At 72.7% G+C, this 55294-nt stretch carries 55 protein-coding genes (2 of these 55 only partly in view); 26 read left to right on the plus strand and 29 right to left on the minus strand.

Features of this window, described 5'->3' with window-relative positions; all coding sequences use genetic code 11:
* A protein-coding gene (locus ACGH2B_RS28060; protein WP_399095755.1) for an NAD(P)/FAD-dependent oxidoreductase crosses the window boundary here: on the plus strand, positions 1-611 show its end. Its footprint begins 724 nt before the window's first position; the window shows 611 of its 1335 coding nt (coding positions 725-1335); its start codon lies beyond the left edge, outside the window; its stop codon occupies positions 609-611.
* A 242-nt stretch (positions 612-853) separates the two neighbouring features.
* Here ACGH2B_RS28060 and ACGH2B_RS28065 read toward each other — a convergent pair whose 3' ends face one another.
* The 3 genes from ACGH2B_RS28065 to ACGH2B_RS28075 form a co-directional block, all read right to left on the minus strand.
* Positions 854-1543, minus strand: coding sequence for a DUF1345 domain-containing protein (locus tag ACGH2B_RS28065; protein ID WP_399095758.1), 690 nt, complete (start codon positions 1541-1543; stop codon positions 854-856).
* Positions 1544-2097: 554 nt separating this feature from the next.
* Positions 2098-2526, minus strand: a complete 429-nt coding sequence (locus ACGH2B_RS28070; protein WP_399095761.1) for a RidA family protein — start codon at positions 2524-2526, stop codon at positions 2098-2100.
* Positions 2527-2553: 27 nt separating this feature from the next.
* Positions 2554-3384 (minus strand): phytanoyl-CoA dioxygenase family protein, encoded by an 831-nt coding sequence (locus ACGH2B_RS28075; RefSeq protein ID WP_399095764.1) that lies wholly within the window; start codon positions 3382-3384, stop codon positions 2554-2556.
* Between the two features lie 99 nt (positions 3385-3483).
* On the opposite strand from ACGH2B_RS28075, the gene ACGH2B_RS28080 reads away from it, so the two are divergent.
* The 3 genes from ACGH2B_RS28080 to ACGH2B_RS28090 all read left to right on the plus strand — a co-directional run bounded on the left by ACGH2B_RS28080 (position 3484) and on the right by ACGH2B_RS28090 (position 5961).
* Entirely contained in the window at positions 3484-4155 is a 672-nt protein-coding gene (locus ACGH2B_RS28080; protein WP_399095767.1) for a TetR/AcrR family transcriptional regulator, read from the plus strand.
* Between the two features lie 169 nt (positions 4156-4324).
* Positions 4325-5032, plus strand: a complete 708-nt coding sequence (locus ACGH2B_RS28085) for a carbon-nitrogen hydrolase family protein (RefSeq protein WP_399095770.1) — start codon at positions 4325-4327, stop codon at positions 5030-5032.
* 506 nt (positions 5033-5538) lie between these two features.
* Entirely contained in the window at positions 5539-5961 is a 423-nt protein-coding gene (locus ACGH2B_RS28090) for a YjbQ family protein (protein WP_399095773.1), read from the plus strand.
* 574 nt (positions 5962-6535) lie between these two features.
* On the opposite strand, the gene ACGH2B_RS28095 is transcribed toward ACGH2B_RS28090, so the two are convergent.
* Together ACGH2B_RS28095 and ACGH2B_RS28100 are read right to left on the minus strand one after the other, a co-directional pair.
* Positions 6536-8017 carry a DHA2 family efflux MFS transporter permease subunit gene (locus ACGH2B_RS28095; RefSeq protein ID WP_399095776.1) on the minus strand — a complete coding sequence of 494 codons (1482 nt, stop codon included), beginning with the start codon at positions 8015-8017 and terminating at the stop codon, positions 6536-6538.
* The gene (locus ACGH2B_RS28100) at positions 8014-8517 is read right to left on the minus strand and encodes a MarR family winged helix-turn-helix transcriptional regulator (RefSeq protein ID WP_399095779.1); all 504 of its coding nucleotides are present in this window, start codon (positions 8515-8517) and stop codon (positions 8014-8016) included. The genes ACGH2B_RS28095 and ACGH2B_RS28100 overlap by 4 nt, the downstream gene beginning before the upstream one ends.
* A 66-nt stretch (positions 8518-8583) precedes the next feature.
* Between ACGH2B_RS28100 and ACGH2B_RS28105 the strand changes: the two genes are divergently transcribed.
* Positions 8584-9201: a cysteine hydrolase family protein gene (locus ACGH2B_RS28105; RefSeq protein WP_399095782.1), complete on the plus strand. Its 618-nt coding sequence runs from the start codon at positions 8584-8586 to the stop codon at positions 9199-9201.
* Between the two features lie 1137 nt (positions 9202-10338).
* On the opposite strand, the gene ACGH2B_RS28110 is transcribed toward ACGH2B_RS28105, so the two are convergent.
* Together ACGH2B_RS28110 and ACGH2B_RS28115 are read right to left on the minus strand one after the other, a co-directional pair.
* The gene (locus tag ACGH2B_RS28110) at positions 10339-10500 is read right to left on the minus strand and encodes a hypothetical protein (RefSeq protein WP_399095785.1); all 162 of its coding nucleotides are present in this window, start codon (positions 10498-10500) and stop codon (positions 10339-10341) included.
* Entirely contained in the window at positions 10469-11869 is a 1401-nt protein-coding gene (locus ACGH2B_RS28115; RefSeq protein WP_399095788.1) for an OFA family MFS transporter, read from the minus strand. The genes ACGH2B_RS28110 and ACGH2B_RS28115 overlap by 32 nt, the downstream gene beginning before the upstream one ends.
* A 262-nt stretch (positions 11870-12131) precedes the next feature.
* Here ACGH2B_RS28115 and ACGH2B_RS28120 point away from each other — a divergent pair, with 262 nt between their 5' ends.
* Complete coding sequence (locus ACGH2B_RS28120; protein WP_399095791.1) at positions 12132-12413, plus strand: hypothetical protein; 282 nt, start codon at positions 12132-12134, stop codon at positions 12411-12413.
* Positions 12414-12564: 151 nt separating this feature from the next.
* Positions 12565-13203 (plus strand): TetR/AcrR family transcriptional regulator, encoded by a 639-nt coding sequence (locus ACGH2B_RS28125; RefSeq protein ID WP_399095794.1) that lies wholly within the window; start codon positions 12565-12567, stop codon positions 13201-13203.
* A 70-nt stretch (positions 13204-13273) separates the two neighbouring features.
* Here ACGH2B_RS28125 and ACGH2B_RS28130 read toward each other — a convergent pair whose 3' ends face one another.
* Entirely contained in the window at positions 13274-14563 is a 1290-nt protein-coding gene (locus tag ACGH2B_RS28130; RefSeq protein ID WP_399095797.1) for a glycoside hydrolase family 18 protein, read from the minus strand.
* 338 nt (positions 14564-14901) lie between these two features.
* On the opposite strand from ACGH2B_RS28130, the gene ACGH2B_RS28135 reads away from it, so the two are divergent.
* The gene (locus ACGH2B_RS28135) at positions 14902-16074 is read left to right on the plus strand and encodes an acyl-CoA dehydrogenase family protein (RefSeq protein ID WP_399095800.1); all 1173 of its coding nucleotides are present in this window, start codon (positions 14902-14904) and stop codon (positions 16072-16074) included.
* A 232-nt stretch (positions 16075-16306) separates the two neighbouring features.
* Here the strand turns inward: ACGH2B_RS28135 and ACGH2B_RS28140 are convergent, their stop codons facing one another.
* Positions 16307-16717 carry a hypothetical protein gene (locus tag ACGH2B_RS28140; RefSeq protein ID WP_399095803.1) on the minus strand — a complete coding sequence of 137 codons (411 nt, stop codon included), beginning with the start codon at positions 16715-16717 and terminating at the stop codon, positions 16307-16309.
* 218 nt (positions 16718-16935) lie between these two features.
* On the opposite strand from ACGH2B_RS28140, the gene ACGH2B_RS28145 reads away from it, so the two are divergent.
* The 5 genes from ACGH2B_RS28145 (at position 16936) to fxsA (ending at position 22745) form a co-directional block, all read left to right on the plus strand.
* Positions 16936-17376 carry an Lrp/AsnC family transcriptional regulator gene (locus tag ACGH2B_RS28145; protein WP_030288641.1) on the plus strand — a complete coding sequence of 147 codons (441 nt, stop codon included), beginning with the start codon at positions 16936-16938 and terminating at the stop codon, positions 17374-17376.
* A gap of 135 nt (positions 17377-17511) precedes the next feature.
* Positions 17512-19152: an amidohydrolase gene (locus ACGH2B_RS28150; RefSeq protein ID WP_399095810.1), complete on the plus strand. Its 1641-nt coding sequence runs from the start codon at positions 17512-17514 to the stop codon at positions 19150-19152.
* Positions 19153-19688: 536 nt separating this feature from the next.
* The gene (gene lnt, locus ACGH2B_RS28155) at positions 19689-21356 is read left to right on the plus strand and encodes an apolipoprotein N-acyltransferase (RefSeq protein ID WP_399095813.1); all 1668 of its coding nucleotides are present in this window, start codon (positions 19689-19691) and stop codon (positions 21354-21356) included.
* Entirely contained in the window at positions 21353-22111 is a 759-nt protein-coding gene (locus tag ACGH2B_RS28160) for a polyprenol monophosphomannose synthase (RefSeq protein ID WP_399095816.1), read from the plus strand. The genes lnt and ACGH2B_RS28160 overlap by 4 nt, the downstream gene beginning before the upstream one ends.
* Positions 22112-22187: 76 nt before the next feature.
* The gene (fxsA, locus tag ACGH2B_RS28165; RefSeq protein WP_399095819.1) at positions 22188-22745 is read left to right on the plus strand and encodes an FxsA family membrane protein; all 558 of its coding nucleotides are present in this window, start codon (positions 22188-22190) and stop codon (positions 22743-22745) included.
* A gap of 158 nt (positions 22746-22903) precedes the next feature.
* Here the strand turns inward: fxsA and ACGH2B_RS28170 are convergent, their stop codons facing one another.
* From ACGH2B_RS28170 to ACGH2B_RS28185, 4 genes are all read right to left on the minus strand, one after another.
* Positions 22904-23281 carry an RNA polymerase-binding protein RbpA gene (locus ACGH2B_RS28170; protein ID WP_026170122.1) on the minus strand — a complete coding sequence of 126 codons (378 nt, stop codon included), beginning with the start codon at positions 23279-23281 and terminating at the stop codon, positions 22904-22906.
* A 363-nt stretch (positions 23282-23644) separates the two neighbouring features.
* Entirely contained in the window at positions 23645-25000 is a 1356-nt protein-coding gene (locus tag ACGH2B_RS28175) for an MFS transporter (protein ID WP_399095822.1), read from the minus strand.
* Positions 25001-25069: 69 nt separating this feature from the next.
* The gene (locus tag ACGH2B_RS28180) at positions 25070-25870 is read right to left on the minus strand and encodes a glycerophosphodiester phosphodiesterase (protein ID WP_399095825.1); all 801 of its coding nucleotides are present in this window, start codon (positions 25868-25870) and stop codon (positions 25070-25072) included.
* Complete coding sequence (locus ACGH2B_RS28185; RefSeq protein ID WP_399097386.1) at positions 25867-26457, minus strand: YitT family protein; 591 nt, start codon at positions 26455-26457, stop codon at positions 25867-25869. Before ACGH2B_RS28185 ends, ACGH2B_RS28180 begins: the two co-directional genes overlap by 4 nt.
* Before the next feature lie 193 nt (positions 26458-26650).
* Between ACGH2B_RS28185 and ACGH2B_RS28190 the strand changes: the two genes are divergently transcribed.
* Positions 26651-28156 carry a PLP-dependent aminotransferase family protein gene (locus tag ACGH2B_RS28190; RefSeq protein WP_399095828.1) on the plus strand — a complete coding sequence of 502 codons (1506 nt, stop codon included), beginning with the start codon at positions 26651-26653 and terminating at the stop codon, positions 28154-28156.
* Between the two features lie 93 nt (positions 28157-28249).
* Here ACGH2B_RS28190 and ACGH2B_RS28195 read toward each other — a convergent pair whose 3' ends face one another.
* Both ACGH2B_RS28195 and ACGH2B_RS28200 read right to left on the minus strand, forming a co-directional pair.
* Positions 28250-30130 carry an ABC transporter ATP-binding protein gene (locus ACGH2B_RS28195; RefSeq protein ID WP_399095831.1) on the minus strand — a complete coding sequence of 627 codons (1881 nt, stop codon included), beginning with the start codon at positions 30128-30130 and terminating at the stop codon, positions 28250-28252.
* Between the two features lie 277 nt (positions 30131-30407).
* Positions 30408-30590, minus strand: a complete 183-nt coding sequence (locus ACGH2B_RS28200; RefSeq protein WP_399095834.1) for a hypothetical protein — start codon at positions 30588-30590, stop codon at positions 30408-30410.
* A 517-nt stretch (positions 30591-31107) separates the two neighbouring features.
* On the opposite strand from ACGH2B_RS28200, the gene ACGH2B_RS28205 reads away from it, so the two are divergent.
* Positions 31108-31308 (plus strand): hypothetical protein, encoded by a 201-nt coding sequence (locus ACGH2B_RS28205; protein WP_399095837.1) that lies wholly within the window; start codon positions 31108-31110, stop codon positions 31306-31308.
* A 215-nt stretch (positions 31309-31523) separates the two neighbouring features.
* On the opposite strand, the gene ACGH2B_RS28210 is transcribed toward ACGH2B_RS28205, so the two are convergent.
* Both ACGH2B_RS28210 and ACGH2B_RS28215 read right to left on the minus strand, forming a co-directional pair.
* A complete protein-coding gene (locus ACGH2B_RS28210) occupies positions 31524-33209 on the minus strand; it encodes an FtsK/SpoIIIE domain-containing protein (protein WP_399095840.1) in 1686 nt (561 codons plus the stop codon).
* Positions 33210-33431: 222 nt separating this feature from the next.
* On the minus strand, positions 33432-33626 hold the full coding sequence (locus ACGH2B_RS28215) for a hypothetical protein (protein ID WP_345081089.1): 195 nt from the start codon (positions 33624-33626) through the stop codon (positions 33432-33434).
* A gap of 226 nt (positions 33627-33852) precedes the next feature.
* Here ACGH2B_RS28215 and ACGH2B_RS28220 point away from each other — a divergent pair, with 226 nt between their 5' ends.
* Positions 33853-34302: a YchJ family protein gene (locus tag ACGH2B_RS28220; RefSeq protein ID WP_399095843.1), complete on the plus strand. Its 450-nt coding sequence runs from the start codon at positions 33853-33855 to the stop codon at positions 34300-34302.
* Between the two features lie 16 nt (positions 34303-34318).
* On the opposite strand, the gene ACGH2B_RS28225 is transcribed toward ACGH2B_RS28220, so the two are convergent.
* On the minus strand, positions 34319-34693 hold the full coding sequence (locus ACGH2B_RS28225; RefSeq protein ID WP_399095845.1) for an RNA-binding S4 domain-containing protein: 375 nt from the start codon (positions 34691-34693) through the stop codon (positions 34319-34321).
* Positions 34694-34842: 149 nt separating this feature from the next.
* Positions 34843-36051, minus strand: a complete 1209-nt coding sequence (locus ACGH2B_RS28230; RefSeq protein WP_399097389.1) for a Ku protein — start codon at positions 36049-36051, stop codon at positions 34843-34845.
* Positions 36052-36081: 30 nt separating this feature from the next.
* Between ACGH2B_RS28230 and ligD (ACGH2B_RS28235) the strand changes: the two genes are divergently transcribed.
* On the plus strand, positions 36082-36975 hold the full coding sequence (gene ligD / locus ACGH2B_RS28235) for a non-homologous end-joining DNA ligase (RefSeq protein WP_399095848.1): 894 nt from the start codon (positions 36082-36084) through the stop codon (positions 36973-36975).
* A 26-nt stretch (positions 36976-37001) separates the two neighbouring features.
* On the opposite strand, the gene ligD (ACGH2B_RS28240) is transcribed toward ligD (ACGH2B_RS28235), so the two are convergent.
* Entirely contained in the window at positions 37002-37979 is a 978-nt protein-coding gene (ligD, locus tag ACGH2B_RS28240; RefSeq protein ID WP_399095851.1) for a non-homologous end-joining DNA ligase, read from the minus strand.
* A gap of 108 nt (positions 37980-38087) precedes the next feature.
* Here ligD (ACGH2B_RS28240) and murJ point away from each other — a divergent pair, with 108 nt between their 5' ends.
* From murJ to ACGH2B_RS28265, 5 genes are all read left to right on the plus strand, one after another.
* Positions 38088-39791 carry a murein biosynthesis integral membrane protein MurJ gene (gene murJ, locus ACGH2B_RS28245; RefSeq protein WP_399095854.1) on the plus strand — a complete coding sequence of 568 codons (1704 nt, stop codon included), beginning with the start codon at positions 38088-38090 and terminating at the stop codon, positions 39789-39791.
* A 273-nt stretch (positions 39792-40064) separates the two neighbouring features.
* Positions 40065-40946, plus strand: a complete 882-nt coding sequence (locus ACGH2B_RS28250) for an endonuclease I family protein (protein WP_399095857.1) — start codon at positions 40065-40067, stop codon at positions 40944-40946.
* Positions 40947-41089: 143 nt separating this feature from the next.
* A complete protein-coding gene (locus ACGH2B_RS28255; protein WP_399095860.1) occupies positions 41090-42346 on the plus strand; it encodes a D-alanyl-D-alanine carboxypeptidase family protein in 1257 nt (418 codons plus the stop codon).
* 288 nt (positions 42347-42634) lie between these two features.
* Complete coding sequence (locus ACGH2B_RS28260) at positions 42635-42841, plus strand: cold-shock protein (protein WP_399095863.1); 207 nt, start codon at positions 42635-42637, stop codon at positions 42839-42841.
* A 273-nt stretch (positions 42842-43114) separates the two neighbouring features.
* A complete protein-coding gene (locus ACGH2B_RS28265) occupies positions 43115-43474 on the plus strand; it encodes a hypothetical protein (protein WP_399095866.1) in 360 nt (119 codons plus the stop codon).
* A 666-nt stretch (positions 43475-44140) separates the two neighbouring features.
* Here ACGH2B_RS28265 and ACGH2B_RS28270 read toward each other — a convergent pair.
* Positions 44141-44332, minus strand: a complete 192-nt coding sequence (locus ACGH2B_RS28270; protein WP_399095869.1) for an antitoxin — start codon at positions 44330-44332, stop codon at positions 44141-44143.
* 191 nt (positions 44333-44523) lie between these two features.
* On the opposite strand from ACGH2B_RS28270, the gene ACGH2B_RS28275 reads away from it, so the two are divergent.
* Entirely contained in the window at positions 44524-44739 is a 216-nt protein-coding gene (locus ACGH2B_RS28275) for a hypothetical protein (protein ID WP_399095871.1), read from the plus strand.
* Positions 44740-45617: 878 nt separating this feature from the next.
* Positions 45618-47153: an SDR family oxidoreductase gene (locus ACGH2B_RS28280; protein WP_399095874.1), complete on the plus strand. Its 1536-nt coding sequence runs from the start codon at positions 45618-45620 to the stop codon at positions 47151-47153.
* A 62-nt stretch (positions 47154-47215) separates the two neighbouring features.
* On the opposite strand, the gene ACGH2B_RS28285 is transcribed toward ACGH2B_RS28280, so the two are convergent.
* From ACGH2B_RS28285 to ACGH2B_RS28295, 3 genes are all read right to left on the minus strand, one after another.
* The gene (locus ACGH2B_RS28285; RefSeq protein ID WP_399095877.1) at positions 47216-47671 is read right to left on the minus strand and encodes a spore-associated protein A; all 456 of its coding nucleotides are present in this window, start codon (positions 47669-47671) and stop codon (positions 47216-47218) included.
* 243 nt (positions 47672-47914) lie between these two features.
* Positions 47915-48826: a lysozyme gene (locus ACGH2B_RS28290; protein WP_399095880.1), complete on the minus strand. Its 912-nt coding sequence runs from the start codon at positions 48824-48826 to the stop codon at positions 47915-47917.
* 341 nt (positions 48827-49167) lie between these two features.
* On the minus strand, positions 49168-49872 hold the full coding sequence (locus tag ACGH2B_RS28295; protein WP_399095883.1) for a transglycosylase SLT domain-containing protein: 705 nt from the start codon (positions 49870-49872) through the stop codon (positions 49168-49170).
* Between the two features lie 522 nt (positions 49873-50394).
* Here ACGH2B_RS28295 and ACGH2B_RS28300 point away from each other — a divergent pair.
* Positions 50395-50583 carry a hypothetical protein gene (locus tag ACGH2B_RS28300; protein WP_399095886.1) on the plus strand — a complete coding sequence of 63 codons (189 nt, stop codon included), beginning with the start codon at positions 50395-50397 and terminating at the stop codon, positions 50581-50583.
* A gap of 127 nt (positions 50584-50710) precedes the next feature.
* Here ACGH2B_RS28300 and ACGH2B_RS28305 read toward each other — a convergent pair whose 3' ends face one another.
* The 5 genes from ACGH2B_RS28305 to ACGH2B_RS28325 form a co-directional block, all read right to left on the minus strand.
* Positions 50711-51364 (minus strand): transglycosylase SLT domain-containing protein, encoded by a 654-nt coding sequence (locus ACGH2B_RS28305; protein WP_399095889.1) that lies wholly within the window; start codon positions 51362-51364, stop codon positions 50711-50713.
* Positions 51365-51946: 582 nt separating this feature from the next.
* Positions 51947-52849 carry an alpha/beta fold hydrolase gene (locus ACGH2B_RS28310; protein ID WP_399095891.1) on the minus strand — a complete coding sequence of 301 codons (903 nt, stop codon included), beginning with the start codon at positions 52847-52849 and terminating at the stop codon, positions 51947-51949.
* A 43-nt stretch (positions 52850-52892) separates the two neighbouring features.
* Positions 52893-54128 (minus strand): beta-ketoacyl-[acyl-carrier-protein] synthase family protein, encoded by a 1236-nt coding sequence (locus ACGH2B_RS28315; RefSeq protein WP_399095894.1) that lies wholly within the window; start codon positions 54126-54128, stop codon positions 52893-52895.
* Positions 54128-54361 (minus strand): acyl carrier protein, encoded by a 234-nt coding sequence (locus ACGH2B_RS28320; protein WP_399095897.1) that lies wholly within the window; start codon positions 54359-54361, stop codon positions 54128-54130. Before ACGH2B_RS28320 ends, ACGH2B_RS28315 begins: the two co-directional genes overlap by 1 nt.
* A 282-nt stretch (positions 54362-54643) precedes the next feature.
* The gene (locus ACGH2B_RS28325; RefSeq protein WP_399095900.1) at positions 54644-55123 is read right to left on the minus strand and encodes a MarR family winged helix-turn-helix transcriptional regulator; all 480 of its coding nucleotides are present in this window, start codon (positions 55121-55123) and stop codon (positions 54644-54646) included.
* Between the two features lie 121 nt (positions 55124-55244).
* Here ACGH2B_RS28325 and ACGH2B_RS28330 point away from each other — a divergent pair, with 121 nt between their 5' ends.
* Positions 55245-55294, plus strand: the beginning of a protein-coding gene (locus ACGH2B_RS28330; protein WP_399095903.1) for an organic hydroperoxide resistance protein. Its footprint extends 361 nt past the window's final position; 50 of the gene's 411 nt are visible here — the first part of the coding sequence; its start codon is at positions 55245-55247; its stop codon lies off the right edge, out of view.

Consider the following 55294-nt stretch of genomic DNA (forward strand, 5'->3'; position numbering starts at 1 on the left):
CCAATGCCTACTCCCGCGACCTTCCGATCGCCCCGAAGCGGATGGTCACACCGATCTGGACCAGCTTGGTCGAGACCGAACCGATCGACCCCGAACGTCTGGCGGCGACCGGCTGGACGAGGCGTGTCGGCATCATCACCCCGCACGCGATCCTGGAGAACTACCGGCCCACGGCGCGCGGCACGGTCATGTTCGGAACCCGGCGGCTGCGGACGGCACCGGGAGCACTGGGCGTTCGTGAGCCGGACGACACGGTCGTGGCGGACCTCGTCCGCGGCTTCCACGAGCGGTTCCCCTCGCTCAGCGATGTCGCACCACGACGCGCCTGGGGCGGGTGGATCGCGATGACGTCGTCGCTGCTGCCGGTCGCCGGGGAGGCGACGAAGAACGTCTTCTACGCCATCGGCTGCAATGGCCACGGCCTCGCCCAGTCCCCTTACCTCGGAACACTGCTCGCCGACCGGCTCGCCGGCGATCGGATGCACGAAGACCTCGCCGCCGTATGGCGTGCCCGGCCGCGGTTCGCTCCATCCGTCCTCAGCGCGCCCACGCTGCACGCCGCCTGGACGGCCGACCGCGTCTCGGACCGCCTGCACCGCCGCAGGGCCTGAAGTCCGGCTGCGCCGCGGGCCTTGCGCCGCACCCGGTATGTCGGACCGATCAGGCCGATGAGAGCGGAGGGCCGCGAACGGAAGCGCGTACCAGGCGGCGCCGAAGCCCCAATTCGCCGCCGCCGTCGGCACGGTGGACATCCGGGCCTTGACCGCCTGCGCCGCGGCAACGGCCGGGGCATGACTGCCGAACGGCGGGAACGGGCGCGGCCGTGCCGCGCCGCACCGCTTTCGCCAGGCGGCTAACGGTGGCCCAGCGCGGATACCAGGCTCGCGACCGTGACGGTGTTGAAGACGAAGGCGATGACCGTGTTCGCCGCCACGGTCCGCCGCATCTCCCGTGAGGTCACGTTGACGTCGGTGGTGCCGAACGTCGTCATCGCGGACAGGGCGAAGTAGACGTAGTCGGCCCAGGCGGGGGCCTGCTCTCCGGGGAAGTCGAGTGCCTCCTCGTTCTCGACGAGGTTGTCGGCCTGGAAGGTGACGGCGAAGGCCACGACCACGCAGATCCAGGCGACGACGACCAGAGCGAGAGCCACCAGCGTGCGCGGGAGGGCGGGGAAGGCGGTGCTGAGGTGACCGGGAAGCCACAGCACCGCCACCACCAGCGCGGCAGCCGCGATGAAGAGCGACGCCCCGGGCCCGGGCGCGGTCCCGAGGACGTAGCGCTGGGGGAACGTGCCGCGGGCTTCGCGATGCGCCCAGGAGCGGACCTGCTCCGGAGCCACGCTCAAGAAGGCGGCCAAGGTGAGGGCGAGGTAGGGAATGAGGTAGGCGAAGAGGACGAGTACGCCGACATCCGCCGCCGAGATCCGCGCCACGCTGTCGTTGGGCAGGACCACCGCCGCGCACACCGCGATGACCAGGCTCACCCCCGATCGGCGCCGTTCGGAAAGCCAGTGGTGCACGGACGAGCCTCTCCGGACGGACATCATGGTGACGGGCGCCGCCGGGCGGGCGGATCCCGGCCGATGGTACGAGTGCTCCGGCTCGTCGTCGTGGCGGCGGAACCGCGGCGTGTCGGGCGCGTGCTCCGCCGCGCGGAACCGCCCGGGCTCGGCCTCCGTGACCAGACCCCTGCCGGTCAGCCGGGCAAGGCGTCGCGCCGCCGTCCTCGCTCGACCGGCCCCACGTGCGCGCCTTCGACGTGCGGCCGGTGGACGAGCCGGTGCTCAGCGATCTCCGCGACGGTGCGCGGCTCGTCGAGCAACTCCAGGAGCGCCGCGTCCCGGCTTCTCCATCACCCCGGCGAAGCCGGAGCCGGCAAGACCCCCGCGAAGCCGGCAAGCCGCCTGCGGAATTCCGTGGCGCCCTCGATCACCCCCTTCTGGTGGGACGTGCCGTACCAGCGGGCGCCGGTCTCCCGGCAGCGGCGCCGGCGGCCTGCGGTGTACGGGGCAAATGCGTACGGGGGCGTGTCGCGCAGGGCCGTGCCCGGGCGGTCCGAGCCCCGGGCGCGGCCCATGCCGATGGCGTGCGGTGGGTGTCAGCCGCCCGGCGACCGGTCGGGCCGGTCGTCGCCGCTGCCGGCGACGGCGACGGCGCGGATCTCGACCAGCAGTCCGTCGAGGGCGAGTTGGGAGACTCCGACCGCGGTCCACGACGGGTAACGGTCGGGGATGTACTCGTCCTTGACCCGGGCGAACTCCGTCATGTCGTCCCGGAGACCGGTGTGGAACGTGGTCAGCTCGACGATGTCGGCCAGGCTCGCCCCCGCGGCTTCGAGTACGGTCCGCACGCCGTCGAACGCGATGCGGGCCTGGGCGTCCATGCCGTCGGCGGGCGTCATGGTGGAGGCGTCGATCCCGACCTGGCCGGACACCCAGATCGTGTCGCCGGCGCGGGTCGCCTGCGAGAAGTGCAGCCTGTCGTACAGCGCTTCGGTGGGCGGCGGGTTGACCGATCGGCGTTTCATTCCGTGCGACCTCCACTCGGTGCCTGGTCAGACGAGCTGACGGAAGACGGGTGAGCGGAACGGGTCGCCCGCGTTCAGCTTCGCCATCTCCTCGACGAAGAGAACGCCGTTGCGGGCGAAGTGCTCGTTCGCCTCCGGGAGGGGGCGGAACGTCGCGTCGTCGCCGAAGAAGCGCAGGACCAGCGTGTGGCGCTCCGGGCACGCGGCATCGACGCGCGCCCCGCCGTGCAGCGTGCGGGGGTGGAGCGCGAGGACATCGCCGGGCTCGGTGGCCCAGGAGAGCACGTCGTAGGCGTCGGGGTCGCGCGCGAGTTCGGCGTCGATGTCCGGCAGGCGCGGCAATACGCCGCCGCCGTGCAGGGGATCGGTCGGGTCGTGGGGGTCGGCGAAGGTGGTCCCGTCGTACTGGGCGCCGTGGCGGGAGCCGCGGATGATCTCCAACGCGTTCGCTTTCGGGAGCGCCTGGAAGCTGATCCACGCATTCGCCCAGTGCTCGCCGGCCCAGGGCAGATACGCGGTGTCCTGGTGCCAGGCGGTGCGCCCGCTTCGTCCGCCGGCCTTGAGGAATATCTCCTCGGCGAAGTACCACACGTGCCGTGAGCCCCACAGGTCGGCGAACAGCCGGCCGAACGGCAGCGACGAGACCATCGCGTCCAGCCGGGACTTGGCGAGCGGGTTGGCGTTGTCGACGTGTGACTGCTGCTCGGTCCCGTTGAACATCCGGGTCGCGTTGGGCCCGGGGTGCGCGACGGCCCAGTGGTACGCCTCCTTGCACCGCGCCAACTGCGCTGTGTCGAGGCAGTCCTTCAGGAGAACGGCGCCGTCGTCGCGGAATGCTTCCCTCACTGACTCCTGCATGGGTTGTTCCTCCCGTAGGTCAGGTGGTGGCAGCACCGTAGCCAGCTCTCAGCATTTTTCACAACAGTGGTTACGTTAAATGTGTGGCAGAATCGCGGGGTGTCCGAGAATCAGATCCGGCGAGCGAACGACGATGGTGGAACCGGGCCGGTCGTGCGGCGTGGCCGCCCGACGGGTGACCGCGCGGCGAAGCGGGCCGAGCTGCTGAGGGCGGCGGCCTCGGTGATCGCGCAGGAGGGCTACGCCAACACCTCGCTGCGCAAGGTGGCCCACCGCGCGGGATGCACGACCGGAGCGGTGACGTACTACTTCGCGAACAAGGAGGAGCTGGTCACCGCGTTGGCCGAGAGCCGGTTCGACGGTTTCGACGCCATGCTCGCCGCCGGCCGGGGGCGGCCCGACGTCAGGGCGATCCTGGAGCGGTGGCTGTTGCGGACCACGGACGATCCCGAATTCTGGCCCGTGATGTCCCAACTGCTCGTCCACGCACGGTACGAACCGGCCTTCGCCGCCGTCATCGAAAAGCGCTACGCCCGCCACCGCGACGCGCTCGCCTCACTCCTCGCCACCGGACAGGCGCAGGGAACCATCCGCGACGACATCCCCGCCGACCTGCTCGCCGACCAACTCGGCGCCATCGGCGACGGCTGGATGATGATGTTCCCCATCGAGCCGGAGAGGTTCACACCGAGCCGGGTCCAGGCCCTCCTCGACGCCGCCATCACCTTGATCGCTCCGCCTCCGGGCACCCGCCATGCGCCCGGCTCGTAAGAAGGCATCTCCTTCGATGAGCCGGCGGTAGCGGACGAGAGGCCGAGCGATGTCGGGGGAGGCCGGGAAGCGCTCGGCTTTGCGGCCTTGGGCCTGTCTCCCCGGTCCCGTGGCGTCGGGCAGGGACCCAGGTGAGCGGGGCAGCGGCGGGGTTGGCATGCTGAGGGCCATGAAGATTGCGACAGCCCAGTTCACGTGTGCTCCCGCTGACGTTTCGGCGAATGTGCGGCTGATGGCCGCCCTCGCTGACGACGCGCGTGTGCGGGGCGCCGAACTCGTGGTGTTTCCCGAGCTGGCGCTGACCGGATATGAGCTCGAAGCGGTGCGCGCCCGCCGTGATCTTTGGGTGCGGGCGGACGACCCGCGCCTGGACCCGATCCGGGAGTCGGGTGTCGCCTCCGTCGTCAACTGCGCGGCGGCCACCGACGGGGAGCGACCCGCCATCGAGACGTTGGTCTTCGGTCCCGACGGTGAACTGATCACCACGTATCGCAAACAGCATCTGTTCGAGCACGAGCACGACCTGTTCGTGGCGGGACAGCACGACGGGCGCTTTGAGCTCGGCGGGCTTCGGTTCGCACTGGCCACATGCTTCGACAATCACTTCCCCGAGCTGGTCTCTCGTGGGGCCGCCGATGGGTGTCAGGTGCATCTGGCCAGCTCCCTCTACGGCACGGGCGGAGGCGTGGAAGAGCTGGCGGCGGTGTATCCAGGCATCGCCGAGGACTTCCGTCTGCACGTCGTCGTGGCCAACCATGTCGGACCGGCCGGCGCGTGGACCGGCTGTGGCCGCTCCGGCCTCTGGGCCCCGTCCGGTGCGCTTCTTGCGCAGGCCGACGCCGACACGGCCATGGTGGTGACCGCCGAGATCGGATAGAGCGCGGCCTGGATCAGCAGAGAGGCCAGATCAAAAGCGCGGCAGCGGTGACGATTCCCGGATGAACGTAGCCGCGCTTGTCATAACGCGTCGCCACGGCCCTGAACTGCTTCACCGTCTCTCACCGCCCGATCCACGTGTTCCGAGCCCGGTACCGCGCCTTGTCGAAGGCCGGAAGCCGGCCACCATGTGATCCCGTGCGTGGACGGGCGGACCCGCCGTCGCTCTTCACCGGGATCGCGCGCCGGATGCCACGTCGCCTACGCGGCCAGGGCAACGTCCCGGTGTGCCCAGATGGATCGGTGCACCGACGCGGTCTGGCTGTCGCTGGGGCTGTTCCACCGGATCGACGCAGACGTTCAGGCGCCCTGCGGGCACAAAACAGCCGGGCTCTCAGGGCCCCATGCCCGGCATGGCGACCGCGACGGAATCCGTGCCGGTACCCAGCCAGGTGTCGCACCGCCCGGCCGCGGTGCTCCCGCCTCACGCCGCACCACAATGGGGACATGAGCAGCGCATTCCTCACCCGCACCCTGCGTGTCACCACGGGTACCCACGAGACCGTCGCGGACCTCACCGCCGACTGCGACGCCTTCCTCCGGGAGGCCGCCCCCGAACGCGACGGTCTCCTCAATGTCTTCGTACCGCACGCCACCGCGGGCATCGCGATCCTGGAAACCGGCGCCGGCAGCGACGACGATCTCCTCGCCGCCCTCCGCACCCTCCTCCCGCCCGACAACCGCTGGCACCACCGCCACGGCACCCCCGGCCACGGCCGCGACCACGTCCTGCCCGCCCTCGTCCCACCCCACGCGACCCTCCCGGTACTCACCGGCCGCCTGGCACTGGGTACATGGCAGTCGGTCTGCCTGGTGGACACCAATGTCGACAACCCCGAACGTGAGGTGCGGTTGAGCTTCCTCGGCTGACCAAGATCGCCTCCCGAGGGGCTGCCGCCATTTCTCCGTACCCTGCGAGCTCGCAACGGAGCGACCTTGAGCGGTACGGACCAGAACATGATCGAACGGCCCTATGACGGATGCGGCATGTGTCTGCTCGGCGTGCGGCGACTGTCGCGCGTGAAGGCGTCCACATCGGCACCGGAACGTCAGCGCAGTGATGCCCTCACGGCTGCTGCAGCGGTGGGGGCGGCCACATCATCGGCTGGGCCGACGACTGGGAGGTCTCCGGGGCGCCGGACCTCATGACCCGCCTGTTCAGCGTGGTGTCGATGCCGCGTAGCCGGCGGGAGGTCGTTGGGCGGACGGACCCCGGCCGATGTATGAGTGACTCCGGCTCATCGTCGTGACGCGGACCGCGGCGCATCCGGCGCGCCTGCCAGGTCGCGGAACCCTGGCGCGAGCGACATGGCGGCGGCGTGGGCTACATGCTGTGGGATCGGGCCGCGGTCGAGTGGAACTGCCGGAGGGCGTACCGCCGGTGTACCCAACGGGGGCGGGGCCCGCAAGCCGGCCGACGTGACGTACGGCCGGGCCGAGGGCGTCAGCGGGTGGTGGTTCGTCCCCGGCTGAGTGAGGCGATCAGGCCGAGCAGACAGGTCGCGGCCAGGGTCAGAAAGGCCCAGCGGTAGCCGTTGGTAAGGGCGTGCAGGGTGTGAGGGGAGAGGGCGGAGACGGTGCCGGAGTAGGCGGCCTCCTTGACCGGTGCGGGCAGACCGCCGGTCGCGATCGCCAGTGCGAGGGCGGTGCTGATCGCGTAGCCGGCGTTCTGGATGGTCTGGCGTACTCCGTTGGCGATGCCGCGTCGCTCGGCGCGGACCGAGCCCATGATGGCGCTGGTGTTCGGGGTCATGAACAGCCCCACGCCCGCACCTACGGTCAGCAGGCACACGGCGAGTACGGCGTTGCTCATCCCCGGGGCCACTACCGCGGCCAGGGCGAACAGGCCGGCGGCGGCCAGGGCCAGGCCGGTGCTGGCCAGGCCCCTGGCGGAGAACCGGTCCCGCAGGCGGCCGGCGATCGGTGCGGCGGCTGCCATGGCCAAGGCGACATAGAGGACGTGCAGGCCGGCCTGGTAGGGCGCCATGCCGACCGCGGCCTGGAGGTAGAGCGACATCAACAGGACGACGGCGAAGTAGGCCATCGCCATCAAGAACAGTGAGAGGTAGGCCAGTGACCGGGCCCGGTCGGCGAACAGGCCGAGGTCCAGCAGCGGGTGCCGTCGGCGGGCCTGCACGACGAGGAAGAGGGGGGCGAAGACGACGAAGAGGGCGAGGCCGGCCAGGACCGGTGTACTGGTCCAGCCCAGCGCCCCTCCCTCGGACAGGGCCAGGACGAGGCCGCCCAGGGCCAGGGTCGACAACAGCGCCCCGAGGTGGTCGAAGGGCTCCCGTTCGGTGGGCGTGACGCCGGAACGCAGGCTCAGCCGGGCCCATACCAGGCCGATCAGTCCGACGGGCACGTTGAACCAGAACACCGCGCGCCAGCCCAGCCCCGAGGCCAGGGCGCCGCCCACGGCCGGGCCGAGGACCTGGGCCAAGGCGGCGATGGTGGCGTTGATGCCCAGCGCGGTCGGCAGCCGGCGGACCGGGAACGCGTCCGTGATCAGCGCGGTGATGTTGCACAGCAGCGCGGCGGCTCCGACGGCCTGCACGCAGCGGAAGGCGATCAGCCAGAAGATGCCTGGCGCCAGGCCGCACAGCAGGCTGCCGGCGGTGAGCAGGGCGATACCGCCCAGGTACATGCGGCGTCGGCCGATCATGTCGGCGACCCGCCCGAAGACGAACACCAATACCGTGGTGACGAGCATGTAGGAGAGCAGCGTCCAGGAAGCAGCGGAGGCCGAAGAGCCGAAGTGGCGGCTGACCGTGGGCAGGGCGACATCCATGGTGGAGGTGTTGACGCCGGCGAGGAACCCACCGAGCCCGGCGATGACCTGAACCTGCCACAGACGCCCGTGGTGGTCACCGGTCCTCTTCTCGGGCGCGGCCGGGGTGGGGGTCCGGGTGGTCGGTGGAGTCGTCATTCGGTTCTCCGTTCCTTGTCTTCGGCGCCGGGAAGCGCTTCGGGGTCCAGGCGGGCGAGCAGCTTCTCGCCGATGGCGGTGAGCTGGTCGCGCTCGGCACCGGTGAGCGGGGCGAGTAGGTGTTCGCGCACACTGCGTGCGTAGACCGGTGCGGCCCGCTCCGCCCTCTCCCGCCCCTGCGGGGTGAGTACGGCCAGCCAGCCGCGTCGGTCGCCTTCGGGGACCTCCCGGCGGACCAGGCCGGCCTTCTCCAGGCGGCCGACCGCGTGCGTGATCCGGCTCGCCTTGGAGTGGGTGATCTCCGCCAGGTGGCTCATCCGCAGTGCTTGGCCCGGGGCGCGCCGCAGTCGCCAGAGGATGTCGAAGTAGCTGCGTGGCAGCTCCGCCTCTTCCTCCAGGTCGTGGTCGAGCTGGGCTGTCAGGGCCTGCCAGGTGCGGTTGACGGCACGGAAGACCCGCAGCTCGTCAGGGGTGAGCCAGGGGGTTTGGTCATCGCTCATCACCGTTACTACACTACAGGATTATCCAGCGCTGTAGTAAATGCCCACGCCCCGGAAGGAACCCCTGTGCCGAGCGAGATCCCCGTCCTGGTGCCGCATCGCACCGCACTGCTGCTCATGGACCTCCAGCCCGCCGTACTGGAAGGGATTCCGGAGCCGGAGCGACTCCTGGAACGCGCTCGGCGCGCTCAACGGACCGCACTGGCGGCAGGTATCCGGGAGATACACGTACGCGTCGCCTTCGCTCCCGAGGACCACGCCGCCGTTCCCGCCCACAACAAAGTCTTCGCACCGCTGGCCCGGGCCGGCCACCTCGCCGAGGGCACGCCCGAGGCGGACGTCCACCCCCTGCTGCGCGCCGACGGGCGCGCGCACACCATCACCAAGACCCGCGTCAGTGCCTTCAGCACCACCGGCCTCGATCCGCTGCTGCGGGACCAGGGGGTCGACACCCTGGTCCTCGCCGGCATCTTCACCAGCGGTGTCGTCCTGTCCACCGTCCGAGACGCCGCCGACCGCGACTACCGCCTGCTCGTCCTCGGCGACGTGTGCGCCGACGGTGATACCGACCGCCACGAGCTGCTGATGCGTTCCGTCATCTCGCTGCACGCCGATGTCCTCGACGTATCGGACTTCGAAGCCGCCGCCCGCGCGTCGTCGGACCAGCACCGGCGCGACCGGTGATCGCGCGAGGCCCTCAGCGGCGCACCGCGCGGGCGCGGCGGGCGGTGAGGACACAGCCGTGCGCCCAACCCGCCCGGCCGCAGGCCGCTCACCGGCGCCCGCCCTCGACGCGAAGCGTTCCGACCCGGTGCGTTGTCCCTGATCCTGCCTGCCGCGCCCGCTCCGCCCTGGGCCTCGGTCGGACACGAGGAGCGATCAGGGTCCGGATGCGCGCGCACCCGGTCGCGAGCGAACTGCTCCGTATGACCGGCCCACTCGCCCGGCCCGGTGCCGACCGCGCACACCGGCCGCAGGTAATCACTATCGAGCAAGCCCGGCACCACCTCGCCGTGGCAGTTGGCTCGTATTCCTCTCCTCCCTTGCGGGAGGAGCTGACGACAATCGAGTGATGCGGCTGCCACCTGATTCCATCCGATGAAATAGTTCAGCGATCGGCAGCGGTGGGATTCCTCGTGGAAAGGAATAGTTTTGCGCACCGTCAAATATGCTCTCGCTGTAGCGGTAACGGTCTGCCTCGTAAGCTCTTCAGCGGGCGCCCCCGCCGCCTCCGCCTCGGAAGGTGCCCCCGCGCAGGCCGCGGCGAAGTGCGGTCACAAGCACTCGCACAAGATGAAGGTCCGCAGCAAGACGCGAACCACCGTCATTCGCCGCGGAGGACCTTCAAGTAAGTGTGCGGCCCTGGGGCAGGTTGGCAAGGGCAAAAGCATTGACCATTGGTGCTGGGCGGTAAATAAGCACGATGAACCCACCTGGGTCTACGGACGAATCATCGGAACAAATCAGAAAGGGTGGTTCTACGGGAAATACGTAACCGCCCCCACGAAGCCCATCTCGGTTTGCTGAAAACGAACGGAGCCCGGCCGAGGTGGAGATGATCCTGGACGAAGGCACCCGCTGTCGCCTCGCCGGACCTCCGTGACGACCGTCGCCTCACGGGAACCCGAGCGGGTGGAGCGGTGCCTCCAGCGGGGTGGACTTCCCCGCCTCGGAACGGGCGGCTTTGAGGGCCACACAGGCAAGCCCGAGCTGACATGACCACCCCAGAAGCGGGGCGGGCGGTAGCGATACCGCGGGGAGGCGCGAGTCGGACAGTCGACCCGGCCGAGGCCTTGCCGTACCGGGCCTGCCCCCGGCAGTTCAGCCGGTGAAGAGCTTCGTCGCCTTGCTGACCAGTTCGTACAGTCCGTAGGCGAGCGGCAGGCCCACCCAGAGCCAGACGGCGACGGTGAGGGCGCGGCGGGGGGAGGCGGTGGAGGCGTTCTCGGGGTCAGGCTGTGGGACGGGGGCCGGGTTCGTCATCGGCCGTCTCCTTCGGCGGGGGTTGGTGTCCGGTCCGGGGTGCGGGCTCGTGGTGGCGCGGGTGGACGGGGCGGATCAGTTCGTTCGCGGCGAAGCCCACCGCGAGCAGGGCGATCATGATGGCGAGGGAGAGGCCGTAGAGGCCGGGGCCCGAGTGGCCCGCGTCCTTCTGTGAGTCGGCGACCCGGTTGACGATCAGCGGGCCGAGGACGCCGGCGGTGGACCAGGCCGTCAGCAGCCGTCCGTGGATGGCGCCGACCTGGTACGTGCCGAACAGGTCCTTCAGATAGGCGGGGACCGTCGCGAAGCCGCCCCCGTAGAAGGAGAGGATTACCAGCGCGCAGCAGACGAACAGCGGCTTCGAGACGTCCCCGGCCTGCCGGATCACCAGGTACATCAGCGCGCCGACGCCCAGGTAGACGCGGTAGACGTTCTTACGGCCGATCACGTCCGAGGCGGACGACCACAGCAGCCGGCCCGCCATGTTCGCGAGGGAGAGCAGTGCGACGAAGCCCGCGGCGGCGGAGGCACCGACCGAGGCCGAGGTGCCCGCGAAGAAGTCCGTGATCATGGGGGCGGCCTTCTCCAGGATGCCGATCCCGGCCGTCACGTTCATGCACAGCACCACCCACAGACACCAGAACTGCGGCGTCCGTACGGCGTTGCGGGCCGACACCCGCGCCGTGGTGACCAACGGCGCCCGCTCCGCCCGCGCCGGCTCCCCTCCGGCGGGCCTCCGGTCCTCCGGCGGTACCCGGACGAGCAGCACTCCGAGGGCCATGAACCCGGCGTACGCCACCCCGTGCACGAGAAAGGCCGCCGCGATCCCCCGGCTGTCGTCCCCGAAGGACGCCAGCATCTGCGCCGACCACGGCGAGGCGATCAGCGCGCCGCCGCCGAAGCCCATGATGGCGATGCCGGTGGCCATTCCGGGGCGGTCGGGGAACCACTTGATCAGTGTGGAGACGGGGGAGATGTAGCCGATGCCGAGCCCGATCCCGCCGACGAAGCCGTAGCCGAACACGACCAGCCAGAACTGTCCGGCGTACGCGCCCAGCGCGGCGAGCAGGAACCCCGAGGAGAAGCAGACCAGCGAAACGGCCATCGCCCAGCGCGGCCCCCGCCGTTCGACGAGCGTCCCGCCGAACGCCGCCGACAGCCCGAGCATCACGATCCCGAGCTGGAACGGCAGCGCGCTCGCCGTCCCCGACAGCCCGAGCGAGGATTCGAGCGGCGGCTTGAAGACGCTCCACGCGTATGCCTGCCCGATCGGCAGATGCACCGAGAGCGCGGCGGGCGGCACCAGCCACCGGCTCCAGCCTGGGGGAGCGAGGACGCGTGAACGCGCGAAGAAACCGGGCGACGTCATGCCCGGCACCCTACGAAGGCCACACGCGGTTGAACAGGTGCCCGATGAACGCGTAACAAGGCGGCGTCCGGGGCTGCGAGCCGTCAGCGGTGAGGGGATACCTCCTGGGGCCCTCGCCCGATGACCGCGCTCCGTCGGGTCGCATGCGCCCGACGCGGCTGGGCCGAGTTCCTCGCGGCTCGGCCTGTACGCGGCCGGCACCGATCCGGTGGCCGCGGTGGTGTTCCTGGCGCTGATGGGCGCTGCACTCGGGCCGGTGTTCATGACCACCCGGAACGCGATGCTGCATTGCGCACCGGGCCGCACCGATATCGCACTCGCGGCCAACTCCGGCTCCTGCGACGCCGGTATCGCGACGGGCGCCGCGCTCGGAGGAATCGTCCTGCCGCTCGCCGACGTACGCGGCACATTCCTCGTCGGCGGGCTGCTGACACTCGGGGCCTGCGCGGCGTTACTCGGCAGACGACTGGTGCCCCAGCAGGCCGAAACCGGGAGCAGGAAGGGGAACGGCGTACGGCCGGAAGAGCCCCCTCCCGCCGGATAATCCCCGCCCAGCAGCCGGCGCGCCCGCCGCCCCCGGCCCCCGTCCACCGGCCCGAAGCGCAGGTGACCGCACCCGTAGCTCTCCCCGCGGCGTGGGGTGACGGACTGTCATACTGCGGAAAAATACGGCAGTTGGAGAAACAGGGCAGACTTTGAACAGGACACAGCAGCGTGGGCGGAGCGCTCGTGGCACCGATCGCTCGCAGGCGCGGCGGAAGGAACTCATAGCCATCGGGCGGACGTTGTTCGCCAACACGTCGTACGACGCCCTCTCCATGGACGACATCGCCCGGCACGCGGGCGTCGCCAAGGGATTGATCTACTACTACTTCACCAACAAACGCGGCTACTACCTCGCCATCATCGAGGACGCCGTCGCCCAGCTCGCCGAACGGGCCGACGCCACCCCCGACCTGCCCGCCTACGACCGCGTACGCCACACCGTCGACGGCTATCTGCGCTACGCCCAGCACCACCAGGCCGCCTACCGGGCGATCATCACCGGCGGCGTCGGCTTCGACGCGGAGGTGCAGGCGCTCCGCGACACGGCCCGCGCCCGGATGCTCACCGCCTTCGCCCGCGGTGCCTGGGGGCGCGACGATCTGCCCGTCCTCGCCCGTACGGCGCTGATCGGCTGGCTGAGCGGGGTCGAGGGCGTCACCCTCGACTGGATCGGGGAGCAGCGGCTGCCTCGTGAGACGGTCTGCGCGCTGCTGGTGCGCGGACTGGAGGACACCCTGCGCCTGATCGCGGAGTACGAACCGGACTGCCCGGCGCCGCCCGCGGGCTGAACCCGTACCCGGGTACGCGCGGAGGGCGGGAGGCCGCGGCCTCCCGCCCTCGTACGCGCCCGGCGAGGTGTTACTTGATCGCCTTGATCAGTTCGCCGTTCGGGGTGTCACCGCTCAGCTCCCAGAAGAACGTGCCGCCCATGCCCTGCTCGTTCTTGAAGGCCATCTTCCCGGCGATGGTCTCGGGGGTGTCGTAACTCCACCACTGGTCACCGCACTTGGCGTACGCGGTACCGGCGACCTTGCCGGTGGCCGGGCAGCGCTCCTTGAGGACCTTGTAGTCGTCGATCCCGGCCTCGTACTTGCCCGGGGCGGCGCCGGTCGCGGTGCCGCCCGGCTTGTCGTCGGTGACGCCCTTCCAGCCGCGGCCGTAGAACCCGATGCCCAGCAGCAGCTTGTCCGCCGGGACCCCGAGCTTCTTCAGCTTGGCGGTGGTGTCGGTCGTGTTGAAACCGGCCTTCGGGATGCCGTCGTACGAGGTGAGCGGGGAGTGCGGGGCGGTCGGCCCCTTGTCGTCCCACGCGCCGAAGTAGTCGTACGTCATCGGGTTGTACCAGTCGACGTACTGGGCGGCACCGGCGTAGTCGGCCTTGTCGAGCTTGCCGCCGTCCGAGGCGTCCGCGCTGATGGCCGCGGTCACCAGCTCGTCCTTGCCGAACTCCTCACGCAGCGCCTTCAGCACGTTGGTGAGGGCGTCCTTGCCGCTGGTGTCGCAGGTCAGACCGCAGTCGTTGGGGTACTCCCAGTCGATGTCGATGCCGTCGAAGACATCGGCCCACCGGGGGTCCTCGACCATGTCGTGGCAGGACTTGGCGAACGCCGCCGGGTTCTTGGCCGCCTCACCGAAGCCGCCGGACCAGGTCCAGCCGCCGAACGACCAGACCACCTTGAGGTTCGGGTGCAGCTTCTTCAGCTTGCGTAGCTGGTTGAAGTTGCCGCGCAGCGCACCGTCGTCCCAGGTGTCGGCCTTGCCGTCGACGCTCTGGTCGGCGGTGTACGCCTTGTCGTAGTCGGCGTAGGAGTCACCGATGGCGCACTTGCCGCCGGTGACGTTGCCGAAGGCGTAGTTGATGTGCGTGAGCTTGTCGGCGGAGCCGGACGTCTCGATGTTCTTGACGTGGTAATTGCGGTCGTAGACACCCCAGTTGGTGAAGTATCCGACGACCTTGTCGCCCGCCGCGGTGGCGGGCTTCGCCGTCACCGTCTTCGCCGTGGCGGCCGCCGGGTGCGCGGCGGTGGGGGCGCCGGCCGGGGCGGCGAGGGCCTGGCCCGCGAGCAGGGAGCCGGAGAGCGCCACCGTACACAGGGCGGTGGTGGCGGCGAGGGCTCGGCGTGATCGTCCACGGTGCGGTCTGAGCATGTCTTCTCCTCGGAGGGGGGACGAGGGACGGGACCCGACCTGCGTTCCGAACGGTCCAAAACGCGTGGGGCGTTGGGGAGAAGCTAGATGGACTAGACCAGTGCGTCAATGGTTCGGACCAATTTCGCGGCGGCTTCATCTCGCTCCGCGAAGATCGTTCCCCATCTGTCAACCCGTGACGCCTGGCCGCCGATCGGGCATACTCCTAGCGCCGCAGTCGCAGGTCATCGCGTTCCGAGACCCGGAAGGCAATCATCGGCTGGGCACCCGGAAGACGGCGCCGCCGCCCACCCCACGCGCGCGGTGCCGCCAGCGCCCGAGACGGAGGAGAGCGCCGCATGACCGAGCACGGCCCCCGCCCGGTGGACCGCAGTCTGCCCACCGAGGAAGCCCGCGATCTGCTGACACTCGTCAGGGATCTCGCCGAACGCGAGATCGCCCCGAGCGCCGCCGAGGAAGAGGAAGTCGGCCGCTTCCCGCGCGCCGCCTTCACCCTGCTCTCCGAATCCGGCCTGCTCTCCCTGCCGTACGCGGAGGAGTTCGGCGGCGGCGCCCAGCCCTACGAGGTCTACCTCCAGGTCGTGGAGGAGCTGGCCGCAGCCCGCCTGACCGTCGGCCTCGGCGTCAGCGTCCATACCCTTGCCTGTCATGCCCTCGCCGGATTCGGGACCGACAAGCAGCGCGCCGAGTATCTGCCGGCCATGCTCGGCGGCGGGCTCCTCGGCGCCTACTGCCTCTCCGAACCCTCCTCGGGCTCGGACGCCGCCTCCTTGACCACCCGCGCCGTCCGCGACGGCGACGACTGGATCATCGACGGCACCAAGGCGTGGATCACCCATGGCGGCGTCGCCGACTTCTACACCGTCCTCGCCCGCACCGGCGACAGCGGCGCCCACGGCATCACCGCCTTCCTCGTCCCCGGCGACGCCGACGGCCTGACCGCCGCCGCCCCCGAACGCAAGATGGGCATGAAGGGCTCGCCCACCGCCCAACTGCACTTCGACGGCGTACGGATCGGGGACGACCGGCGTCTGGGCGACGAGGGCCAGGGCTTCGCCATCGCGCTCTCCGCCCTGGACTCCGGCCGCCTCGGCATCGCCGCCTGCGCCGTCGGCGTCGCCCAGGCTGCCCTGGACACCGCGCTCGGATACACCGCCGAGCGGCGGCAGTTCGGCCGCCCGATCGCCGACTTCCAGGGTCTGCGCTTCCTGCTCGCCGACATGGCCACCCAGATCGAGGCGGGCCGCGCGCTCTACCTCGCCGCGGCCCGGCTGCGCGACGCCGGCAAGCCGTTCTCCAAGGAGGCGGCGATGGCCAAGCTCTTCTGCACCGACGCCGCGATGCGGGTGACCACCGACGCCGTCCAGCTCCTGGGCGGCTACGGCTACACCCAGGACTTCCCCGCCGAGCGCTACATGCGCGAGGCGAAGGTCCTCCAGATCGTCGAGGGCACCAACCAGATCCAGCGGATGGTCATCGCCCGCCACCTGGCCGGGCCGGAATCCCGCTGACCCCGCCGGAGCGGTGAACCCGCCCCGCACCAGGCCGCATCGGCGGAGAGAAGGCCCGTCCCGCGAAGGGGCGGGTCTTCTCCGTACGGGTGGGGCGGCCTGTGGCCGCGGCGTGCCGGGCGGGAAAGAACCCGGACCGGGGCGGTGGGGGAGGGGAGGAGTGGAGGGAGCGTCAGGCTCCCTCGCCCCGGGCGCCGTCGGGGCGGGCGCCGGTCGCCGTCGTACCGTTTCTTCAGACGCGGCGCATCCGTGGCACCCGAGGTGCGTGGGAGCCGTCGCCGCCGATGTGGGAGAACGGCTGGCGGCGCCAGTCCAGGCTCTCCGGCAGCGTCAACAGGACGGCGGCGTCCTGCTCGTGGGCGTCCAGCGCGTCCGGCGTCTGCGCGGCGTCGCTCACCGGCCGCCCCGAACCCTGGCAGACCGTCAGCCCGAAGGGGTTCCACGGCGAGGGGCACAGCGCGTGCTCGGGGAGGCTGTCCTCCTCGGCGAGCAGCGCGATGGGCTGCCCGCAGTCCGGGCACGCGACCCGGAAGATGTCGTACGTCCCGAACTCGTCCGGATCGTCGTCCTCGACGAAGCCGGGACTGTCGCCGTCCGTGGTGCCGGCTCGGGTCACAGAGGTGTCCTGCTTGACGCGTCGCATGGTGTGTTCATCCCCCTCGGATGGGCCGCACGGCCGCCGCTCCTGGGGCGGGCGGTCCGGGCCACCACCAGCAATTCCCCTCATGCCGCGCGCATAATCGCCACCGCCCTCCGGACAGCGGAGCGCACCTGTGGCGTTCGTCACATGAACGGCGTGCGGAGGTGTCCACGATCCGGCGCGCGGTGCGCGCGGGCGCGTCGGCACAGTAAGTTGAACGCGTGGAGGAGTTGGACCGACGAATCGTGGATCTGCTCGTCAAGGACGGGCGGATGAGCTACACCGACCTGGGCAAGGCCACCGGCCTGTCCACTTCGGCGGTGCACCAGCGGGTGCGCCGTCTGGAGCAGCGCGGGGTGATCCGCGGCTATGCCGCGATCGTGGACCCGGAGGCGGTGGGGCTGCCGCTGACCGCCTTCATCTCGGTCAAACCCTTCGACCCCAGCGCGCCGGACGACATCGCCGAGCGCCTCGCGGACGTCCCCGAGCTGGAGGCGTGCCACAGCGTCGCGGGCGACGAGAACTACATCCTCAAGGTCCGCGTCGCCACACCGCTGGAGCTGGAGCACCTGCTCAGCCGCATCCGCAGCCTGGCCGGCGTCTCGACCCGCACCACCGTCGTCCTGTCCACCCCGTACGAGGCGCGGCCGCCCCGCATCTGAGGCGGGCGGCGGGACGTGGGCGGACCCGGCCGGCCCGCTGCCGTATCCGTTCGGCCGGGGCGCATTTCCCGCCACGCGGTGCCTTCGCCCACCCCGCGCGCCGACCACGGCCCGGCAGGGGCGAAACTGTCCGGTATGAGCGAGCGCATCCCCGATCCGGCCCGTCCCCGTACCGTCCTGCTGCGCGGTGGGGAGGTGCACAGTCCCGCCGACCCCTTCGCCACCGCGATGGTGGTGGAGGGCGACAGCATCGCGTGGGTGGGGGAGGAGGGCGCGGCCGACTCCTTCGCCGAGGGTGTCGACGAGGTGGTCCATCTCGACGGCGCACTCGTCACCCCGGCGTTCACGGACGCACATGTGCACACCACGGCCACCGGCCTCGCCCTCACCGGCCTCGATCTCGCCCCGGCCACCCACCTCGCCGACGCGCTCGCCCGCGTCCGCGCCCACGCGGCGGCCCGCCCGCACGACCGGGTCCTCCTCGGCCACGGCTGGGACGCCGCCGCCTGGCCCGAGGGCCGCCCGCCGTCCCGCGCCGAACTCGATGAGGCCACCGGCGGCCGTCCCCTCTATCTCACCCGCGTCGACGTGCACTCCGCCGTCGTCACCACCGCCCTGCTCGACCTCGTCCCCTCCGTGCGTGACCTGGCCGGATTCCATCTTGACGCCCCGCTGACCGGCGACGCCCACCACGCCGTGCGCCGCGCCGCGTACGCCACGCTCACCCCCGCGCAGCGTGCCGAGGCGCAGCGCGCCGCGCTCGCCCGCGCCGCCTCGCTCGGCATCGGCAGCGTCCACGAGTGCGGGGGGCCTGAGATCTCCGGCGAGGACGACTTCACGGCGCTGCTCGCCCTCGCCGCCGAAGGTGACGGCCCGCGCGTCGTCGGCTACTGGGCCGAACTGGTCGCATCCGCAAAGGAAGCCGACCGTATCCGGGAACTGGGCGCCCTCGGCGCCGCGGGCGACCTCTTCGCCGACGGCTCCCTCGGCTCGCACACCGCCCACCTCCACGCGCCCTACGCCGACGCGGGCCACACCGGCACCGCCCACCTCGACGCCGAGGCCGTCGCCGCCCACGTCGCGCACTGCACCGAGGCCGGACTCCAGGCCGGCTTCCACGCCATCGGCGACGCTGCCCTGACCACCGTCACCGACGGCATCCGGGCCGCCGCCGACCGCGTCGGACTCGCCCGCGTCCGCGCCGCCCGCCACCGCGTCGAACACGCCGAGATGCTCACCGAACGCACCCTCGCCGCCTTCGCCGAGCTGGCCCTGACCGCCTCCGTCCAGCCCGCCTTCGACGCGGCCTGGGGAGGCGGTGAAGGCATGTACGCGGCCCGCCTCGGCGCCGACCGCGCCCGCACCCTCAACCCGTACGCGGCGCTGCTCAAGGCCGGGGTGCCGCTCGCGCTCGGCTCCGACAGCCCGGTCACCCCGCTCGACCCCTGGGGCACCGTCCGCGCCGCCGTCTTCCACCGCACCCGGGCGCACGGCATCTCCGCCCGCGCCGCCTTCACCGCCCACACCCGCGGCGGCTGGCGCGCCATCGGCCGCGACGACGCCGGGGTGCTGGTCCCCGGTGCCCCCGCCGACTACGCCGTCTGGCGCGCCGGGGAACTGGTCGTCCAGGCGCCCGACGAGCGCGTCGAGCGCTGGTCCACCGACCCCCGCTCCGGCACCCCGGGCCTGCCCGACCTCAGCCCCGGCCGTCCGCTGCCGGTCTGCCTGGCCACCGTCGTCGCCGGACGTACCGTCTTCGCGCGGCCGAACGAGTGACGTGGTGCGGCCGCCGACGTGCGCGGCGGCCGCACCGTACGCCCCTGCCGCGACTGGGATCGGCGGCCACCGCCGCGGCGGGGCGGCGAAAAGCCCCCGGATGCGGCGGCTGTTGACAGCAGGCGGTCGGCGGCCGGTAGGTTCGGCCGAGTCCACCACAGGACGTCCGGCCGGGAGTTCCGCGCCGTCGTCGGCCGCGGCTGGGCCACGGGCGGTGTGCCGGGACCGGACGCCGTCACTGTGAGCCAGGTCCAGCACCAGCGGCACGAGACGCGGAAAGGTTCCGGCCGGAGGGGTCCCTCCCGGCTCCCTGGAGAGCCGGGAGGACGGTGCGACCCCGGGAGGGGCCCGGACGCTCAGTAGACAACGGCTCTCGGTCGACCCGCAGCCAGCGGGTCCCAGGTCGGCCCGAAGGGCACCGGGCCCCTGTCCGCACCGCCCCGGCCGCTGCCGCCGCCCCGGCCCCCGCATCCGCCGCCCCGGTCTTCCGATGTACGGTCAGCTCACCACCCCACGACCTGCAGGAAGGCGCGACCGTGCCCCCGGGCCCCTCCGACACCACCGAAGCCGCGGACGACCGCGACGCGGCCGGCGGCCCGGTGCCGCCGTCCGCACCGGACGCGCCGCCGCGCCCCGGCCGGTGGCGCCGCCTCGGCGCCCTCGCCCGCCGCACGGCCTGGCGCACCGCGCTCGCCGCCTGCGCCGGGATCACCCTCGGCCTCGCCTTCCCGCCGTACGACCTGTGGCCGCTCTCCCTCGTCGCGGTCGCCGCGCTGGCGCTGCTGGTCCGTGGCCGGAGCGCCGCCCAGGGCGCCTGGCTCGGCCTCGTCCTCGGGCTGCCGTTCTTCCTGCTGCTGCTGAAGTGGCTGCACGTCGTCGGCTGGGACGCCGTGGTGGGGCTCTCGCTGGCCGAGGCGCTTTTCCTGGCGCTGCTCGGCGCCGGCCTCGCCCGCGTCTCCCGGCTGCCGTGGTGGCCGCTGTGGGGCGCCTGCCTGTGGGTCGCCGAGGAGTGCGCCCGCGACCGGCTCCCGTTCGGCGGCTTTCCCTGGGGGCGGCTGGCGTTCGCGAACACCGGCTCGCCCTTCACCCCGCTCGCCGCGCTGGGCGGCGCACCCCTGGTGACCTTCGCCGTCGCGCTGACCGGCGGACTGCTGGCGGCCTGCGCCGCCGGACTGTGGCGACTGCGCTCGGGCGGGACCCTGCGCCGCGCGCTGCCCGCCGTGGAGGCGTTCGGCCTCGCCGCCGCGCTCACCGCGGCCGGTGTCCTGGTCCCCGTACCGACGAAGGCCGACGACACCGTGGACATCGCGGTCGTCCAGGGCAACGTCCAGCAGCCCGGTATGGACTTCCTCGGCCGCCCGATGCAGATCCTCGACAACCACGCCCGGGCCACCGAGAAGCTCGCCGCCGACGTCCGCGCCGGCCGGGCGCACAAGCCCGACCTGGTCATCTGGCCGGAGAACGCCTCCGACCTCGACCCGTTCCGTTTCCCGCAGGCCCGTGACCGGATCGACGAGGCGGTCCGCGCCATCGGCGTGCCGGTGCTCGTCGGCGCCCTCGTCGACCACCCGACCAAGCCCGGGTACGTCTTCAACGAGGGCATCGTCTGGGACCCGGCCAAGGGCCCCGGCGCCTCGTACACCAAGCAGCATCCGGTGCCGTTCGGTGAGTACGTGCCGTTCCGGGAACAGCTCAGCAAGATCATTACGCGGTTCCAGCGGGTGCCGCGGGACTTCTACCCCGGCGACCACACCGGCGTCCTGAAGGTCGGCCCCGCCCGGCTCGGCGACGTCATCTGCTTCGAGGTCGCCTACGACGAGATCGTCCACGACACCGTGCGCGCCGGGGCCCGGGCCCTGGTGATCCAGACCAACAACGCGACCTACGGCCGCACCGGGCAGCCCGAACAGCAACTGGCGATGTCGAAGCTGCGCGCCGTCGAGCACGGCCGGGCCGTCGTCACCGCCGCCACCAGCGGGATCAGCGCGGTGGTCGCCCCGGACGGCAAGATCGTCCAGAAGATCCCGGAATTCACCCAGGGTGTCGTCTCCGCGCGCATCCCGCTGCGCGACGGAACGACGCTGGCCGACCGCGCCGGTGCGACGCCCGAGTGGACGCTCGCTATCGTGGGCCTTCTGTCCTGCGCCGCGCCCTCTGCGATCGGCCGGCGCGGGCGACCGAAGGACGAGAAGGGGCAGCAGTGACAGACGGCGGTCAGCGGCAGTACGGTCCGCTCGGCACCACCTTGGTGATCATCCCGACGTACAACGAGGCGGAGAACGTCAAGCCGATCGTCGAGCGGGTGCGGTCCGCCGTCCCCGAGGCGCACGTGCTCGTCGCGGACGACAACAGCCCGGACGGTACGGGCAAGCTCGCCGATGAACTCGCGGCCGCGGACGACCACGTCCACGTGCTGCACCGCAAGGGCAAGGAAGGGCTCGGCGCCGCCTATCTCGCCGGGTTCCGCTGGGGCGTCGAGCACGGCTACGGCGTCCTCGTCGAGATGGACGCCGACGGCTCCCACCAGCCGGAGGAACTGCCGCGGCTGCTCACCGCGCTCAAGGGCGCCGACCTGGTGCTCGGCTCGCGCTGGGTGCCCGGCGGCCGCGTGGTGAACTGGCCCAAGTCCCGCGAGTTCCTCTCCCGCGGCGGCTCCACCTACTCCCGGCTGCTGCTCGACGTACCGATCCGCGACGTCACCGGCGGCTTCCGGGCCTTCCGCGTCGAGGCCCTCGACCGGCTCGGCCTCGACGAGGTGGCCTCGCAGGGCTACTGCTTCCAGGTCGACCTCGCCCGCCGCGCGGTCAAGGCCGGGCTGCACGTCGTCGAGGTGCCGATCACCTTCGTCGAGCGTGAGCGCGGTGACTCCAAGATGAGCCGCGACATCGTCGTCGAGGCGCTGTGGCGCGTCACCGCCTGGGGCGTCGGCTCCCGCCTGGACAAGATCCGCGGGAAGTGACGCCCGGCCGCCCCGAGGTGATCGTCACGGCGACCCTCCGGGGCGGTGCGGGCGGGCGGCCAGGCACACTTGAGGCATGACGTTCGGAGCCACGCCCACGCCACCGTCCCGCCCGCCCCGGCGCTCCGCCGCCCGCCGCATCCTGCCGCTCGCGGTGATCGTCTGGTTGGTCCTGGAGTTCTGGCTGCTACGGCTGGTGGCCGAGGCGGCGGGCGGCTGGACGGTCTTCCTGCTGCTGGTCGCCGGGGTCATCGCCGGCGGTTACGTGATCAAGCGGGCGGGCCGCCGGGCCTGGCGCCGGCTGGCCGACTCGGTGCAGTCCGGTACGGCGCCCGAGCCCGCCAAGGACGGCGGCAACACCCTGCCGATGCTCGGCGGTCTGCTGCTGATCCTCCCCGGCATGGTCTCCGACGTGCTGGGCCTGCTCTGCCTCTTCCCGCCGACCGGCAAGCTGCTCCGCCGCCGCGCCGAGAAGCTGCTGACCCGCGGCGCGCGCCCGGCGCCCGGCTCCCTCGGTGACGCCTTCCAGCAGGCGCGGATGCACCGCCCGGACGGCAAGGTCGTCCAAGGCGAGGTCATCCGGGACGACGAGCCGCCGCGCCCGCCCCGCCAGGACCCGCCGCTGACCCGCTGAGCCGCAGGGGAGCGCCGCCGCGGGGTCGGGCCATGGGGGGAGGTGGCCCGGCGGACGGCGCCGCCCCCGGACACACGCAGGAGGGCCGGTGCCACCGTGGGGTGGCACCGGCCCTCGTGTGCTGCTGTGGTGCGGTACTGCGTCGGGAAGTCCGGTCGTCAGGCGGACTTGCGGTTGCTGTCGCGCGGATGCACGGCGATGTTCATGGTGCCGGAGCGCAGGACGGCCAGCCGCTCGGCCAGCACCTCCTCCAACTCCTCGCGGGTGCGCCGCTCCATGAGCATGTCCCAGTGCGTACGCGCGGGCTTACCCTTCTTTTCCTCCGGGCCGTCGCCATCCACCAGAAGCGAGGGCGCGCCACATACCTTGCACTCCCACTCCGGCGGAATCTCGGCCTCAACCGAGAACGGCATCTCGAATCGATGTCCGTTCTGGCATGCGTACTCCACCGCCTGGCGCGGGGCCAGGTCGATGCCGCGGTCGGTCTCGTAGCTGGTCACCACGAGTCGCGTGCCGCGAAGAGCTCGCTCACTCATGAATCGTGCCTCCCGGGCTTGTCGCCCACAGGACAGGTGTCGCTGTCGTCGTCATCAGGTCAACGTCCGGTCGGCGGTGAAGATTCCCGAATCCGGGATGGATGCGCCCGCCCGTCACCGACCACCGTTCCTGACGGAGGCGCCGTACGCCGCTGCTCACCTTCACCTGTCGCCCACCACCGTCCTTGACGGAGGCGCTGCGCGCCGATGCCTACCTTCGTGCCGCCCCTTGTTGTACCCACCAGCGCCCGTTTTGTCACATCTGACAGGAGATGTCACCCAGCGCCCTCGCTTCGGTGAACGCGCAGTAACGGTCCGCCTGGTGAGCCAAAGGCGTATACTACCGCGCCTCGTGCGCCGAAACTAAATCCGGTCCGGTACGGGGTTCCCGGCCGCCGCCACGGCCCGCCGCATCGGCACCCGCGCGAGCAGCACGAACCCCACCACGAAGAACACCCCCAGCGACGCGATCGCCTCCCGGTAGCTCCCCGAAAGCTGGTAGGCCACGCCGAACACCAGCGGCCCCAGCCAGCTCACGCCCCGGTCGCTGATCTCGTACGCGGAGAAGTACTCCGCCTCCTTGCCGCGCGGTACCACATGCGAGAAGAGCGAGCGCGACAGCGCCTGGCTGCCGCCCAGCACCAGGCCGATGGCCGCGGCCAGTACGTAGAACCACGCCGGCTCACCGGCCGGCAGCGCGCACCCCGCGGCGATCGTCGCGGTCCACGCCACCAGCGAGCCGAGAACCGTGCGCCGCGCGCCGTACCTACGGGCCAGCCGCCCCATCACCAGCGCTCCGGCCGCCGCCAGCACCTGGACCAGCAGCACCGAGATGATCAGCGTCGTCTGGTCGAGGCCCAGTTCCTGGGAGCCGTAGACGGACGCCTGGGTGATGACCGTCTGCACACCGTCGTTGTAGACGAGATACGCCAGCAGGAAGGCGAGAGTGAGGGGGTGGGCGCGCATGTCGCGCAGCGTCGCGCGGAGCTGGGCGAGGCCCTGGCCGAGGGCCGCGGATCCGGCCGTACCGGGGCGGTCCGCCGGCCGGTCCGCCCACCGGTCCCGCAGGCGCCGCAGCGGAATGACCGAGAACAGGCCCCACCACAGGCCGGATGACGCCAGGCAGATGCGGATCGCCGTGCCCTCGGAGAGGCCGAAGGAGGCGTGCGCGCCGTACAGCACCAGATGGGCGATGAGCGCCAGACCGGCCGCCGCGTAGCCGAACGCCCAGCCGCGGGTGGAGACCGCGTCCCGCTCCTCGGGCCCGGCGATCTGCGGCAGATAGGAGTTGTAGAGCATCATCGACACCACGAACGCGACGTTCGCGATGATCAGCAGCGCCCCGCCCAGCAGATACCGCGTGCCCTCCAGCCAGAACATCCCGGCCGTCGCCACCGAACCCGTCACGGCGCAGAGGCCGAGCAGCGGCTTCTTCCGGCCCGTTCGGTCGGCCACCGCCCCGGCCAGCGGCATCGCCAGCACCGACAGCAGCAGTGACGCCGAGACGGTGTACGCGAAGAACGAGCCGGGGCGCACGGGTATCCCCAGCGGATGGACGAAGCCGTCCGGACCCGCGGCCGCCTGCGCGATCGAGGTGAGGTACGGGCCGAGGAAGACCGTGAGCACGGTCGTCGAATAGACGCTGTTGGCCCAGTCGTACCAGTACCAGCCGCGCTGTTCGCGGCGGAGCGCGGCGAGCCGCGCGGGCTGTTCGTCCACGGTCGGTGCGTGCACCGGCCACCCCCGTCTTTCCCCCCGCGGCGGCGTGAGCGGGCGGCCCCCGGGGGGTCAGATCCAGGCGTTCCGTCCGGTCAGCACCGCACGCAGTGTGTCGATGTGATCGGTCATGATGCCATCCACTCCAAGATCCAACAGAGTTGCCATCCGGCCGGGGTCGTTCACCGTCCACACATGCACCTGGAGCCCCAGCGCGTGCGCCGCGCGGACGAACCGCCGGTCGGCCACCGGGATGCCCGACTGCCGCTCCGGGACCTGCACGCACACCGCGCTGCGCCGCACCGCCGCGCCCAGCAGCCGGTCCAGCGGCAGCGGCGCCGGGCCCAGCGAGCGCAGCCGCAGTCCGGCCACGCCCCGGGTGCCCAGCGATGTCGCCAGCCGCGGACCGGCCCGCCGCTGGGCCCGGGCCACCCGCGCCTCGGAGAACGAGCCGACGCACACCCGGTCCCACGCGTCCGTCCGCCGCACCAGCTCCACCAGCGGCTCCAGCGCCGCCTCCGCCTTCAGATCGACGTTCCAGCGCGCTTGGGGGAACTCCGCCAGCAGCTCCTCGAAGAGCGGCAGCGGCTCGCGCCCGGCGACCCGGGCGGTGCGCACCGCCCGCCACGGCAGCTCCCCGATCGCGCCCCGCCCGTCGGTGACCCGCTCCAGCGTCGCGTCGTGGAAGGCGACCAGCCGCCCGTCGGACGTGGCGTGGACATCGGTCTCCAGGTAGCGGTAGCCGCTCGCGACCGCGCGCCGGAACGCGGCGGCGGTGTTCTCCAGACCGTCCGCCGCCCCGCCGCGGTGGGCGAACGGCAGCGGCGCGGGGTGGTCGAGGTACGGGTGGCGGAGGCGTATCGCAGGGGTCACTCGGCAATTGTCGCCGGTGCGGACGGGGCGTCGTCGCCCGCCACCACCCGGGACGGCTCCGGCGGCAGCCCCTTGATCGCGAACCGGCGCAGGAAGAACTGCGCCAGCGGGCCGATCGCCAGCGCGTAGAGGACGGTGCCCACGCCGACCGAGCCGCCGAGGAGGAAGCCCGCGGCCAGTACGGTCACCTCGATGCAGGTCCGCACGAGCCGCACCGGCCGCCCCGTACGCCGGTGCAGTCCGGTCATCAGGCCGTCGCGCGGCCCCGGGCCGAAGCGCGCCGAGATGTACAGGCCGGTCGCCGTGCCGTTGAGGAGGACCGCGAGGATCAGCAGCGGGATGCGGATCGCCAGGGCGTGCTGGACGGGGACGAGCGCCAGTGTCGCGTCCATGACCAGGCCCAGCACGATGACGTTGGAGACCGTGCCGAGGCCGGGACGCTGGCGCAGCGGTACCCACAGCAGCAGGATCAGCGCGCCGGTGAGGATGGTGGCCGTCCCCATGGAGAGTCCGGTGTGCAGCGAGATGCCCTGGTTGAGCACGCTCCACGGCTCCAGCCCGAGCCCGGCGCGGAACTGGAACCCCATGCTCACGCCGTAGAGCACCAGCCCCGCGTAGAGCTGGGTGAGCCGGCGCGGCAGAAAGCGCCCCGGTGTCTTGTGCGTCTCGTCGATGGACAAGTTTCTTCCCTTTCCTGGCAGGATTGGACCGACGCCTGTCACCATGTGGCAGGTCGGTATCCATGATCGAGAGCCAATCCGGGAAAGGTGGACTGCCGTCATGGCGCAGTGGACTTCGGCGGTGGGTGCTCAGCAACTCGCCCGGCTCCTCCGCTCGCAGGACTCGGGAGGGGCCGAACCGGCGGCGGCCGGGCGCCGGTTGCCCGCCTACCGCACCCTCGCCGACGGCATCCGTCTCCTCGTCCTCGAAGGGCGTGTCCCGGTCGCCGCCCGGCTGCCCGCCGAACGCGAACTGGCCGGCGCCCTCGGCGTCAGCCGCACCACCGTCGCCGCCGCCTACGAGGCGCTGCGCGCCGAAGGCTTCCTGGAGTCCCGCCGCGGCTCCGGTAGCTGGACCGTCGTACCGGCCGGGAGCCCGCTGCCCACCCGCGGACTGGAGCCGCTGCCGCCGGAGGCCGGCGGCTCCATGATCGATCTGGGCTGCGCGTCGCTCCCGGCCCCGGAGCCGTGGCTGACCCGCGGCGTCCAGGGCGCCATGGCCGATCTGCCGCTCTACGCCCACACCCACGGTGACTACCCCGCGGGCCTGCCCGTCCTGCGCCAGGCCCTCGCCGACCGCTACACCGCCCGCGGCATCCCCACCATGCCCGAGCAGATCATGGTCACCACCGGCGCGATGGGCGCCGTCGCCGCCATCTGCAAGCTCTGTACCAGCCCCGGCGAACGCGTCGCCGTCGACTCCCCGTCGTACGCCAACATCCTTCAGTTGATGCGGGACGCGGGCGCCCGGCTGGTGCCGGTGGCGCTCGCCGAGCGGCTGGGCGGGTGGGACATCGCCGCCTGGCGTCAGGTGATGCGGGACGCGGCGCCGCGTATGGCGTACGTCGTCGCCGACTTCCACAACCCCACCGGCACCCTCGCCACCGAGGACCAGCGCCGCCGCATGGTGGACGTGGCGCGCGCGGCCGGCACGCTCCTCGTCGTCGACGAGACCATGACGGAGCTGCGGCTGGACGACGATCCGGAGCCGCCGCGCCCGGTTTGCGCGTTCGACCCGGCGGGCAGCTCCGTCATCACCATCGGCTCGGCCAGCAAGGCGTTCTGGGCCGGGATGCGGATCGGCTGGGTGCGCGCCGCGCCCGAGCTGATCCGCAGCCTGGTCGCCGCCCGCGCCTACTCCGACCTGGGCTCACCCGTCCTCGAACAGCTCGCCATCGCCTCGCTGCTGGAGACCGGCGGCTGGGAGGAGGCGGTCGCCCTCCGCCGCGAGGAGGCCCGGCGCAACCGGGACGCGATCGTCGGGGCGCTCCGCCGCGCGCTGCCCGACTGGGAGTTCACCGTCCCGCACGGCGGCCTCACCCTCTGGGTCCGCACCGGCGGCCTGTCCGGCTCCCGGATCGCCGAGACGGGGGAGCGGCTGGGCGTCCGGGTGCCGTCCGGGCCGCGCTTCGGGGTCGACGGCGCGTTCGAGGGATACGTACGGGTGCCGTTCACGGTCGGCGGCGCGGTGGCCGAGGAGGCCGCCGACCGGCTGGCCCACGCGGCACGGCTGGTGGCCGGCGGCCACACCGCCGGGGTGGAGCCGGTACGGACGCTGGTGGCCTGAGCCGGGTGAGGGCCGGGCTCCGGGCGTTCCCCCGGTCTTCGTGGCGACCGGGAAAGGGGGCCGGAGCCCGTCCGGCTCGTCGCCGCCCGTCCCTCACGTCCGCCCTTCGAACAGCTCCGTGTACAGCCCGCCGCGGGCCAGGAGCTGGGGGTGGGTGCCGGATTCGGTGAGGTGGCCGTCGTCGAGGACGAGGATGTGGTCGGCGGTGCTGGCCAGATCGAGGTCGTGGGTGATGACGAGAGTGGTGCGGCCGGCGGCGAGGTGGTGCAAGGGGGTCAGGATGCGTTGGGCGGCGAGGGTGTCGAGACCGGTGGTCGGCTCGTCGAGGATGAGGACCGGGGCGTCGCGGAGCATGGCGCGGGCGATGGCGACGCGCTGGAGCTGGCCGCCGGAGAGGGCCGCCGTGGACGGGGCGATGACGGTGTCGTAGCCGTCCGGGAGGTCGGTGACGAAGCCGTGCGCGTCGGCTGCCCGGGCGGCTCGGACCACCTCGTCGAGGGTGGGGGCGGGCGCCTCGCGGCCGCAGGCGATGTTGCGCTCGATGGTGTCGTGGAGGACGAGGGTCTCCTGGGGGAGCAGGGTGATGTTGCGGCGGAGGTCGGCGAGGGGGAGACGGTCGATCCGGATCCCGTCGAGGAAGAGGGCGCCGGCGTCCGGGTCGTAGAAGCGCAGGAGGAGGGCGGCGAGGGTGGACTTGCCGGCGCCGCTGGGGCCGGTGACGACCACGAACTCGCCGGGATGCGCGGTGAAGGTGAGCGAGTCGAGGGCGTTGTGCTGGGAGGAGTGCGGATAGCGGAACGTGACGTCGTCCACGCGGAGTTCGCCGTGGGCGCGGTGCGGGAGGGGGACGGCCCGGGCCGGGGGCGGGTCGGCCACGGCCGGGCGGGCGTCGAGGATCTCCAGCAGCCGGTCGGCGGCGGCGGTGGCGGCGGTGGCGGTGAGACCGAGGCGGCCGAGGGAGCGGATCGGCGGGTAGAGGTAGCCGATGAAGGCGGCGAAGGCGAGGAGCTGCCCCAGGGTCAGCCGGCCCGCCGAGATCTCCCAGGCGCCCAGACCGATGATGGACAGCACACAGAGAGTTTCCAGGATCTCGATGAACTGGTCGTAGAGGGCGCCGAGGCGGGCGCTGGCGACGGAGGCGCGGAGCCAGCGCTGGGCTTCCCTGACCAGGCGTTCCTCCTCGTCGCGCTGGCGGTTGTACGCCTGCGTGAGGACGACGTTGACCAGCGTTTCCTCGACGACGGAGGTGAGGGCGCCGTCGGCCGCCCGCTGGCGGCGGGTGACCTGGCGGATGCGGCCGGTGAAACGGCGGGTGGCGAAGTAGAAGAGGGGGGCGGCGATGAAGGTGGCGAGGGCCAGTTCCCAGCGCAGCCAGAGGGCGGCGGCGCCGTAGAAGAGGGTGGAGAAGAGGGCGGTGGAGGCGCCCACCACGCCGCTGACGACGAGCCGTTCGATGGCGTCGATGTCGCCGGTCAGCCGTTCCACCAGGTCACCGCGGCGATTGCGTTGGAAGAAATGCGGCGGCAGCTTCTGGAGATGGGAGAACACCCGGGCACGCAGGCGCAGCAGGAAGCGTTCCGCGGTCCAGGCGGCGAGGGAGTTGCCGAGATAGCCGACGGCGGCGCCGATCACGGCTACAACGAGCCAGGTGGCGGCGGGACTCCAGAAGGCGCTGACCGAGCCCTTCGCGAGGGCCCGGTCGGTGAGTTGGGCGAAGAGCAGGATCGTGGCGGTCTCGGCGAGGGCGGCGACGATGGCGCAGCCGATCACCGTCAGCAGCCAGCGGCGGTCGCCCCGGGTCAGCGGCCAGAAGCGGTGGAACGCCTCCGCGGCGCCGACATGGCGCGTCAGGATGGGCGCGTTGACGGGGAGTTGGATGCGCGGCGAGGAAGGGGGCGGCGCTTCCGGGGGCGGGGTGGGGGGTGCGGCGGAGGAGGCGAGCGGGTCCGCTTCGGGCAGGCGGTCGTGGGCCATTCGGCGCTCCTGGCCGTTGTCGGTGTCCTTCCGGCCCTCGGGGGTCTTCGCCGCACGGTGGTCGGCTGTCCTCCAGCCGCGGCCGCGGCGGTCGTTGCGGGGGCGCATGGTGGTGGCCGCGTGCAGGACCGTGGAAGTGGTTGACGGCAGATCACGAGGCCGACCCGCGCGGTGCGCGCGGGCCCGCCTCTGCCCGTGCCTCAGGTCCGTGGACCCGAGACACCTGTCATATGGTCGTCAACGGATATCGCAAAATCCGCGACAACGGACCGGACGGTCACCTGCGGCCGCCGTGGCCGCCTCCCCATCCACCGTGGCCGTCGTGGTCGCGACCGTGATGTCCGTCGCGGCCGCCGTAGTCGTCGCGTCCGCCGTGACCGTAGTCGTCGTCACCGCGACCGCCGCCACCGTGTCCATCACGGTCGTTGCGGATGCGGGGGAAGAACACCTTGAAGGTCATCTCTGCCTCCAGAGATCGGATGCCGCCGCGGCTTTCCCGGACCGTGCTCCGGTGGCGATTCGGCGCGCCCGTCAGGGCGTTCTCTGCGGTTCGTCCCAACAGAACGTTTCCACCGCGACACTTTCGACACTACGTCGGACATTCGGTGCCAACAAGTGCATTACGTGAAAACTGGATGAATCGCGCATATTGCTGTGGGTGTACGGGCGGTCGCCGATGGTCGGCGCGTGGCGGGCGGCTGCCCCGCATCCGTGCTGTGTCGGCGTTCCCCGCCGTTCGCGCAGGTCGTGTCGCGGGGTGCCCGGGGCCATGGCGTCCAGGTCCGGGCAGGGGCGCGGAGCCGGGGGCCGCTCCTTGCCGGGTATGGGCGGTGTGGGCCGCGGAGAGGGCCGGGTGCCCGTCGTGGCAGCGGTAGTTGGAGCGGTACGCCGCTGTGCCGCGGGGTCTTGTCGTACCTCCGTCGTACAGTGGATTCGCCAGCATGTTTGGGTGTCACCACACAGGAAACGCGAGGGCCATGTTGTCGTTCCTGAGCAAACTGAAGCAGCAGCGCGCCGAGTTGTTGGAGCAGCGCCGCATGGAGGCCACGATGGCGGCGGGCGCGCGGGGCGCCGGCCTGGAGGAGGCCAAGCGCGCCGGGGACCGGGCGGCGGGCCGTGGTACCGACATCGCCATAGCGGCGTCGGCCGCATCCGGCGCCGGCGCGGGCGGCTGCTGAACGGAGTGCGTCGGGGGTGAGACGGCCGGCCTCGGTCCCGGGGCTGCCTCCCCGGGTGCAGGGCCGCCGCCGGTCCGTACGGGTCGGCCGCACCGTGGCCGCCGGTCCGTACCGGCGGCCACGACGAAGCCGCCGGTACGCGCCGGGTCCGCCGAGCAGAGGCTTCCGGTGCGACCGCACAGAGGCTTCCGGTGCGACGTGCGCGGGCGGGCCGGTCAGCCCTCCGCGCCCGCTGCCCGCACCGTGCCGTGGACCGTGATCGCGCCGCCTGCGGGGCCGGCCCCTTGCGACGGATCGGCGACGGCCGCGCGCCCGGGTGTCTGCTCGCCGGTCGCGGGCTCGGCGAAGGTCTTCGTCATCCGGACCGGCCGGCCGACCGACCGTTCCCCAGCGGGGACGGTGCGCTCCGGCAGCAGCGCCAGCACCGCCCGCCGCTCGTCCGCGCCCACCGTCTCGTCGTGCGGGTCCGGCGTCGCCGGGACCTGCAGGCGCAGGACCGGGCCCGCGCCCAGCAGGGCGTAGCCACGGCCGGGCGGTACCACCGGGGTCGGAGTGGTGTGCGGCTCGGCGCCCAGTACCGTGCGGACCTCGTCCGGCGTCGCGGGCCCGAGCACCACCCGGGCGCGGGTGGTGTGTACCCGGACCGGATCGCTCAGCAGGCCGGCGTTGTCGAACTGCTCGGCCACCACCACCGTGACCTGCGCCGCGCGGCCGTGCCGCAGCGGGACCTGGAGCAGCCGCTGCGGATCGTCGTAGCCCTCGGCGGTGGCCAGATGGGACAGCGCGGTGGGCCGGTCGGCGAGGATCCACAGGGGGCGGCGGGTGTCGTCGGGGGCCGGTTCGCCCGCCTGCCGGGCACGGCTCGTGACGAGGAGGCGCCGCTCGGTCTCCTGGGCCGCCCACGCCAGCGTCGCCAGCGCGCCCGCCGGGCCGCTCTCCACCCCGAGCACCCCGCTGCGCCCGGCCAGCGCGCCGAACTCGCCGGTGCCGCCGCCGTCGATGATCAGCACATCGCCGTGGGCCAGCGCCTGGAGCGCCAGTGACCGCAGCAGCGTGGTGGTGCCGGAGCCGGGCTGCCCCAGGACCAGCAGATGCGGCTCGGTCGAGCGCGGGCCGGTACGCCAGATGACCGGCGGCTCGTCCCGTACCGTCTCGCCGTCGGTGACCGGCAGGGTGCGCCGCACCGACTCCGGGTCGGTGAAGCCGAGTACCGTCTCGCCCGGCGCGGTCACGAAGCGCTGCGCGGCGATGTCGGTGGGCAGCGCGTCCAGCACGGTCAGCGTCAGCGTGTTCGCCTCCTCGTCCCAGCCGAAGCGGTACTCCCGGCCGCGCCCCGACTTCGCGTGCAGCACCTGCTCGATCCGGGTGCGGGCGGCGGCCTCCCCGTCGGTGAAGTACGCCGGGTAGCGCAGCCGTAGCCGTACGATCCGGCCGCCGTCGTCGAAGGCGTACGCGTCGAACGCCGCCTCCCAGTCACCGCCGTACGTGTAGAGCGGATCGGGGTCGCCGTCCCCGCCGAAGTACGGGACGAGCGCCTCGTACAGCGCGCGGAGCCGGGCGGACTCCGCCTCGCCCGGACCGGTCGGCGCGGGCGAGCGGTCCCGTCCGGTCCAGGCGGCCGCGCCCATCAGGGCGAGCAGCCCGAGCAGCGGGCCGTACGGCGCCAGCGCCACGACGAGGACGCAGGCGCCGATCAGGAAGCACATCGGGGCCCGCCGCTCCTGGGGCGTGGCGCGCCAGCGCTGCGCGGCGGAGACGGCGAGGCGGCGCAGCCCGCGGCTGAGGGTGAGCAGCGGATGGAAGATGTCGCCGGCGCCGTCGGCTGCGGTGCGCGCCAGCTCACGGCCGCGGAGGAGCGGCGCGCGGTCGGTCAGGATGCGGGGCAGAGGACGCCGGGCCACATCGGTCTCCTGGGTGTCGTACGTGGCGGGGGCGGCCCGGCGGGGGAGCGGGGCCGGGGAACGGCGGGGTGGGGCGCGCCGTGGCGGGGGCGGTGCTGGGGGGGGGCGCGGTGCCGGGCGGGTGCCTGCGGCCGTGCCCGGCGGCCGGACGTGACCTTACGGACACCGGCCGGGCCCGGCGGGCGGACACGCCATGGGGAGGTCCGCCCGCCGGTGTCGGAGCTAGATCCGCAGACCTCCCAGGAGGCTGGCGAGGCTCGCGCCGCCCGCCTTGATGCTCGGGGCGATGGCGGAGCCCGCGAGGTAGAAGCCGAAGAGCGCGCACACCAGGGCGTGCGACGCCTTGAGGCCGTCCTTGCGGAAGAACAGGAAGACGATGACGCCGAGCAGGATCACGCCGGAAATGGACAGAATCATGAGGGTTCTCTCCTGGGGGGTGGGGACGGTCACCATGAGTTCTTCCAACCTCACAGGACGGATCAAGCCAGGAAAAGCCGCAATAGAGTGATTTGTCGTTGAATCCGTCCATATGGCCGCACGGGAAATCGACCTGGTGACCGGGTCCGGTCCGCGTATGCAGGCCCGCCCCCGGAGCGGCGGGCCCCGGGGGCGGTGCCGGGCGCCGGACCTGCACAATCGAAGCGTGTCGAAGAAGTCCAGGAAGCCGAAGAGCGCGCCCCGTCGCCCCGCCGCCCGCCCCGTCCTCGCCCCCGCCGACCCCTGCCCCTGCGGCCGGGACGCGGTCTACGGCGACTGCTGCGCGCCGTTCCACCGGGGCGACGCCGCCGCCCCGACCGCCGAGCGGCTGATGCGCTCGCGCTACGCCGCCTTCGCCGTCGGGGACCCCGCGTACCTGCTGCGCACCTGGCACTCCTCGACCCGCCCCGCCGCACTCGACCTCGACGCCGGGCGGCGGTGGACCGGCCTGGACATCCTCGCCACCACCGGCGGCAGCGCCTTCCACGCCGAGGGCACGGTGGAGTTCCGCGCCCACTCCACCTGGCGCGGCCGGGCCGACAGCCAGCACGAGAACAGCCGCTTCGTCCGCGAGGACGGCGCCTGGGTGTACGTGGACGCGCTCGACGGCCCGTGAGTCGCCGGACCCCCGCTCAGCGGCCGCGCAACTGCTCGATCTCGCGGCGGTCCCGCTTGGTCGGGCGGCCCGTGCCCCGGTCGCGGACCGCGACGACCGGTGCCTGGGCGCGCGGCGGCTCGGGCGGGGTGTTGTCGACATAGCACTCCACGGCGACGGGCGCGCCCACCCGCTTGCGCACCAGCCGCGAGACCACCACGATCCGCTCCCGCCCGGCGTGCCGCAGCCGCACCTCGTCGCCGGTGCGCACGGCATAGGCGGGCTTCACCCGCTCACCGTTGACCCGGACATGCCCCGCCCGGCAGGCGGCCGCCGCCAGCGACCGGGTCTTGGTGAGCCGGACCGACCAGATCCAACTGTCGATGCGGGTGTTCCCCTCGTCTGAAGCCATGTTCCGACTCTAGAACGCCGCGGTGACAGCGGGCCGCCGTGGTGCGTGCGGCCCGGGGCGGCCGGGCCTCCGCGGGACCACAGGCGCCGCGCGGCCGCCCCCGCCGCACGGCCGCCCCCGCCGCACGGCCGCCCCCGCCGCACGGCCGCTCACGCCGACGTGCGCTTCGACGTCTTCTTGGCCGTGGTCTTCGAGCCACCGGAGGAAGAGGTCCCGGTGCTCTTCCGTGCCGAGCTCTCCTTCGTGGCGCGCTTCGCGGTGGTCTTCTTCGCGGCGCTCTTCTTCGTCCCCGAGCCCGAACCGCCCGACCCGGCGGTCTGCTTCGTCCGGCCGCTCGACGCCTTCGCCGCCGTCCGCTTCCGGCCGGAGGAACCGGAGGAACCGGAGGAACCGGAAGAGCTGGCGGAACCGGAGGAGTCCGCGGCCGTTTTCCGGCCGGAGGCGCCGCCCGACGACGCGGACTTCGACGACGCGGACTTCTCCGTTCCTCCCGCGCCGCTCTTCGCGCTCTTCCGGCCCCGGATCGGCGTGACGGTGGCCTCCTCGTCCCCGGACCCCCCGGCCGCCTCCGGCTCCTCGCCGCGTCCCTCGCGGGCCGCCCGTACGCTGCTCTCCAACGCGGCCATCAGATCGATCACCTGACCGCCCGAGGTGCCCGTGGACTCGGGGGCGGCCGGTTCGCCGCCCTCCAGTTTCGCGGCGACGAGGTTCTCGACCGCCTCGCGGTAGTCGTCGTGCAACTCCTCCGGGTCGAGGTCCCCCAGGGAGTCCATCAACGTCTCGGCCAGCGTCAGTTCGCTGTCGCGGATCTCCACGTCGTCCGGCGCCACCCCGGCGGTCGAGCGGATCTGGTCCGGCCACAGCAGGGCGTGCATCACGATCGCCCCGTCGTGCGCCCGCAGCATCGCGAGCGTCTCCCGCCCGTGCATCGCCACCTTGCCGACGGCGACCTTGCCGTGGTGCTCCAGCGCCTCCCGCAGCAACGTGTACGGCTTGGCGGCGGTGGGACCGTTGGGGCCCAGGTAGTACGCGCGGTCCATCTGGAGCGGATCGATCTCACCGGCGTCCAGGAACGCCAGGATGGTCAGCGTCTTCGTGGTGGGCAGCGGCAGATGGGACAGGTCCTCGTCGGTGACCTGCACGATCGTGTCGTCGGTGGCCCGGTAGCCGCGGCCGATCTCCTCGTTGGGGACCTCCTCGCCGTCCAGTTCGCAGACCTTGCGGTACTGGATGCGTCCGCCGTCCTTCTCGTGGATACGGACGAAGGAGACCGAGGTGCTGCGGTCCGTCGCGCTGTAGGTCTTCACGGGGATGCTGACCAGGCCGAACGAAATGGCGCCATTCCATACAGATCGCATCATTCATCCCTTGTGTGGGATTCTCATCGTATGTCGCCGATAACGGTCGTGGAGGGGCGGCGCCTTCCGCTCACCCGCCTCGACAAGGTCCTCTATCCGGAGACCGGCACCACCAAGGGCGAGGTGCTGCACTACGTCACCACCACGGCGGGCGCCCTCCTCGCCCACCTCCACGACCGGCCCGTCTCCTTCCTGCGCTACCCCGACGGGCCCGGCGGCCAGCGCTTCTTCACCAAGAACGTGCCGCCCGGTACGCCCGCATGGGTGAAGACCTGCGAGGTGCCGTCCCGCGCCGCGAAATCCGGCCGCCAGGTGCTGCTCCAGGACCTCGCCTCCCTGGTGTGGGCCGCCAACCTCGTCGTCGAACTGCACGCCCCGCAGTGGACCCGCGACACTCCGGGCACCGCCGACCGCCTCGTCCTCGACCTCGATCCGGGCGCCCCCGCCACCCTCGTCGACTGCTGCGCCGTCGCCCGGTGGCTGCGCGACCGGCTCGCCGCCGACGGGCTCCTGTCCTGCGTCAAGACCAGCGGCTCCAAGGGGCTGCACCTGCTCACCCCCATCGAGCCCGCCCCGTCCGAGGACGCCACCGCCTACGCCCGCGCCCTCGCCACCGAAGCCGCCGCCGCGCTCCCGGACCTGGTCACCGCGAGGATGCGCAAGGACCTGCGCCCCGGCAAGGTCTTCCTCGACTACTCACAGAACGCCGCCGCCAAGACCACCGCCTGCGCGTACACCCTCCGGGCCCGCGCCACGCCCACCGTCTCCACACCCGTCACCTGGGACGAGGTCGCCGCCTGCACCGAACCGGCCCAACTCACCTTCCTCTTCGGCGAGATCACCGCCCGCCTCGCCCGGTACGGCGACCTGTTCGCCCCGCTGCTCGACCCGCACCGCGCGCGTCCGCTGCCCCGTACGGGATGACCGCGACGGCATGACCGCGCCCGGCCTCAGCCCAGCCGGGTCAGATCCGGCCGCAGCCGCTGCCACACCGGGTGCCGCAGCCGCCCGGCGCCGGTCCACGACGCCGCCGTCACCTCGGCGATCAGCCGCGGCTCGACCCAGCGGGCGCCCGCCACCGCCACCGGCCCCGCGAACGGCGGATCCGTACGGGCCAGCACCTCCAAATACCCGGCCAGCTCCCGCCGCTCCCGCAGCGACAGCCCCGACCCGACCGCCCCGGCGAACCGCAGCCCCTCGGGCGCGTCCGTGCCGACCAGCACCGCGCCCGGCAGCCCCCGCAGCCCGCCGTGCCCCGGGGTCCAGCCGCCGATCACCACGTCCAGCGTCTCCACCCGTTTCGTCTTCCGCCAGTCCGCCGACCGGACGCCGGGCGTGTAGGCGGAATCCAGCCGCTTGGCCACCACCCCCTCAAGTCCCGCCCGCACCACCGCGTCCCACGCCTCGGCGGAGTGCCCGGGCAGCGCCGCCGGTACCGACCAGGCCGGTCCGGACAGCTCCAGAGCGCTCAGCACCCGGCGCCGCTCCCGGTACGGCTCGGCCAGCAGCGTCCGGCCGTCCAGGTACAGCACGTCGAAGAGGACCAGCCGCACCGGCGTCCTGCGCGCCAGACGGGCCGCCCGCCGCGCGTCGGTCACCCCCATCCGGCGTTGCAGCAGCCCGAAGTCCGGCCGCCCCGCCGGGTCCGGGGCCACCACCTCACCGTCGAGGACGAGAGTGTGCCCGCGCGCGCCGTCCGCCGGGACGAGCAGCTCCGGGTAGGTCGCCGTCAGCTCGTTCCCGGCCCGCGACACCGGCCGTACGGTCCCGTCGTCCGCCACCGTCAGCGTGCACCGCACCCCGTCCCACTTGGCCTCGAACGCCCAGCCGTCGTCGGGTACCGGCAGTGGTCCCGCCGTCGCCAGCATCGGCGCGATCACCGGCGGCACACCGCCCGGGGAGCGGCCGGAACCCGTGGAAGCTGCCATACCCCGATGGTCCGGCGCCCGGCCCGCGCCCGCAGGGCGGAGCGGAGGTCGCGCCCGCGCGGCCCGCTCCGTCCGGCCGCGGCCGCGCCCCGGCATAGGTTGACGACCATGAACCAGGAGCGACCCGACGACACCCTGCCGCTGCGGATACCACCGGCCCCCGACGGAGCCCCGGCCCCGGGCGGCACGCCGTCCGCCGCGCGTGCCCGCCACGCCGCCGCGAAACCCGGCGGCGCCCTGCGTTCGTCCGCGCTGATGGCCGCGGGCACCGCCGTCTCCCGGGCCACCGGCATGATCCGCCAGACCCTCCAGGCCGCCGCCCTCGGCACCGGGCTGCTCGCCACCACGTACACCACCGCGGGCGTCGTCCCGATGGGCGTCTACACCCTCCTCATCGGCGGTGCCCTCAACTCCGTCCTCGTCCCGCAGTTGGTCCGGGCCCGCGCCGAGCACCCGGACGGCGGCCACGCCCACGAACAGCGGCTGGTCACCCTCGTGCTGAGCGTCCTCGCTGTCGGCACGGTGCTCGCGGTGTGGGCCGCACCGCAGATCGTCGCGGTCTACGCGTCCGACGGCGCGGAGAGCCACGCGGCCTTCGACCTCACCGTCGTCTTCGCGCGCTTCCTGCTGCCGCAGATCTTCTTCCACGGCCTGTACTTCATCCTCGGGCAACTGCTCAACGCCCGGCAGAAGTTCGGCGCGATGATGTGGACGCCGGTCCTCAACAACCTCGTCCTCATCGCGGTGTTCGGCCTCTACATCGCCCTGCTGACCGGCCCGGACGAGGTCGCCGACATCACCTCCGGCCAGGTACGGCTGCTCGGTATCGGCACCACCGCGGGCATCGTCGTGCAGGCCCTGGCGCTCATCCCGTTCGTGAGGGCGTCCGGCTTCCGTTTCCGGCCCCGGTTCGACTGGCGCGGCGCCGGACTCCGCAAGAGCCTGAGCGCCGCCCGCTGGACCCTCCTCCTGGTGCTCGCCAACCTCGCCGCGATGACCGTCGTCACCCACCTCGCGGGCGCCGCCGACCGGCGACTGCCCACCGCCGGGGTCGGGTTCACCGCGTACTCCTACGCCCAGACGGTCTGGATGCTGCCGCAGTCCCTCGTCACCGTCTCGCTCGTCACCGCCCTGCTGCCCCGGATGAGCCGCGCGGTGGCCGAGCGCCGGCTGGACGATCTGCGCGGCGACCTCTCCCGCGCCCTGCGGGTCAGCGGCGTGCTCATCGTCCCGGCCGGGTTCTTCTTCCTCGCCTTCGGCCCGCAGACCGCCCAACTCCTCTTCGCCCACGGCGCGGTCGACGCCGCCTCCGCCGCGCCGGCCGGACACATGCTCCAGGCGCTGGGCCTCGGCCTGATCCCGTTCTCCGCGCAGTACCTGCTGGTCCGCGGCTTCTACGCGTTCGAGGACACCCGGACGCCGTTCTGGACCGCCGCCCAGATCGCCGTCGTCAACATCGCCCTCGCCGTCGCCTGTCATCTGCTGCTGCCGCCGCGCTGGGCGGTGACCGGGATGGCCGCCGCGTACGCGGTCGCCTACGGCGCCGGGCTGCTGCTCACCGCCGTCCGGCTGCGCCGCCGGCTGCACGGCAGGCTCGACGGCAAGCGCCTGTGCCGCACCTACGGAAAGCTGGCCGCCGCCGCGGGCACCGCCGCCCTCCTCGCCCTCGCGGTCACCGGCTTCGCCGGCATCCGGGCGCCCGCCCTCACCCTGCTGGCCGGCGGCCTCACCATGGCGGCGGCGTTCTGGGCCCTGGCCCGGCTGCTGCGCATCGGCGAACTGCGCGCACTGCCGGGGCTGCGGCGCGCCTGACCGGGCGTCGGGCGGCCGCCGGATCCGGATGTCACATCCGTCGGACGGCCGCCCGGTGGCGCACAACCGCCGTTCCGGGCGGACGACAATCGGGGCCGTCGGGCAGGAAATGCCCGGCCGTCACGGCTTGCGCACACAACTCCCCCCTGGCGTTCACACTGAGGGTTTTGTTGCGGTGGAAAGCTGCCCACCGGCCGTACACGCAACGGCCGGTACCGGCCGCACCCCCACAACCGGCGGTCCGGTACCACCACTCGGGGAGAGGACACTTCCGTGGACACCACCCGCGCGACCCGCAGAGGTCGCCGCCGTACCGCGCTCGCCGTGGCCGCCGTGGCCGCGACCGCCGCGTTGGCCAGCCAGATCCCGGCCACCGCCACGGCGACGACCCCCGCCACCCCCCACCCGGCCGCCGCCCGGACATCCGGGCACGCGGCGATACCCGGGGCGGCGCACACCGCCTACGACGACACGTACTACAAGGACGCCCTCGGCAAGACCGGGCCGGAGCTGAAGGCGAGCCTGCACAAGATCATCAGCACCACCCAGACCGGCAAGCTCTCGTACGACCAGGTCTGGGACGCCCTCAAGGACACCGACGAGGACCCGGACAACAAGTCCAACGTCATCCTGCTCTACACCGGCCGCTCCCAGAGCAAGGACTCCAACGGCGGCAGCCCGGACCAGTGGAACCGCGAGCACGTCTGGGCCAAGTCCCACGGCGACTTCGGCACCGCCACCGGCCCCGGCACCGACATCCACCACCTGCGGCCCGCCGACGTCTCCGTCAACAGCGACCGCGGCAACAAGGACTTCGACAACGGCGGCACCGAGATCGGCGAGGCGCCCGGCAACTTCACCGACGACGACTCCTTCGAACCGCGCGACGCGGTCAAGGGCGACGTCGCCCGGATGATCCTCTACATGGCGGTCCGCTACGACGGTGACGACGGCGCCCCGGACCTGGAGCCCAACGACAAGGTCGACAACGGCTCCGCCCCGAACATCGGAAAGATCTCCGTCCTCAAGGCGTGGAGCCAGGCCGACCCGCCGGACACCTTCGAGCAGCACCGCAATCAGGTGATCTTCGACAAGTACCAGCACAACCGGAACCCGTTCATCGACCACCCCGAGTGGGTCAACGAGATCTGGTGACCCCGTTCCGGGCCGGGTTGACGCGCGTCGACCCGGCCCGGTCCACGCGCGTCGACCCGACACGCCGGAGCGGGCCGCGCCGACGAACCGTATGGAGCACTCCAGACGGCGACGCGCCCGGGGCGGTTCCTAGCGTGGGCCTCATGTCGTCAGCGAATTGGCCCTCCGTCAAAGCCGGTGCCGCAGCGGCCGTTTGCGCCGCGACCGTCGCCGTCTCCGCCCTGCCCGCCGCCGCCCGCACCCCCGGGGACGGCCCCCACGTGGCCGGCGACGCGCCGGCCACCGTCTCCGCCGCCCGCCTCGACCGCCCCGGCGTCCAGGTGCGCTCCGCACCCGACGTCGACGAACCTCCCGATGTCTCCGCCCTGTCCTGGATGGTCACCGACGCCGACGACGGCCGGGTGCTCGCCGCCAAGGACGCCCACCGCGAACTGCCGCCCGCCTCCACCCTCAAGACCCTCTTCGCCCTCGCCGTGCTCCCGAAATTCGGCCAGGAGACCGTGCACACCGTCTCCGAGGACGACCTGTCGGGCATCATCCCCGGCAGCTCCCTCGTCGGCATCAAGGAAGACCTCCGGTACACCGTCGCCGACCTGTGGCGGGGCGTCTTCCTCAACTCCGGCAGCGACGCGGTGCGCACCCTCGCCGCGATGAACGGCGGCTGGGAGGCGACCTTGGACGACATGCGGGCGATGGCCGACCGTCTCGGCGCCCGCGACACCGACGTCGAGTCCGCCGACGGCTTCGACACGCCCGGCCAGCACTCCTCCGCCTACGACCTCACCCTCTTCGCCAAGGCGGGGCTCACCAACCGGGACTTCGCGCGCTTCGCCCGCACCAAGGAGGCGCAGTTCCCCGAGGCGGGCGGCCCGGACTCGTTCGGCATCCAGAACACCAACCGGCTGCTGGTCGGCTCGCACGGTGTGGAGCCCTACCCCGGCCTGATCGGCGTCAAGAACGGCTACACCTCGCAGGCGGGCAACACCCTCGTCGCCGCCGCCCGCCACGACGGCCGGACCCTGCTGGTCACCGTCATGAACCCGCAGTCCGGCAAGAACAACGCGGTCTACGAGGAGGCCCGCTCGCTCCTGGACTGGGGCTTCGACGCCGCGCCCGACATCGAGCCGGTCGCGATGCTGCCGGACCGCGTGGGACCGCCCACGGCCTCCCCGGAACCGCGCGACGACGGACCGGACCCTCGTGAGCCCGCCGCCGACCGTGCCGACCGCGCCGCCCACCGACGCGCCACCGACCGGGCGGCCGTGCTGCGCGCCGCCGCGGTGGGCCGCGCCTCCGGCACGGCGGACGGCCTGGGCCCGGGCGTCTGGTGGCTCACCGGCGTCGGCGCGGTGCTGGTCACCGGCTTCACGGTGGCCGTGTACCGCCGCCGTCGGAGCTGAGCCACCACCCCGGCCGGGGCACCGTACGGACGTACGACCGGTCGGGGATTCGGTGGACCGCTGGGGCGTTCCGGCAGGCGAACCGTGACGCGACTGCCGTAACGGTGATGACTGCCGGGCACCACGCGGTGTAGCGTCCCGATCAGCTGTCGTGGTTCCGAAGTGCCGGACGCCCGTGTCGCCTTCACGGGCGTTCTTTCTGTGCGATACCTCTCCGGACCAGGGCGATCACCTCCGGCTTCCGCACCGCGGGAGCCGATACGAGCCCCTTGAACGAAGGAGACGGATATGGCCAGCGGAACCGTGAAGTGGTTCAACTCGGAAAAGGGCTTCGGCTTCATCGCGCAGGACGGCGGCGGCGCCGACGTCTTCGCGCACTACTCGAACATCGACGCCCAGGGCTTCCGGGAGCTCCAGGAGGGCCAGAAGGTGACGTTCGAGGTCACCCAGGGCCAGAAGGGCCCGCAGGCGGAGAAGATCCGCGTCGAGGCCTGAGCCCGGCCCACCACGGCGCCCGCCCCGCACACGCGGGGCGGGCGCCGTCGTATGCGCGGGGGCGTGGTTCGTGGTCCTCGTGGGGCGTGCCTCGTACGCCGTGCGGCCGGGCTCGGCGCGGCGCGGGTCTCAGGGGCGCGGGCGCTCCGGGCCGGGCCGCGGTGCGCGGGCGGGGTGTGGCCGGTGCCGTCAGCAGACCTGAAGTACGGGGCCGAGCTGGGCCGGTGTGGAAAACTCCGGGCATTGTCGGACGGGTGTGCGAGGATCGCGGGCATGGGGATCTTCAGCAGGCGCGGCGGCGACGGACCGCCGCCGGTCACCGGGCCGTTCCGCTTCACCGTCGCGGAGGTCTTCGTCGTACCCGTGCGCGGTGTGGTGTTCACCGGGCACGTCACGTCCGGTGCGATACGTACCGGGCAGCGGGGGAGCCTGCCGCTGCCCACCGGCCCGCGCGAGGTGACGGTCACCGCCATCGAGGTCCGCCGCCGTCGGCGTGATCATGCCGCCGAGGGCGAGGAGGCGGCCCTCCACCTCGCCGGAGTCACCGCCGCGGACCTCCCACGCGATCTCGCCGCGGGCGGCACCGTCCTGGACACCCGGCCGCTGCGGGGGCTGGAGATCACGGGGGAGTAGATCCGGTGCGGCCGACGCCGTGGGTCCGTGTGCGGGGCCTGGGGAGGCGTGGGGTTTGGGCACGCGTACAGGACCCGGGCGTGGCCGGGGACGCGGACGCGGACGCGTGAAGAGCGCTGCGCGCGGGCTCTGGCGGGCTCAGGTCTTCGGGCATGCGTACGCTTCGGGGCGCCCATATCTCCGGTCATGCCGCCGGTTTGCCCGAAGGTGACATGCGCGGGGCTGGACGCGTACGGGTCCTGGCGTGGCCGAAGCCGCATGCGCGGGGCTCGGCGCGTACGGGTCCTGGTGTGGCCGAAGCCGCATGCGCGGGGCTCGGCGCGTACGGGTCCTGGGCGTGCCAGAACCGACACCGGCGAGGCTTGGCGCGCACAGGCCCTGGGCGTGGCCGGGGTGCGTATGCGTAGAGCCTGGTACGTGAGGTCTCAGGTACGCGCGGGTCTTCCGGATACGTGCAGGTGCCGGGTGCGGGCATGTCCCGGGGGGCGTATGGCCCGGGCGTGGCCGGAGCCGGGATGCGCGGGGCTCGGGGCGCGCAGTGCTCCGGCGCTCCGGGAGCCCGGCGCGGGCAGCTCGTCCGGGTGTGCGCCGCCCGTACGGCCGCGCCCGGGGTGCCCGCTCGGGGCCACGGAAGGGGCGGGCGCGGTGTCGGGCGCGGCCCGGGGATCAGGACTGCGGCGGTTGGCCCTTGTCGCCCCCGCCGAACTCGTCCTTCAGGCGCTGGCGGCCCTTGTCGATCTGACCGCTGTACTTGCCCTGGGTCTTCTCGTTGGCGTAGTCGCCGGCCTTGTCGACGCCCTTACCGGCCTGTTCCTCGTGGCCTTTGAGCATGGACTTGAGCTTGTCGAGCATGGACATGGGTCATCCTCCCTCACGACGATCCCCGTCGGCTCCAGCATCGCCCCGGCTCCGGCGCCCCGCATCCGCGCGGCCCGTGGCCCGGCCGGGAGCCGGGGCCGTCACCCGGCCGGGCCACGGATACGGCCTGGGCGGCGCAGCGACGCCCCGCCCGGCGGGCGACCGGGCCGGCGCCGGCCCAGAATGCAGCGGTGACCGATGAACACCGCACGCCCGACGGGCCCGCGCCCCGCCGCATCACACGCGACGAGGAACGCCGGCGGGCCCGGTCCGCACTGGCCGGCCGCGCCCGGGACGCGGGAGAGCTGTCCCTGCTGCTGGACATGCTGGACCTCGACCCGGGCCACGACGGCTACCCCGAGGAGGACGACCCCGTCCCGCCCCGGAACGACGACCCTCCGCCGTGACCCCGCTCCGGCCCTGGGCGCCGCCTCCGACACCGTGCCGAGCGGGCTGAGTTCTCCGGATGCCGTCTTCCCTCGGCGCGTCTTCCCGGTAGGCACCGTCGGGAGCGGCAGGGGCACGTCCTCCCGTATCGACGCTGTGCGGGGGCGGTGGGGCGGCCGGGCCCCGTTGACCGGCCAGGCCTCGCCTGCAACCGGGCGCTCCGGGGGCGGGCCGAGCCGGAGCAGCCGACGTGGCCCGAGCCTGACGTGGCCCGAGCCCGGCGTGGCCCGAGCCCGGGGCGCCGCGTGCGGGGCCCTGCTGACCGGCCATGCTTCGCCTGCCACCAGGCGTCCCGGGGCGGGCCGGACCGGAGCCGCGGACACGGCTCGCTCGCCGTGCCCGGGCCTGTGCCCGTGCCCGAGCCCGGCGTGGCCCGAGCCCGGGGCGCCGCGTGCGGGGCCCGGCTGACCGGCCATGCTTCGCCTGCCACCAGGCGCCCCGGGCACAGGCCTCACCGGAGCCGCGGACACGGCTCGCTCGCCGTGCCCGGGCCTGTGCCTGCGCCTGTGCCCGTGCCCGAGCCCGTGCGCGGCTCCGCTGATCGGCCGCGCCTCGCCGCCACCTGGGCTCCGGGGACGGGCCGCGCCGGAGCCTCCGCCCTGGCCCGCTCACCGTGCCCGAGCCCAGGGTCCCGCACACCTCACCCCCCGGCGGGACCAGGCCCGGCTCCCCCGGCGGGCGACCGGGAAGCCGGCGCCGCACCAGGAGTGCCACGGCCCTCCGCCGCCCCGTCCCGCCCTGCCGTCCGCCACGCCCGATGCCACACTGAGCCGGGTGGGGCGGTGCGGCCGTCGCCGCCCGCACGGCCCGGTATCCGCCCCGTCAGGAGGCACGGCCCATGGCCGACACCGCAGCGTCCGGCCCGGACCAGGGCGCCCGCACCCCGCCGACGCGCCCCCTCGCGCTGGTCACCGGCGCCACCGGATACATCGGCGGACGCCTCGTCCCGGAGCTGCTGGACGCCGGATACGCGGTCCGGGCCCTGGCCCGCACCCCGCAGAAGCTGCGCGACCACCCCTGGGCGGGGCGCACCGAGATCTACGAGGGCGACATCACCGACGTCGCCTCCGTCCGCGGCGCGCTCGACGGGGTGGACACCGCCTACTACCTGGTGCACGCCCTCGGCACCGGCGCCACCTTCGAGGAGACCGACCGGCGCGCCGCCCGGATCTTCGCCCAGGAGGCCCGCGCCGCCGGGCTCCGCCGCCTCGTCTACCTCGGCGGCCTCACCCCGCCCGGCGTCCCGCGCGAGGACCTCTCCCCGCACCTGCGCTCCCGCGCCGAGGTCGCCGACACCCTGCTCGACTCCGGCGTCCCCACCGCCGTCCTCCGCGCCGCGGTGATCATCGGCTCCGGATCCGCCTCGTTCGAGATGCTCCGCTACCTCACCGAACGCCTCCCGGTGATGGTCACGCCCAGTTGGGTCGCCACCCGTATCCAGCCCATCGCCGTCCGCGACGTCCTGCGCTACCTCGTCGGCTGCGCCGACCTGCCCGACGACGTCTGCCGCTCCTTCGACATCGGTGGCCCGGACGTCCTCACCTACCGCGACATGATGCAGCGCTACGCCCGCGTCGCCGGGCTGCCGGGCCGCTTCATCGTCCCCGTCCCGGTGCTCACCCCGGGCCTGTCCAGCCACTGGGTCGGCTTGATCACCCCGGTCCCGAGCGGCATCGCCCGGCCGCTCGCCGAATCGCTGCGCCACGAGGTCGTCTGCCAGGAACACGACATCGCCCGGTACGTCCCCGACCCGCCCGGATGCCCGCTCCCGCTCGACGAGGCGCTGGCCCTGGCGCTGCGCCGGATCAAGGAGGCCAAGGTCGCCACCCGCTGGACCGGCGCCGCGGTCCCCGGAGCCCCCGCCGAACCGCTGCCCACCGACCCCGACTGGGCGGGCGGCAGCCTCTACACGGACCGCCGCCGGCGCCTGGTGAACGCCACCCCCGAGGCGCTCTGGCGCGTCGTGGAGGGCATCGGCGGCGAGCACGGCTGGTACTCGTTCCCCGCGGCCTGGGCACTGCGCGGACTCCTGGACCGGCTGGCCGGCGGCGTCGGGCTGCGCCGTGGCCGCCGCGACGCCGCCCGGCTGCGGGCCGGCGACTCCCTCGACTTCTGGCGCGTCGAGGAGATCGTCCCCGGCCGGCTGCTGCGGCTGCGCGCCGAGATGCGGCTGCCGGGCCTGGCCTGGCTGGAGTTGACCGTCGGCCGGGACGCCCGCGGCCGTACCGTCTACGGCCAGCGCGCCCTGTTCCATCCGCGCGGACTGGCCGGACACGCCTACTGGTGGTCCGTCGCGCCTTTCCACGCCGTGGTGTTCGGCGGTATGGCGCGTAATATCGCCCGCGCGGCGGAGAATTCCCCCGGCGCCCGGTAGCGGCGCGCAAAGAGGGGCGGCGGATTCCGGGCACCGGCCCCGGAATCCGCCGCCCGGCTCGTTCAGCTATGGGTGACGATTCCGGGTGCGAGTTTCCCGCAATTCGTACCGTTGACATTGACGCTGACGTTCTCGATCGCGCCGCCCCAGTCCACGCAACGGCCCTTCGCCGCCAAATAGACCGGGCCTGCGTAACTGGTGAAGAGACCGTCGTCGAAGACCGGCTCGGAACTGCCGTCGGACGGTCCGAGATAGGTGGAGATCTCGACCGGGCTGCCGGTGGCCGCGCGTACCGTCACCACGCAGTTCTTGCCGGTCGTGCCGCTGTAGGTGAGAAAGACGGTGCCTTTTCCGGTGATCTCCGCGGAATTCACGACGCTGTATCCGCTGCCGCAGGCACCGTTGTACGTCGCGCCTTTCGGGGCGGGCGCCGCGGAAGCGGTCGCGGTGGTGGCCAGGGAAGTCAGTGCTGCCAGCGCCAGAACGGCGGAGCCGGCCAGGACACGGGAACGCTGCATGGGAATACCCCCGTCGGGTGGTGGTTCCTTCGCGTGGTCATTTCGCAGAGTTGGACGCCGCTCACCGGAAAAGGGTTGTACCTCCCGCGGGTGAAGTCACCGCGTATTGTTCGAAGATGAGGGCTGACGTGCGCGAAAGCCCGGAAAAAAAATCCGCGGCCACCGCCCCGACACGGCGGACGGCCGGCTCCCGGCGCCGTCTCGGGCGCCGGGAGCCGGCCGTCGTCGCGTCCGGTGCGGACGTCAGCCGTTGGCGAGTGCCTGGAGCCGGCTGAGCGAGCCGTTGAAACGGTCGCGGTCACCGACCGTCTTCCCGCTGGAGGTGTACTGCCAGATGGTCTGGAACGACCAGCCGGCCGGCAGCGCGCCCACGGACGAGCCGTACCGCGGGACCCACAGCGGATTGGTCTTCCCGAACTTCTTGGAGTTCCCGGTGCACTGCTTCCACCAGTTGGTGGAGGTGTAGATGACGGCGTCCCGCTTGGTCGCGGCGCGGTAGGTCTTGGTGAAGTCCGCGATCCAGTCGACCATCGCGGCGGCGCTCTTGCCGTAACAGGTCGCCCCGTAGGGGTTGTACTCCAGGTCCAGCGCCCCGGGCAGCGTCCTGCCGTCCTTCGACCAGGCGCCGCCCTGCTTCGCGAAGTACTTCGCCTGCGCCGCGCCGCTGGAGTGGTCCGGCAGCGCGAAGTGGTACGCGCCATGGATGATCTTCGCGTCGTACGCCCCCTTGTACTGCTGGGTGAAGTACGGGTTCTTGTACGTGGTCCCCTCGGTCGCCTTGACGTACGCGAAGCGCACTCCGCCCTGCCGCAGCGCGGCCCAGCCGACGTTGCCGTTGTGGCTGGAGACGTCGACGCCCTCGACCGACGCGAGTGAGCTGGACTCCGACGTGCCCTGCTCGTCCGTGTCCTGGTCGTCCGTATCCTGGCCGCCGGCCCGGTCACCTCCCTCGTGGGCGGCGATGGTGGAGCCCATCCAGTCCTGGTCGGGGTGGGCGGGTTCCTTGTCACTCCCGGCGGCCGCGGTGCCGCCCCCGGTGGCCGCGGCCGCGGCGGCGGGCAGCGCGAGCGGCAGGGCCAGCGCGGTGAGGAGGGTGAGGGTCCCGGCCGTGGCGGGGAACGCACGGCGGACGGGTCCGGAACTGCGCAAGGGCATCGGGTGCCTCCGAAAGCCATCGGTGAGGTCGGCTCGGCAGACTGTGAGCAGATTCCTGCCGATAACAAGACATATACGCTCATCCGTCCATGGCGAAGACCCGATGGCCCGTCAGTCCGCCGTTCAGCCGGTCGCTCTCACCCGGCCGGCCGTCGCTGACGGCGTGTCGGCCGACGCCGCGCGCCCCGGTGTGCCAACGCCTCAGCGGGCCCCGGTCGGTCGGGGCCCGCTGAGGGCTGCGGACGAGGCGCACGCGCCAGTCGCCCCGGTCCGCGGTCCCGTCCGCGCGCGGTCCGGCACGGCGCCGGTCCTCGCGCGCGTCAGCGCGGTGTCACTCCGTGTCAGTAGGCGGAGTTGACGTTGTCGATGGAGCCGTAGCGGTGGGCGGCGTAGTTGGCCGCGGCGGTGATGTTGGCGACGGGGTCGGTGAGTTTATGGGCGGTGCCCTTGACGTGGTAGGTGTCGAAGGTGGGCTGGATCACCTGGAGGAGGCCCTTGGAGGGGATGCCGTTGATGGCGTTGATGTCCCAGTCGTTGACGGCGTTGGGGTTGCCGGAGGACTCGCGCATGATGTTGCGGTGCAGGCCCTCGTAGGAGCCGGGTATGCCCTTGTTCTTCATGATGTCGAGGGACTGGCGGATCCAGCCGTCCAGGTTGTTCGCGTACAGCTTCGGGGCGGCCTTCGGGGCGGCCTTGGGCGCCGCCTTCGGGGCGAGGGACGCGCGCTCCATGGAGCGGTTGGCGGCCTGCTGGGCGGCCCGGTCCTGCTTCGCGACGGCGGTGACCTTCAGGCCGTCGGCGATCGACGCGGCGACCTCCGCGGGCTTGGCCTCGGCGGTCGTCGCCTCACCGGTGAGGACCTTCGGCAGACCGTTGGCGCTCACGGGCTTGACGGCGGTCGGGGCGTGCGACGCGGCGGGCTGGGTGTTGCCGGGGGTCGCGGCGGCGGTCAGGGCGCCGGTGGCACCGGCGGCGACGAGCACGGCGGCGGCGACCTTCTGGGTGCGGGTGACGCGGGCGGTGCGGAGCAGGGTGAAACGAGACATGCGGGGTGACCTCTTCCGAGTGCGGGATGCGGGGGAGCGGCCTTCGGCGGCGCGTGGAGAACCGAGGGGGCCGTGCTCGCTCACCGGGTCGGGAGGAGTCCGCCGGCACGTTCTCGGTGCTTGCGGGATCCATGGTTAGCGCCGCCCGGCAGCGGTGGCAATGATGTGACGTACTACCCCTCGTAGTGAGATGGGGCGATATGTCCGATGTTGCGAGGCTTTTATCCCGTACTGACGGGGTTCTGTGGCCACTACCTGCCCTCGTAGGTGACGTGCGTCCTGTGCTTGGCGTCACCTGGCGCCCCCTCCCCGGAGGTCCGGTGAGTGGCCCGGGTCACGACCGCCGGGGCCCGCATCCGAGAGGGGTGCGGGCCCCGGTGTCCCGCGTCGCGGCCGTACGGGGCGCCCGATACGGCACAGTCGGTGGGCCGTTCGCCGCAGTGCCCGGACTGTCGCGCGGGGCGGGGCGCGCGGTTCGCGGAGGGTGGGTCCGTCCCAGCCCCGCACCGTAAGGAAGCGCCCATGTTCCGTCGTCTGACCGCCCTGGCCGCCGCTGTCTGCGTCGCAGGCGTCCTGGCCGCCGGTACGGCCGCCGCGTCCCCCGCCGACGACCACGACCTCACACCCAAGGAGAAGGCCGGTCTGGAGTTCGCCGGAGAGGTCGTCGGCTCCCTCCTCGGCATCGGGCCGCTGGGCAACCTCGTCCGGTAGGCGGCCGCGCACGGCGACGAGGGCCCTGTCCGCGGGAAGCGGACAGGGCCCTCGTCAGTGGCCGCGACCGGTCCGTGCCGGTCGCCCGTCATGTCGCCGTCAGTGGTGACGGACGTCAAGTTCCGTGTCAGTAGGCGGAGTTGACGTTGTCGATGGAGCCGTAGCGGTGGGCGGCGTAGTTGGCTGCGGCGGTGATGTTGGCGACGGGGTCGGTGAGTTTATGGGCGGTGCCCTTGACGTGGTAGGTGTCGAAGGTGGGCTGGATCACCTGGAGGAGGCCCTTGGAGGGGATGCCGTTGACGGCGTTGATGTCCCAGTCGTTGACGGCGTTGGGGTTGCCGGAGGACTCGCGCATGATGTTGCGGTGCAGGCCCTCGTAGGAGCCGGGTATGCCCTTGTTCTTCATGATGTCGAGGGACTGGCGGATCCAGCCGTCCAGGTTGTTCGCGTACAGCTTCGGGGCCTGGCGCTCGGCGGAGCGGTTGGCGGTCTGCTTGGCGGCGTGCCCCTGCTTCTCGACGGCGGTGACCTTCAGGTGACCGGCGGCGGACACCGTGGCGGAGGTGGAACCGGCGTTCTCGGCGGCCGCGGTCTTGGGCAGGCCGTTGGCGCTCACGGGCTTGACGGCGGCCGGGGCGTGCGCGGAGGTGGCCGGCGCGGCCTGGCTCGGGGCGGCCGTCACGGCGAGCGCCGTGGTGGCGCCGGCGGCGGCCAGCACCGCGGTGGCGACCTTCTGGGTGCGGGTGACGCGGACGTTGCGGAGCAGGGCGAAACGAGACATGCGGTGGTGACCTCTTCTCAGGCGCTGATGCGGGGGATGGCCTTCGGTGGCACTGGGGGAACCGAGGGTCAGGCCGCGCTCACTCATCAGGTCGAGGAGTCCGCCGGCACGTTCTCGGTGCTTGCGGGATCCATGGTTAGCGCCGTCCGGAAGCGGTGGCAATGATGTGACGTACTACCCCTCGTAGTGATGTGAGGAGAGATGTCCGGAGTTATCCGCGTTTCGTGGAGCGCAGCGCGGTCCGGACACGACTAACCGCTCTCGTACGTGACGTACACCCTGTGCCTCGCCTCACTCCACGGCGGCCGGAACGCACCGCGCGAAGGGCGGCCGAGTGGCCCGCGCCACAGGAGAAGAAGGGACGCGCTCGGACGACCGGGCGCGGTGCCGCCCGGCCACCCGAACCGCGTCGGACCTGCGGAAACCGCCGGACATCGCACTTGGGGAGGGACGCGGCCGGGGGAGCACCCGGGGAGCTGCCGGGCAGGGGCTCCGCGGGTGCACCGCCACGTCCGGCCCGGCACGCCCGTGCGTGCCGGGCCGGGCCCGTGGCGAGGCGGGGTCCGCCGGTACCGGCCCGGCTCAGACGTACGCCGCCGCCCCGTCCGTCGGTTCGTCGTCGCGGGGGACCGGTGCCAGGGCCGGGGCCGAGGAGAGGGGGCGGCCGGTGAAGAAGCGGGCGGTGAGGTCGGCGACGGCCTGGGGGCGCTCCAGGACGACCCAGTGGTCGGCGTCCGGGATCACCAGAAAGCGGCTTCCGTCGATGGTGGCGGCGAAACGCCGCTGGTGGGCCGGGGTGGTCACGGTGTCGTGGGCGCCGCTGAACACCAGCGTCGGTACGCCGGACAGGCCGCCCGAGAAGTCCGGGCGGTCGGTCACCGCCCGGCACAGCGAGTCGAGCGCGTGCGGGGAGGTCCGGGCCGCCTGGAGCATCGACCGCCGGACATAGCGGTAGGCCAGCCGCCGCCGCGTCACGTACCGCCCCTCGTCGAGGCAGAGCAGACCGTCCGTGGCGAGCGTCGCGAAGGCGTCCACCTCGCCCCGCCGCAGCTCGGCGGCGGCGCGCTCCCAGTGGGCGTACTGCTCCGGGCCGATCCGGGACGGGACGCCGCCCAGCACGAGCCGGGCGATGCGGGACGGGAAGCGGCGGGCGCAGCCGAAGGCGAGGCCGGCGCCGTAGGAGAAGCCGAAGAGGTTGATCCGGGCCAGGCCGAGGTCGTCGAGGACATGCTCGATCGCCCGGCACAGCAGCTCGGTGCTCGGGCCGGGCGGCAGCGGCTCGGCGCTGCCCATGCCCGGCAGATCGGCGGTGATCACGCTCGCCACCGGCTTCAGCCGCTCCTCCATCTGCGGCCACCCGAACATGCCCTGAAGGGCGCCCCCCAGCACCATGACGGGTTCGGTGACCGCGTCGGGGTGGCGCAGCAGCCGGTAGGCGTAGGAGATCCCGTCCACCGACAGGGAGCGGATCGTTTCCTCGGGCATGACGGGTTCCTTCTCGGGAGATCCGCGGGAGGGGCGGTGCGCCTCAGGCGCGGGCCAGGACGAGTGCGGCATTGTGGCCGCCGAAGCCGAGCGACGTCTTGGCCGCCCAGTCGAAGGGCGCGGACCGTGCCGCACCGCGCACGATCTCCAGGGGGATCCGGGGATCGGGCGTGTCGAGATTGGCGGTCGGCGGGACCAGTTGGGACTCCAGCGCGAGAACGGTGAGCGCGGTCTCGATGCCGCCCGCCGCCCCCAGGGTGTGTCCGGTCATCGCCTTGGTGGAGGTGACCAGCGCGTCCTCGCCCAGGACCCGGCGGAGCATCGCCGCCTCGATCCGGTCGTTGACGACGGTCGAGGTGCCGTGCGCGTTGACATGGCCGATCTCACGCGGGCCGACCCCGGCGTCGGCGAGCGCGGTGCGCAGCGCGCGTTCGATACCGCGGCCCTCGGGGTCCGGGGCGACCGCGGCGTACGCGTCGCTGGACGCGCCGTAACCGGCGACGTGGGCGCGGACCGTCGCCCCGCGGGCCCGCGCGTGCTCGGGGCGTTCCAGGACGAGGAGTCCGGCGCCCTCGCCGATGACGAAGCCGTCCCGGTCGGCGTCGAACGGGCGGCAGGCGGCCGCCGGGTCCTGGCGGCGGGTGGAGACCGCCTTCATCTGGCAGGCGCTGGCGATCAGCAGCCGGGAGCAGACCGATTCGGCGCCGCCCGCGACGGCGATGTCGCAGGCGCCGGAGCGCAGCAACTGATGGGCGGTGCCCAGCGCGACGGTGCCCGAGGAGCAGGCGGTGGCCACGCCCAGGCTGGGACCCTGCGCGCCGAGGTCCATCGCGACGCTGCTGGCCGCGCTGTTGATGACGGTGAGCGGCGCGAGCTTGGGGGAGATCCGGCGGGCGCCGCGCTCCAGCAGCGTGGTGTGCTGCTCGTCGTAGAACGGCAGCCCGCCGTGGGCCGAGCCGATGACGACGGCGACGCGGGTGCCGTCCCAGCTCTCGGGGTCGAGCCCGGCGTCGGCCAGCGCCTCCCGGGCGGCGACCACCGCGAGCTGCGCGAAGCGGTCCATCAGCCGCTGGGTGGCCACGCCCAGGACCTTGGTGGTGTCCAGATCGTCGACGCCGTACGTGAAGTCGCAGGGCAGATCGGTGAGTTCGGGACGGTGGCGGACGCCGACGGGGGTGGTCTCGCCGGTGACGGTGTGCCAGGTGGCCTTGGCGCCGACGCCCGCGGCGGTGACCAGACCCACGCCCGTCACGGCCGCGGCGAACGGCGTGCGGGCCATCACGCGGCGACTTCGCCGTCGACGGCCGCCACCAGCGCTCCCACGGTGTCCCGGGAGGTGAGCGTGACCTCGTCGAGGTCGATGTCGAGGCGGTCCTCGATCAGCAGCCGCAGCTCCTCCAGGGCGAGCGAGTCCATCCGCAGGTGCTGGAGCGAGGTCTCGGCGGTGACGGCGACCGGATCGACCCCGAATCGCTGGACCAGCAGGGTGTTGACGACTTCTGCCGCGTTCACGTGGCACTCCTCCGCTTTCGTAGGCGCTGTTGCCAACCGCGTCCTGGCGGGGATCGCCGGCGGCTCCGGCTGGTTCGGCGGCACCCTTTATACGTCTTCGTCCGGAAGACTCCCCAACGCCGTTCGCTCGATGGGGTGAGGGGCTCCGCAGGGGGCGCACGCGGGGTGCGCGCCCCTGCCCGCACGGCGCGGAAGGCACTCGCCCCGTCTAACGGCGCGGGGCGACGGGAGGGTACGGGGCGTGGCCGGATCGGGCCGTGCGCGGCGGCCGGGCCGGGCGGATCATGCCTCGTCGAGGGCTTGGGTCACCCGGCTCAACAGGCCGCGCAGGGTACGCAGTTCCGCCAGCTCCAGGCCGGTGGCGGCGAGCATCCGGTGGGGGACCGGCAGGGCGCGCTCGCGCAGCGCGGCGCCGGCGTCGGTGAGGTGGACGCCGACCGACCGCTCGTCCTCCGCGCTCCGTTCGCGGCGCACCAGGCCCGCCGTCTCCAGGCGCTTGAGGAGCGGGGAGAGCGTGCCGGAGTCGAGGCGCAGCCGCTCGCCGATGGACTTGACGGGGAGCGGGCCGTCCTCCCACAGCACGAGCATCACCAGGTACTGCGGGTACGTCAGTCCGAGGTCCTTGAGGGCGTCCCGGTAGACGGCGCCGAAGGCGCGCGAGGCGGCGTGCAGCGAGAAGCAGACCTGGTGGTCGAGGCGGAGCAGCTCGGCGTCGGAGAGCGGGGCGTCGGGGGAGCCGGTGGGGCTGGAGGAGGCGGCCATGGGTCCAGGTTAGCCCGACGCGGCATTGAATCGCCTGCCATTGAGTTGTGCACAACTCAATGGTGTGCCATTGTTCTCTGCGGCGGTCGGAACGCGGCCGCCGGGACCGGAGGGAAACCCCATGGACGCGCTCTACACCGCCGCCGCCACCGCCAACGGACGCGAGGGCCG

The organism is Streptomyces sp. BBFR2, from assembly GCF_044497305.1.
Classification (GTDB): domain Bacteria; phylum Actinomycetota; class Actinomycetes; order Streptomycetales; family Streptomycetaceae; genus Streptomyces.

Coding starts and splice junctions, on each gene's coding strand:
- ACGH2B_RS28065 (WP_399095758.1), bottom strand. CDS start 1,543: ATGTCCGTCCGGAGAGGCTCGTCCGTGCACCACTGGCTTTCCGAACGG.
- ACGH2B_RS28070 (WP_399095761.1), bottom strand. CDS start 2,526: ATGAAACGCCGATCGGTCAACCCGCCGCCCACCGAAGCGCTGTACGAC.
- ACGH2B_RS28075 (WP_399095764.1), bottom strand. CDS start 3,384: ATGCAGGAGTCAGTGAGGGAAGCATTCCGCGACGACGGCGCCGTTCTC.
- ACGH2B_RS28085 (WP_399095770.1), top strand. CDS start 4,325: ATGAAGATTGCGACAGCCCAGTTCACGTGTGCTCCCGCTGACGTTTCG.
- ACGH2B_RS28090 (WP_399095773.1), top strand. CDS start 5,539: ATGAGCAGCGCATTCCTCACCCGCACCCTGCGTGTCACCACGGGTACC.
- ACGH2B_RS28095 (WP_399095776.1), bottom strand. CDS start 8,017: ATGACGACTCCACCGACCACCCGGACCCCCACCCCGGCCGCGCCCGAG.
- ACGH2B_RS28100 (WP_399095779.1), bottom strand. CDS start 8,517: ATGAGCGATGACCAAACCCCCTGGCTCACCCCTGACGAGCTGCGGGTC.
- ACGH2B_RS28110 (WP_399095785.1), bottom strand. CDS start 10,500: ATGACGAACCCGGCCCCCGTCCCACAGCCTGACCCCGAGAACGCCTCC.
- ACGH2B_RS28115 (WP_399095788.1), bottom strand. CDS start 11,869: ATGACGTCGCCCGGTTTCTTCGCGCGTTCACGCGTCCTCGCTCCCCCA.
- ACGH2B_RS28120 (WP_399095791.1), top strand. CDS start 12,132: ATGACCACCCGGAACGCGATGCTGCATTGCGCACCGGGCCGCACCGAT.
- ACGH2B_RS28130 (WP_399095797.1), bottom strand. CDS start 14,563: ATGCTCAGACCGCACCGTGGACGATCACGCCGAGCCCTCGCCGCCACC.
- ACGH2B_RS28135 (WP_399095800.1), top strand. CDS start 14,902: ATGACCGAGCACGGCCCCCGCCCGGTGGACCGCAGTCTGCCCACCGAG.
- ACGH2B_RS28140 (WP_399095803.1), bottom strand. CDS start 16,717: ATGCGACGCGTCAAGCAGGACACCTCTGTGACCCGAGCCGGCACCACG.
- ACGH2B_RS28150 (WP_399095810.1), top strand. CDS start 17,512: ATGAGCGAGCGCATCCCCGATCCGGCCCGTCCCCGTACCGTCCTGCTG.
- fxsA (WP_399095819.1), top strand. CDS start 22,188: ATGACGTTCGGAGCCACGCCCACGCCACCGTCCCGCCCGCCCCGGCGC.
- ACGH2B_RS28170 (WP_026170122.1), bottom strand. CDS start 23,281: ATGAGTGAGCGAGCTCTTCGCGGCACGCGACTCGTGGTGACCAGCTAC.
- ACGH2B_RS28185 (WP_399097386.1), bottom strand. CDS start 26,457: ATGGGGTTCCAGTTCCGCGCCGGGCTCGGGCTGGAGCCGTGGAGCGTG.
- ACGH2B_RS28190 (WP_399095828.1), top strand. CDS start 26,651: ATGGCGCAGTGGACTTCGGCGGTGGGTGCTCAGCAACTCGCCCGGCTC.
- ACGH2B_RS28195 (WP_399095831.1), bottom strand. CDS start 30,130: ATGGCCCACGACCGCCTGCCCGAAGCGGACCCGCTCGCCTCCTCCGCC.
- ACGH2B_RS28200 (WP_399095834.1), bottom strand. CDS start 30,590: ATGACCTTCAAGGTGTTCTTCCCCCGCATCCGCAACGACCGTGATGGA.
- ACGH2B_RS28205 (WP_399095837.1), top strand. CDS start 31,108: ATGTTGTCGTTCCTGAGCAAACTGAAGCAGCAGCGCGCCGAGTTGTTG.
- ACGH2B_RS28215 (WP_345081089.1), bottom strand. CDS start 33,626: ATGATTCTGTCCATTTCCGGCGTGATCCTGCTCGGCGTCATCGTCTTC.
- ACGH2B_RS28225 (WP_399095845.1), bottom strand. CDS start 34,693: ATGGCTTCAGACGAGGGGAACACCCGCATCGACAGTTGGATCTGGTCG.
- ACGH2B_RS28230 (WP_399097389.1), bottom strand. CDS start 36,051: ATGCGATCTGTATGGAATGGCGCCATTTCGTTCGGCCTGGTCAGCATC.
- ligD (WP_399095848.1), top strand. CDS start 36,082: ATGTCGCCGATAACGGTCGTGGAGGGGCGGCGCCTTCCGCTCACCCGC.
- ligD (WP_399095851.1), bottom strand. CDS start 37,979: ATGGCAGCTTCCACGGGTTCCGGCCGCTCCCCGGGCGGTGTGCCGCCG.
- murJ (WP_399095854.1), top strand. CDS start 38,088: ATGAACCAGGAGCGACCCGACGACACCCTGCCGCTGCGGATACCACCG.
- ACGH2B_RS28255 (WP_399095860.1), top strand. CDS start 41,090: ATGTCGTCAGCGAATTGGCCCTCCGTCAAAGCCGGTGCCGCAGCGGCC.
- ACGH2B_RS28260 (WP_399095863.1), top strand. CDS start 42,635: ATGGCCAGCGGAACCGTGAAGTGGTTCAACTCGGAAAAGGGCTTCGGC.
- ACGH2B_RS28265 (WP_399095866.1), top strand. CDS start 43,115: ATGGGGATCTTCAGCAGGCGCGGCGGCGACGGACCGCCGCCGGTCACC.
- ACGH2B_RS28270 (WP_399095869.1), bottom strand. CDS start 44,332: ATGTCCATGCTCGACAAGCTCAAGTCCATGCTCAAAGGCCACGAGGAA.
- ACGH2B_RS28280 (WP_399095874.1), top strand. CDS start 45,618: ATGGCCGACACCGCAGCGTCCGGCCCGGACCAGGGCGCCCGCACCCCG.
- ACGH2B_RS28285 (WP_399095877.1), bottom strand. CDS start 47,671: ATGCAGCGTTCCCGTGTCCTGGCCGGCTCCGCCGTTCTGGCGCTGGCA.
- ACGH2B_RS28290 (WP_399095880.1), bottom strand. CDS start 48,826: ATGCCCTTGCGCAGTTCCGGACCCGTCCGCCGTGCGTTCCCCGCCACG.
- ACGH2B_RS28295 (WP_399095883.1), bottom strand. CDS start 49,872: ATGTCTCGTTTCACCCTGCTCCGCACCGCCCGCGTCACCCGCACCCAG.
- ACGH2B_RS28300 (WP_399095886.1), top strand. CDS start 50,395: ATGTTCCGTCGTCTGACCGCCCTGGCCGCCGCTGTCTGCGTCGCAGGC.
- ACGH2B_RS28305 (WP_399095889.1), bottom strand. CDS start 51,364: ATGTCTCGTTTCGCCCTGCTCCGCAACGTCCGCGTCACCCGCACCCAG.
- ACGH2B_RS28310 (WP_399095891.1), bottom strand. CDS start 52,849: ATGCCCGAGGAAACGATCCGCTCCCTGTCGGTGGACGGGATCTCCTAC.
- ACGH2B_RS28315 (WP_399095894.1), bottom strand. CDS start 54,128: ATGGCCCGCACGCCGTTCGCCGCGGCCGTGACGGGCGTGGGTCTGGTC.
- ACGH2B_RS28325 (WP_399095900.1), bottom strand. CDS start 55,123: ATGGCCGCCTCCTCCAGCCCCACCGGCTCCCCCGACGCCCCGCTCTCC.